Origin of the sequence: Bradyrhizobium sp. OK095 (genome assembly GCF_900109945.1) — a bacterium.
Classification (GTDB): Bacteria; Pseudomonadota; Alphaproteobacteria; order Rhizobiales; family Xanthobacteraceae; genus Bradyrhizobium.
Genome location: NZ_FOBX01000002.1, coordinates 115,343 through 173,013, shown reverse-complemented (window position 1 = coordinate 173,013; position 57,671 = coordinate 115,343). Strand labels below are relative to the sequence as shown.

The 57,671-nt window shown below is 64.9% G+C and carries 53 protein-coding genes (2 of these 53 running past the window's edge); 45 read left to right on the top strand and 8 right to left on the bottom strand.

What is annotated here, in order from left to right:
• The 13 genes from BMW89_RS05885 to BMW89_RS05825 all read left to right on the top strand — a co-directional run.
• Window positions 1-268, top strand: the final stretch of a protein-coding gene (locus tag BMW89_RS05885; protein ID WP_244547541.1) for a GntR family transcriptional regulator. The gene continues 449 nt to the left of window position 1, outside the view; 268 of the gene's 717 nt are visible here — the last part of the coding sequence; the start codon falls outside the window, past its left edge; it ends in the stop codon at window positions 266-268.
• Between the two features lie 67 nt (window positions 269-335).
• Window positions 336-1,115 (top strand): SDR family oxidoreductase, encoded by a 780-nt coding sequence (locus BMW89_RS05880; RefSeq protein ID WP_092023704.1) that lies wholly within the window; start codon window positions 336-338, stop codon window positions 1,113-1,115.
• Window positions 1,116-1,122: 7 nt separating this feature from the next.
• A complete protein-coding gene (locus BMW89_RS05875; RefSeq protein ID WP_092023703.1) occupies window positions 1,123-2,268 on the top strand; it encodes a pyridoxal phosphate-dependent aminotransferase in 1,146 nt (381 codons plus the stop codon).
• Window positions 2,269-2,279: 11 nt separating this feature from the next.
• The gene (locus tag BMW89_RS05870; protein ID WP_177195856.1) at window positions 2,280-3,161 is read left to right on the top strand and encodes an alpha/beta fold hydrolase; all 882 of its coding nucleotides are present in this window, start codon (window positions 2,280-2,282) and stop codon (window positions 3,159-3,161) included.
• Between the two features lie 4 nt (window positions 3,162-3,165).
• Window positions 3,166-4,413: a Zn-dependent hydrolase gene (locus tag BMW89_RS05865; RefSeq protein WP_092023702.1), complete on the top strand. Its 1,248-nt coding sequence runs from the start codon at window positions 3,166-3,168 to the stop codon at window positions 4,411-4,413.
• Complete coding sequence (locus BMW89_RS05860) at window positions 4,410-4,952, top strand: flavin reductase (protein ID WP_092023701.1); 543 nt, start codon at window positions 4,410-4,412, stop codon at window positions 4,950-4,952. The genes BMW89_RS05865 and BMW89_RS05860 overlap by 4 nt, the downstream gene beginning before the upstream one ends.
• 118 nt (window positions 4,953-5,070) lie before the next feature.
• The gene (gene pdxR, locus BMW89_RS05855) at window positions 5,071-6,549 is read left to right on the top strand and encodes a MocR-like pyridoxine biosynthesis transcription factor PdxR (protein ID WP_244547540.1); all 1,479 of its coding nucleotides are present in this window, start codon (window positions 5,071-5,073) and stop codon (window positions 6,547-6,549) included.
• 415 nt (window positions 6,550-6,964) lie between these two features.
• Window positions 6,965-8,974, top strand: a complete 2,010-nt coding sequence (locus tag BMW89_RS05850) for a hydantoinase/oxoprolinase family protein (protein ID WP_092023699.1) — start codon at window positions 6,965-6,967, stop codon at window positions 8,972-8,974.
• Window positions 8,971-10,551: a hydantoinase B/oxoprolinase family protein gene (locus tag BMW89_RS05845; protein ID WP_177195855.1), complete on the top strand. Its 1,581-nt coding sequence runs from the start codon at window positions 8,971-8,973 to the stop codon at window positions 10,549-10,551. Before BMW89_RS05850 ends, BMW89_RS05845 begins: the two co-directional genes overlap by 4 nt.
• An 11-nt stretch (window positions 10,552-10,562) precedes the next feature.
• A complete protein-coding gene (locus tag BMW89_RS05840) occupies window positions 10,563-11,858 on the top strand; it encodes an aminotransferase class III-fold pyridoxal phosphate-dependent enzyme (protein ID WP_177195854.1) in 1,296 nt (431 codons plus the stop codon).
• On the top strand, window positions 11,855-13,537 hold the full coding sequence (locus BMW89_RS05835; RefSeq protein WP_092023696.1) for a long-chain-fatty-acid--CoA ligase: 1,683 nt from the start codon (window positions 11,855-11,857) through the stop codon (window positions 13,535-13,537). The genes BMW89_RS05840 and BMW89_RS05835 overlap by 4 nt, the downstream gene beginning before the upstream one ends.
• 103 nt (window positions 13,538-13,640) lie before the next feature.
• Complete coding sequence (locus BMW89_RS05830; protein ID WP_092023695.1) at window positions 13,641-14,573, top strand: N-carbamoyl-D-amino-acid hydrolase; 933 nt, start codon at window positions 13,641-13,643, stop codon at window positions 14,571-14,573.
• A 5-nt stretch (window positions 14,574-14,578) separates the two neighbouring features.
• Window positions 14,579-15,241 (top strand): flavin reductase family protein, encoded by a 663-nt coding sequence (locus tag BMW89_RS05825; protein ID WP_177195853.1) that lies wholly within the window; start codon window positions 14,579-14,581, stop codon window positions 15,239-15,241.
• Here BMW89_RS05825 and BMW89_RS05820 read toward each other — a convergent pair.
• Entirely contained in the window at window positions 15,238-15,900 is a 663-nt protein-coding gene (locus tag BMW89_RS05820; RefSeq protein WP_092023692.1) for an aspartate/glutamate racemase family protein, read from the bottom strand. The genes BMW89_RS05825 and BMW89_RS05820 overlap by 4 nt on opposite strands.
• Before the next feature lie 56 nt (window positions 15,901-15,956).
• On the opposite strand from BMW89_RS05820, the gene hydA reads away from it, so the two are divergent.
• From hydA to BMW89_RS05755, 13 genes are all read left to right on the top strand, one after another.
• Window positions 15,957-17,426, top strand: a complete 1,470-nt coding sequence (hydA, locus tag BMW89_RS05815; RefSeq protein WP_092023690.1) for a dihydropyrimidinase — start codon at window positions 15,957-15,959, stop codon at window positions 17,424-17,426.
• A 16-nt stretch (window positions 17,427-17,442) separates the two neighbouring features.
• Window positions 17,443-18,417 (top strand): NAD-dependent epimerase/dehydratase family protein, encoded by a 975-nt coding sequence (locus BMW89_RS05810; RefSeq protein ID WP_092023688.1) that lies wholly within the window; start codon window positions 17,443-17,445, stop codon window positions 18,415-18,417.
• Between the two features lies 1 nt (window position 18,418).
• Window positions 18,419-19,168, top strand: coding sequence for an SDR family oxidoreductase (locus tag BMW89_RS05805; protein ID WP_092023686.1), 750 nt, complete (start codon window positions 18,419-18,421; stop codon window positions 19,166-19,168).
• On the top strand, window positions 19,165-20,601 hold the full coding sequence (locus tag BMW89_RS05800) for an NAD(P)-binding domain-containing protein (protein ID WP_092023684.1): 1,437 nt from the start codon (window positions 19,165-19,167) through the stop codon (window positions 20,599-20,601). Before BMW89_RS05805 ends, BMW89_RS05800 begins: the two co-directional genes overlap by 4 nt.
• Before the next feature lie 119 nt (window positions 20,602-20,720).
• A complete protein-coding gene (locus tag BMW89_RS05795; protein ID WP_092023682.1) occupies window positions 20,721-22,340 on the top strand; it encodes an ABC transporter substrate-binding protein in 1,620 nt (539 codons plus the stop codon).
• Window positions 22,341-22,368: 28 nt separating this feature from the next.
• Window positions 22,369-23,403 (top strand): ABC transporter permease, encoded by a 1,035-nt coding sequence (locus BMW89_RS05790; protein ID WP_092024651.1) that lies wholly within the window; start codon window positions 22,369-22,371, stop codon window positions 23,401-23,403.
• A complete protein-coding gene (locus BMW89_RS05785) occupies window positions 23,400-24,248 on the top strand; it encodes an ABC transporter permease (protein WP_092023680.1) in 849 nt (282 codons plus the stop codon). Before BMW89_RS05790 ends, BMW89_RS05785 begins: the two co-directional genes overlap by 4 nt.
• Window positions 24,245-25,915 (top strand): nickel ABC transporter ATP-binding protein NikE, encoded by a 1,671-nt coding sequence (gene nikE, locus BMW89_RS05780; protein WP_092023678.1) that lies wholly within the window; start codon window positions 24,245-24,247, stop codon window positions 25,913-25,915. Before BMW89_RS05785 ends, nikE begins: the two co-directional genes overlap by 4 nt.
• A 142-nt stretch (window positions 25,916-26,057) precedes the next feature.
• Entirely contained in the window at window positions 26,058-27,662 is a 1,605-nt protein-coding gene (locus tag BMW89_RS05775) for an ABC transporter substrate-binding protein (protein ID WP_092023677.1), read from the top strand.
• Between the two features lie 17 nt (window positions 27,663-27,679).
• Window positions 27,680-28,621: an ABC transporter permease gene (locus tag BMW89_RS05770; protein WP_092023675.1), complete on the top strand. Its 942-nt coding sequence runs from the start codon at window positions 27,680-27,682 to the stop codon at window positions 28,619-28,621.
• Window positions 28,618-29,541 (top strand): ABC transporter permease, encoded by a 924-nt coding sequence (locus BMW89_RS05765; protein ID WP_092023673.1) that lies wholly within the window; start codon window positions 28,618-28,620, stop codon window positions 29,539-29,541. The genes BMW89_RS05770 and BMW89_RS05765 overlap by 4 nt, the downstream gene beginning before the upstream one ends.
• A gap of 19 nt (window positions 29,542-29,560) precedes the next feature.
• Window positions 29,561-30,550 carry an ABC transporter ATP-binding protein gene (locus BMW89_RS05760; protein ID WP_177195919.1) on the top strand — a complete coding sequence of 330 codons (990 nt, stop codon included), beginning with the start codon at window positions 29,561-29,563 and terminating at the stop codon, window positions 30,548-30,550.
• Entirely contained in the window at window positions 30,547-31,530 is a 984-nt protein-coding gene (locus tag BMW89_RS05755; RefSeq protein WP_092023671.1) for an ABC transporter ATP-binding protein, read from the top strand. The genes BMW89_RS05760 and BMW89_RS05755 overlap by 4 nt, the downstream gene beginning before the upstream one ends.
• A 15-nt stretch (window positions 31,531-31,545) precedes the next feature.
• Here BMW89_RS05755 and BMW89_RS05750 read toward each other — a convergent pair whose 3' ends face one another.
• Window positions 31,546-31,752 carry a hypothetical protein gene (locus BMW89_RS05750; RefSeq protein ID WP_143062720.1) on the bottom strand — a complete coding sequence of 69 codons (207 nt, stop codon included), beginning with the start codon at window positions 31,750-31,752 and terminating at the stop codon, window positions 31,546-31,548.
• A 142-nt stretch (window positions 31,753-31,894) separates the two neighbouring features.
• Here BMW89_RS05750 and dctP point away from each other — a divergent pair, with 142 nt between their 5' ends.
• The 9 genes from dctP to BMW89_RS05705 all read left to right on the top strand — a co-directional run bounded on the left by dctP (window position 31,895) and on the right by BMW89_RS05705 (window position 41,366).
• Complete coding sequence (gene dctP, locus BMW89_RS05745) at window positions 31,895-32,992, top strand: TRAP transporter substrate-binding protein DctP (RefSeq protein WP_244547539.1); 1,098 nt, start codon at window positions 31,895-31,897, stop codon at window positions 32,990-32,992.
• Between the two features lie 5 nt (window positions 32,993-32,997).
• Entirely contained in the window at window positions 32,998-33,561 is a 564-nt protein-coding gene (locus tag BMW89_RS05740; protein ID WP_143062719.1) for a TRAP transporter small permease, read from the top strand.
• Window positions 33,558-34,856, top strand: coding sequence for a TRAP transporter large permease (locus BMW89_RS05735; RefSeq protein WP_092023665.1), 1,299 nt, complete (start codon window positions 33,558-33,560; stop codon window positions 34,854-34,856). The genes BMW89_RS05740 and BMW89_RS05735 overlap by 4 nt, the downstream gene beginning before the upstream one ends.
• A gap of 155 nt (window positions 34,857-35,011) precedes the next feature.
• The gene (locus BMW89_RS05730; RefSeq protein WP_244547538.1) at window positions 35,012-36,238 is read left to right on the top strand and encodes an alpha-hydroxy acid oxidase; all 1,227 of its coding nucleotides are present in this window, start codon (window positions 35,012-35,014) and stop codon (window positions 36,236-36,238) included.
• 40 nt (window positions 36,239-36,278) lie between these two features.
• Window positions 36,279-37,586: an NtaA/DmoA family FMN-dependent monooxygenase gene (locus tag BMW89_RS05725; protein WP_092023663.1), complete on the top strand. Its 1,308-nt coding sequence runs from the start codon at window positions 36,279-36,281 to the stop codon at window positions 37,584-37,586.
• Window positions 37,587-37,677: 91 nt separating this feature from the next.
• On the top strand, window positions 37,678-38,460 hold the full coding sequence (locus tag BMW89_RS05720) for an amidohydrolase family protein (protein WP_177195852.1): 783 nt from the start codon (window positions 37,678-37,680) through the stop codon (window positions 38,458-38,460).
• A gap of 173 nt (window positions 38,461-38,633) precedes the next feature.
• Window positions 38,634-39,590: a LysR family transcriptional regulator gene (locus BMW89_RS05715; protein ID WP_177195851.1), complete on the top strand. Its 957-nt coding sequence runs from the start codon at window positions 38,634-38,636 to the stop codon at window positions 39,588-39,590.
• Window positions 39,591-39,618: 28 nt separating this feature from the next.
• The gene (locus BMW89_RS05710) at window positions 39,619-40,602 is read left to right on the top strand and encodes a flavin reductase family protein (protein WP_092023657.1); all 984 of its coding nucleotides are present in this window, start codon (window positions 39,619-39,621) and stop codon (window positions 40,600-40,602) included.
• A 53-nt stretch (window positions 40,603-40,655) separates the two neighbouring features.
• Window positions 40,656-41,366: an RraA family protein gene (locus BMW89_RS05705; protein ID WP_092023654.1), complete on the top strand. Its 711-nt coding sequence runs from the start codon at window positions 40,656-40,658 to the stop codon at window positions 41,364-41,366.
• On the opposite strand, the gene BMW89_RS05700 is transcribed toward BMW89_RS05705, so the two are convergent.
• From BMW89_RS05700 to BMW89_RS05690, 3 genes are all read right to left on the bottom strand, one after another.
• Complete coding sequence (locus BMW89_RS05700) at window positions 41,363-42,313, bottom strand: acetamidase/formamidase family protein (RefSeq protein ID WP_092023652.1); 951 nt, start codon at window positions 42,311-42,313, stop codon at window positions 41,363-41,365. The two genes, BMW89_RS05705 and BMW89_RS05700, sit on opposite strands and share 4 nt — an antisense overlap.
• Window positions 42,314-42,322: 9 nt before the next feature.
• Window positions 42,323-43,741, bottom strand: a complete 1,419-nt coding sequence (locus BMW89_RS05695; RefSeq protein ID WP_177195850.1) for a cytosine permease — start codon at window positions 43,739-43,741, stop codon at window positions 42,323-42,325.
• Between the two features lie 279 nt (window positions 43,742-44,020).
• Window positions 44,021-44,515 (bottom strand): MarR family winged helix-turn-helix transcriptional regulator, encoded by a 495-nt coding sequence (locus BMW89_RS05690; protein ID WP_244547537.1) that lies wholly within the window; start codon window positions 44,513-44,515, stop codon window positions 44,021-44,023.
• A 186-nt stretch (window positions 44,516-44,701) separates the two neighbouring features.
• Here BMW89_RS05690 and BMW89_RS05685 point away from each other — a divergent pair, with 186 nt between their 5' ends.
• The 10 genes from BMW89_RS05685 (at window position 44,702) to BMW89_RS05640 (ending at window position 55,428) form a co-directional block, all read left to right on the top strand.
• Window positions 44,702-45,979 (top strand): amidohydrolase/deacetylase family metallohydrolase, encoded by a 1,278-nt coding sequence (locus BMW89_RS05685; RefSeq protein ID WP_092023650.1) that lies wholly within the window; start codon window positions 44,702-44,704, stop codon window positions 45,977-45,979.
• A 9-nt stretch (window positions 45,980-45,988) separates the two neighbouring features.
• Window positions 45,989-48,382 carry a xanthine dehydrogenase family protein molybdopterin-binding subunit gene (locus BMW89_RS05680; RefSeq protein ID WP_092023648.1) on the top strand — a complete coding sequence of 798 codons (2,394 nt, stop codon included), beginning with the start codon at window positions 45,989-45,991 and terminating at the stop codon, window positions 48,380-48,382.
• Complete coding sequence (locus tag BMW89_RS05675) at window positions 48,379-49,215, top strand: FAD binding domain-containing protein (protein WP_092023646.1); 837 nt, start codon at window positions 48,379-48,381, stop codon at window positions 49,213-49,215. The genes BMW89_RS05680 and BMW89_RS05675 overlap by 4 nt, the downstream gene beginning before the upstream one ends.
• The gene (locus BMW89_RS05670; RefSeq protein ID WP_092023644.1) at window positions 49,212-50,405 is read left to right on the top strand and encodes a xanthine dehydrogenase family Fe-S subunit; all 1,194 of its coding nucleotides are present in this window, start codon (window positions 49,212-49,214) and stop codon (window positions 50,403-50,405) included. The genes BMW89_RS05675 and BMW89_RS05670 overlap by 4 nt, the downstream gene beginning before the upstream one ends.
• A gap of 75 nt (window positions 50,406-50,480) precedes the next feature.
• Window positions 50,481-51,635 carry an ABC transporter substrate-binding protein gene (locus BMW89_RS05665; RefSeq protein WP_092023642.1) on the top strand — a complete coding sequence of 385 codons (1,155 nt, stop codon included), beginning with the start codon at window positions 50,481-50,483 and terminating at the stop codon, window positions 51,633-51,635.
• Window positions 51,636-51,702: 67 nt separating this feature from the next.
• Entirely contained in the window at window positions 51,703-52,575 is an 873-nt protein-coding gene (locus BMW89_RS05660) for a branched-chain amino acid ABC transporter permease (RefSeq protein ID WP_177195849.1), read from the top strand.
• Window positions 52,572-53,609 (top strand): branched-chain amino acid ABC transporter permease, encoded by a 1,038-nt coding sequence (locus BMW89_RS05655; RefSeq protein ID WP_092023640.1) that lies wholly within the window; start codon window positions 52,572-52,574, stop codon window positions 53,607-53,609. The genes BMW89_RS05660 and BMW89_RS05655 overlap by 4 nt, the downstream gene beginning before the upstream one ends.
• Window positions 53,609-54,391 carry an ABC transporter ATP-binding protein gene (locus BMW89_RS05650; protein WP_177195848.1) on the top strand — a complete coding sequence of 261 codons (783 nt, stop codon included), beginning with the start codon at window positions 53,609-53,611 and terminating at the stop codon, window positions 54,389-54,391. Before BMW89_RS05655 ends, BMW89_RS05650 begins: the two co-directional genes overlap by 1 nt.
• The gene (locus tag BMW89_RS05645; RefSeq protein WP_177195847.1) at window positions 54,384-55,088 is read left to right on the top strand and encodes an ABC transporter ATP-binding protein; all 705 of its coding nucleotides are present in this window, start codon (window positions 54,384-54,386) and stop codon (window positions 55,086-55,088) included. Before BMW89_RS05650 ends, BMW89_RS05645 begins: the two co-directional genes overlap by 8 nt.
• Complete coding sequence (locus tag BMW89_RS05640) at window positions 55,060-55,428, top strand: Rieske (2Fe-2S) protein (RefSeq protein ID WP_092023633.1); 369 nt, start codon at window positions 55,060-55,062, stop codon at window positions 55,426-55,428. Before BMW89_RS05645 ends, BMW89_RS05640 begins: the two co-directional genes overlap by 29 nt.
• A gap of 5 nt (window positions 55,429-55,433) precedes the next feature.
• Here BMW89_RS05640 and BMW89_RS05635 read toward each other — a convergent pair whose 3' ends face one another.
• The 3 genes from BMW89_RS05635 to BMW89_RS05625 form a co-directional block, all read right to left on the bottom strand.
• Window positions 55,434-56,294 (bottom strand): alpha/beta hydrolase, encoded by an 861-nt coding sequence (locus tag BMW89_RS05635; protein WP_092023631.1) that lies wholly within the window; start codon window positions 56,292-56,294, stop codon window positions 55,434-55,436.
• Window positions 56,295-56,444: 150 nt separating this feature from the next.
• Window positions 56,445-57,566 carry a M24 family metallopeptidase gene (locus BMW89_RS05630; protein ID WP_244547535.1) on the bottom strand — a complete coding sequence of 374 codons (1,122 nt, stop codon included), beginning with the start codon at window positions 57,564-57,566 and terminating at the stop codon, window positions 56,445-56,447.
• A gap of 44 nt (window positions 57,567-57,610) precedes the next feature.
• On the bottom strand, window positions 57,611-57,671 hold the 3' portion of the coding sequence (locus tag BMW89_RS05625) for a M20 family metallopeptidase (protein WP_092023627.1). It continues 1,154 nt past the right edge of the window; the window shows 61 of its 1,215 coding nt (coding positions 1,155-1,215); the start codon falls outside the window, past its right edge; it ends in the stop codon at window positions 57,611-57,613.

Here is a 57,671-nt window from a genome sequence, read left to right as displayed (position 1 = left end):
CATCAACCAGGAATTCCACGAAGCGATCTACGAAGCCTCGCGCAACACTTTCCTGGCCGACCAGACCCGCAAGCTGCGCAACCAGGTGGCGGCCTATCGCCGCCGAGTGACGCGGATGCCGAACCGGATCGCCGATACTGTCCGCGAGCACGAGGCGATCATGCAGGCCATCCTCGCGCACGACCCGGAGCGGGCGCACAGCGCCATGCGGGATCACGTCAACCTGCTCGGCGACAACCTGCTGGACTTTCTCGCCGCCTTCGAATGACCCTCCGGCCTCTTGGTATGCAAATTGCTAGACCTTGTATATCTAGCTTGCATTCTGGAGATCCCGCGTGGACCTGAAGCTGACGAACAAGACCGCGCTGATCACCGGCGCGTCGAAAGGAATTGGTTTGGCGGTGGCCGAACTCTTCGCCGCGGAAGGGTGTCATCTGCATCTGGCCGCCCGCAACGGCGAGGCGATGCTCGAGGCCAAGAAGCAGCTCGAAGCGCGCTTTGGTGTGAAGATCACCATCCACGCGCTCGATTTGTCGAGCACGGCCGCGATGGAGAAGCTCGCGGCCGAGGTCGGCGACATCGACATCCTCATCAACAATGCCGGCGACATCCCGGCCGGCTCGCTGGAAATCCTCGATGACGCCGCCTGGCGGCGTGGCTTCGATCTCAAGGTGTTCGGCTACATCACGCTGTCGCGTCTCTATTATCCGCGGATGAAGGGCAAGGACGGCGTCATCATCAACATCATCGGCAATTCCGGCGAGAATTGGGACGCGAGCTACATCGCGGGCTCGACCGGCAATGCGGCGCTGATGTCATTCACCAAAGCGCTCGGCGGCCGCAGCCTCGACCACGGCGTGCGCGTCGTCGCGGTCAATCCCGGACCGGTGGCGACCGACCGCATGCTCAAGATCATGAAGCGCAAGGCGATCGACATGCTCGGCGACGAAAGCCGCTGGGAGGAGCTGTTCGACAAATATCCGGGCAAGCGCCCGGCGACGTCGGAAGAAGTGGCCGATCTCGTCGCATTCCTGTCTTCGCCGCGGTCCGGCTACATCACCGGCACCGTGGTGACGATCGACGGCGGCATTGCCGCGCGCGGCTCGGTGATCTGAGGTATCGATGTCTGGAGTGCAATCCGCGGCGCTGGTCCGCAACCTCTATTTCGACGAGCTCTCGGCAACGCCGGGGCTCTATTGGCTCGGCCAGAACACCAACCATATCGAGAGCCATCCCGCCGTGCGCGAGGCCATGCTGCGCTCGATCGAGGCTGGCGAGTTCAATGCCTATGCCCCACCGCTCGGCTTCGAGGCGCTGCGTGCCGCGATCGTCGCCGACCTCGGGACGCCAGGCGCAGAAGCGCTGGTGACCGAGGGCGGCGTCAATGCGCTCGCGATGATCTGCCGCGCGCGCTGCAAGCCCGGCACCACGCTGGTGACGACCGATCCGACCTGGAAATGGCCGTGCCTGTTCGCGCGCCAGCAGGGCGCCGAGGTGATCGAGATTCCGATCTATGATCCCGCCTGCAACTACCGCCTGACGCCGGAGGCGTTGAAGGCCAATGTCGATGAGCGCACGGCGATCATCTATCTCGTCGATCCCAACAATCCGCTCGGCATTCGCTATACGCGCGAGGAGATCGATAGCTTCGCGGCGATCGCGCGTGATTGCGGCGCGCTGCTGGTGCACGACTGCACCTACCGCGATTTCGCCGACGGCCACACGCCCGTGCTTCACGTCGCGCCGCAAGGCACGGTGGTCTCGACCAGCTTCTCGAAATGGCTAGGGCTTGCGGGCTTGCGGATCGGTGCGCTCGTTGCGGCGCCCGACCTGTTCGAAGAGCTGGCGCAAACCTCCACCAGCGTGCTCGGCGCGAGCGTCATCGCGCAGCGCGCGGCGCAGGCGGGGTTGTCGGTCAAGGCTGAATGGATGAAGAAGGTCCGCAGCACCGACCGGGCCAACAAGGCGATGATCCAGGAGGCGGCAGCGGGAATCGAAGGGCTGGCGCTGCCGATCATGCCGTCGCACGGAAACTTCCTGGTGCTGGAGACTATCGCAGCCGGCATCCGCCCGGAGGCGCTGGTCGAGTGCTATCGCCGGCAGGGCATCATGATCCGCCAGGGCACCTATCACACCCAGCGCTTCGGCGACCGTTTTGTGAAGATCAGCACCTCCGTGCCGCAGGCCTGGGTCGAAAAACTATGCACGCTGCTGCCGGACATGGTCGCGCAGGCGCGGACGCTGAACGATTTGCCGCCGCAATTCTAGGAAATATGCCGATGACGATGATCACGACCAAGGATGGCGTGAAGCTCCATGTGGAAGAGGCCGGCGAGGGCACGCCGATCCTCTTCATCCACGAGTTCGGCGGCAATCACCAAAGCTGGGAGCCGCAGCTGCGTTATTTCAGCCGGCGCCATCGCTGCATCAGCTACGCCGCGCGCGGCTATCCGCCGTCGGAGGTGCCTGACAGCGTGGAGGCCTATTCGCAGGCGGTTGCCGCTGACGATGCGGTCGCGGTGCTCGACGCGCTCAAAATCGAGAAGGCGCATATTGTCGGCCTTTCGATGGGCGGCTTCTGCACGGTCCATTTTGGTCTGCGCACGCCGGAGCGCGCTTTGTCGCTGACGGTGGCCGGCGCGGGCTACGGCTGCGAGAAGGAGTTCGAGGACTATTTCCGCGGCGTGTCGCTCGAAGTCGCCGACAATTTCGAGAAGCAGGGCGCGAAGGAATTTTCCAAGGTCTACGCGCTCGGCGCGAGCCGGGTGCAGTTCCAGAACAAGGATCCGCGCGGCTGGCAGGAATTCGCCGATCGTCTTGCCACCCATTCCGACCGCGGCGCCGCCAACACCATGCGTGGCGTCCAGGCACGGCGGCCGTCGTTCTACGATCTCGAAGACGGCTTGAAAAAGATGATGGTGCCGACGCTGGTCGTCGTCGGTGACGAGGACGATCATTGCCTCCAGCCTGGCATCTTCCTGAAGAAGACCATTCCGGCCTGCGGCCTCTCGGTCTTCCCCAAGACCGGCCACACGCTCAATCTGGAAGAACCCGCGGCATTCAACGCGCTGATCGCCGAGTTCATCGCCCAGGTCGAGGCCGGGCAATGGCTGCCGCGCGATCCGCGTGCGCTGCCGGGCCAGATCATGCGCACGAAGTAGGCCGATGGGATCCAGCACCTTGATCAACGCTGACAGGCTCTGGACGCGCTTGATGTCGCTTGCCGAGATCGGCGCGACGCCTGCCGGCGGGGTCAATCGCCAGGCGCTGAGTGACGGCGAGATCGCCGCCTGGCACCGTGTCATCGGCTGGGCGCTTGAAGCGGGATTGACGCCGTCGACGGATGCGGCGGCTAACCTGTTTTTGACGCTGGCCGGCCGCGATCGCTCCGCGCCACCGTTTCTGCTTGGCAGTCATCTCGACAGCCAGCCGACCGGCGGAAAATTCGACGGCGCGGCCGGCGTGATGGCGGCGCTTGAAGCGGTCGTCTCGCTCGCCGAGCAGGGCGACAAGCCCGCGCGCGACGTCATCGTCGTTGCCTGGATGAACGAGGAAGGCTCCCGCTTTGCCCCAGGCATGATGGGTTCGGAGGCTTTTACGGGCGAGCGAGACATGGCGGTCATCCGTGCGGCGCGCGATGCAGACGGCATCAGTGTCGGCGAAGCGCTCGATCGCCTGCACAAGGCTTTCCCTGATATGCCGCACAGGCCGCTCGGTTTTGCCACTGGGGCCTATCTCGAGCTGCACATCGAGCAGGGACCGCTGCTGGAGGCGGCCGACTGCACGATCGGTGTCGTCACAGGCATTCAGGGCAAGAAGACCTTTCAGGTGGTAGTCGAGGGAGCCGAGGGCCATGCCGGCACGCTCGCGCAGTCGGAGCGGCGGGATGCGCTCGCGGCCTTTGCGCGGATGGCGACGGCGCTCCATGCCGAGATCGGCACCATCGATGTCGACATCAAATTCACCATCGGCCGGGTTGCAGTCCTGCCGAACGCGCCGTCAGTGGTGCCGTCGCGCGTCAGCTTCAGCATCGATCTGCGCCACCCTGATAATGCGGTGCTCGATGCCGCGGGTGCGCGCATCATCGCTCTCTGCCGGGAAAACGCTCCACCATGCGCAGTGACCGTGACGCCGCTCGTCGACGCGCCGTCGAACCAATTCGATCCGCGCTTGCGGGCAAGCATCGCGGAGGCAGCGCGCGAGCAGGGTCACTCCGCCATGGCTATCCTCTCGGCCGCCGGTCACGACGCCCGCCATCTCGCAAAAATCTGTCCGGCGGCGATGATCTTCATTCCGTGTCGCGACGGCGCCAGCCATGTCGAGCACGAATGGGCCGAGCCCGATCATGTCGCGGCCGGCGCTTCCGTGCTGGCGCAGGTGCTGCGCGGGCTCGTGCTTTCGATCGAGGTATGAGGACGCCGATGCAGGACGTCGCCCCTCAGGACTACCGCGACGCGATGGCCTGTCTTGGTGCCGCCGTCAACATCGTGACGACCGACGGGAGCGCGGGCCGCGCCGGATTTACCGCATCGGCGATTTGCAGTGTCACCGACGATCCGCCGACGCTTCTGGTCTGCATCAACCGCGGTTCCTCCGCCTATGCCAGCGTGACGGGCAACGAGGTGGTGTGCGTCAACGTGCTTTCGGCTCGGCACGAGCAGCTGTCCCGCCTGTTCGGCGGCAAGGTGCCCGCCGACGAACGCTTTGCCGCAGCCGCGTGGTCGACACTTGAAACAGGTGCACCGGTGCTGGCCGATAGTGCGGCTGCGTTCGACTGCCGGATTGCCGATATCGTCAATGTCGGCACGCATGACGTGCTGTTCTGCCGGGTGGTCGCGCTGCAGAGATCCGGCGGCACGGACAATCTGATCTATTTCGGCCGCGCCTACCACACGGTCGGGGTGACCGATCCGGCGGAGGCTGGACCCGAATCCGCTTCTGGCCCATCCTGAGGGGAGGCCGGCTTCTATCGCCGCCCGTTCCAACAACCGCCTCCATGCGATGGACAGAGATCGTCACCTGAGCAAGCGCGTATCCCTTGCGGGGATGCATATTGACCGGACCTCGGCCGTGCCGCTGCATTTGCAGATCGCGGCTCACATCCGTGGCTGCATTCTGCGTGGTGTCTTTCCGGCAGGAACGCAATTCCTGGGCTCGCGCGAGATCGCACGGGAACTGGGCTGCTCGCGCACGGTGGTGCTGACCGCGTGGGATCTGCTCTATGCCGAGGGCTATCTTGAATCGACGCCGCGCGGCAGCGTCATGGTCGCATCCGTTGCGACACCACATGTCGAGCCTCCGTCCGCCAAGTCGCCCACGGCCAGGCCTGCGCATATGTCGAAGCGCTGGCGTTCGCTGCTCGCCTTCGACTACGAGACCAACTGGCCGTCGGAGTTCAGTCCCGGCGCGCCTGACATCTCGACCTTTCCGTTCAAGGACTGGTCGCGCCTGCTGCGCCAGACCTGGCAAAACCCGAGAGAGCAGGAGTGCCTCGACCTTCCGCCCGAGGGACATCCGCGGCTGCGGAGCGAAATCGCGAACTTCCTCGGCTCGGTCCGTGGGCTCGTTTGTTCGCCGGAGGAGGTCGTGGTCACCTCGGGTACGTCGGGTGCGCTGGATTTCTGCAGCCGGATGATCCTCGATCCCGGCGACGAGGTCTGGGTCGAGGAGCCCGGCTTCGTCGAGGCGCGGTGGGCGCTCACGGCGGCCGGCGCGAAGCTCGTCCCGGTTCCGGTCGACGACAAGGGGCTGGTCGTCTCTGAAGGCATCAGGCGCGCGCCGCGTGCGAAGTTGATCGTCGTCACGCCGTCGCATCAATATCCGCTCGGCATCAGCATGGGCCTGGAGCGGCGCCTCGAGCTGTTGGACTGGGCCAACAAGAACGACGTCTGGGTGATCGAGGACGATTACAATTCGGAGTTCAGGCATCAGGACAGCATGATCGCGTCGTTGCGTTCGCTCGATCGCGAGGGGCGGGTGATTTATTTCGGCACGTTCTCGAAGATCATGATGCCGAACCTGCGGCTCGGCTACATGGTGGCCAACAGGCAATTCATCGACGGCTTCTCGAAGGGCCGCGCGCGCATCGACGTGCACACCTCCGGCATTGGACAGCTCGCCTTGGCGGAGTTCATGCGGGAAGGACACTTGCTGCGGCATCTGCGCGGGATGCGGCGGGTTTATGCCAGCAGGCGAAAGGCGCTGATTGACGCCATCGCGGCGCTGATGCCTGATGATCTGACCGTGTCCTCGGCCGTCACCGGACTGCATCTGGTGGCGCTGTTCACCGACGCGATGCAGGCGCGGATGAGTGACCGCGAGGCGGCAGCGACCCTGAAGCAGGCCGGCATTCACGTGCAGCCCTTGTCGCAGAATTTTCTGGAAGCGCCGACGCGGCAGGGGCTGGTGTTCGGCTACGGGCGGTTGCGCGTCGAGGATGCCTTGCCGCTGCTCGCGAGAATCGCGGCTTGCATCGGCAGCAGCTCCCGCAATGCACCATCCGAGAAGGCAATTCCCTCTCTTACTGTTCGTACAATAAAGAGAAGCTGAGGCGACCGCTGTGCATAGCTCCTAGGCAGCCAGCTATCCCGCAACGCCGTTCAATCGCCTGCAAATTAGACAGACGGTTTGAGACACTCGGATCGCAGTGCGGCGGGCGTCACGATTTGCGCCGAAAATCCCGTGGTGCGCTGCACGTTTCTCGCTTGGAACAGCCTGCGTTCGCCTGCACTCTGCGCAGGCAGCACTGCACCAAAACGTGCAGCGGGTGGCGCGGCGCGCGGCGTCGCGTGGGCGCTGGTCTAGTGGTTTGCGACAACTCTGGCCCTATCCGGAGCCTATCGCTCTGTCGCACGCTCGAAGTCGGTGGCATGACAGGGGATGATGATGAGCGCTCTCGGTGTGGCTTTGGACGTTGCTATGGACCCGGCGTCCGGCTCGGCCGTCATCCGTAACTGACCCCCACATGAGCTCTTCCGAACATCATTGGGAAGTCGGCACCGATATCGGTGGCACCTTCACCGACATCATCGCCATCCGGCGCGATTCCGCCGAGGCGCGGATCGCAAAGGTGCCGTCGCGCCCCGACGCGCCCGTTCAGGCAATGCTTGAAGCCATCGAAGCGGTGGGCCTGCGCAAGAGCGAGGTCAAGCGCTTCGTCCACGGCACCACGCGCGTGACCAACGCCATCGTCGAGAACCGGCTGCCGAAGGTGGCGCTGGTCGCGACCGAAGGATTTTCCGATGTGCTGGAGATCGCGCGCTATCGCCGCCGCGATCTCTATCGTCTCGACATTCCCCCGAAATCGCCACCGCTGGTGCCGCCTGAACGTTGCTTTGGCATTGCCGAGCGCCTCGATCACGAAGGCCGGGTGCTGAAGGCGCTGGACGAATCGGAGATCGAGCGTCTGGTGGCGTGGCTGAAAGGGACCGGCGTTCAGAGCGTCGCAGTCGCTCTGCTTCACGCTTATGCCAATCCTGTCCATGAAAAGATGCTGGGCGAACGCCTCAAGGGCGTCGTTACCCATGTCTCGCTGTCGCACGAGGTCAATCCCGAAGCGCGCGAATACGAGCGGACCTCGGCAACCGTGTTCAACGCGGCGGCGATGCCGATCGCGGTGGAATATCTCAGCGAGCTGGAGCAGCGGCTGCCGATCGGCCCTGGTTTGCAGGTGTTTCATTCGGCCGGCGCCATGATCCCGATTTCGGCGGTGAAGCGGCGGCCGCTTGTGATGGCGATGTCAGGCCCGGCTGCCGGCGTCTCGGCCTCCGTCAGCATCGCGCGCCAGCTCGGCACATCCCGCATGCTGACGTTCGACATGGGCGGCACCACGACGGACGTCTGCCTGATCGTCGACGGCCAGGCCGAGATGACCGACGGCCGCATGCTCGGCGACAAGCCGCTGCGTCAGCCGATGCTCGCGGTTCACTCGATCGGGGCGGGCGGCGGATCGATCGTGCGCAACGGTCCCGGCGGCCTCACGGTCGGCCCGGAGAGCGCCGGCTCTGAGCCCGGGCCGGCCTGCTACGGCCGCGGCGGCACTGAACCCACCATCACCGACGCCAATGCCGTGCTCGGCTATCTCAATCCCGAGACAAAGCTCGGCGACCGGATTGGAATCGATATCGAGTCCGCCAAGCGCGTCATCGATCCCATCGCGCGGGCCTTGGGTCTGAGCCTGACCGAAACCGCACTCGGCATCATCAAGGTCGCCAACGCGACCATGGCCCGCGCGCTGCGCCGCGTCACGGTCGAGCGCGGTATCGACGGCCGAGACTGCACGCTGCTCGCCTTCGGTGGTGGCGGCCCGATGCATGCGGCGGGACTCGCTGATCTCTACGGAATTGCAGAGGTCGTCGTGCCCAGCGCATCGAGCGCGTTCTCGGCGCTGGGCTGTCTCACTGCCGATTTCAGCTTCTTGCAGCAACAGACGCTGCGCGCGGCGCTCGATGGGATCGACCTTGCGCGCGCGTCGGAACGGATCGGGACGCTGATCGACGATGCCCGGGCGCCGCTGATCGCCAACGGTGTTGCGCTGGCGGAGATCCAGGTCGAACTCGTCGCGCTGATGCGCTACGCCGCGCAGAATGACGCCATTCCGGTGTCGTTCGTGCTGCCGCTCGATGTTGCCAAGCTCAAGAAGGACTTTCTGGCGCGGCATCACGAGCTGTTTGGCTACGCGACCAGCGAGGCTTGCGTCATCGAATCCGTGCGCGTGCAGGCGCGCCGCCCATCAACGACCGTCGTGAGCCGGCCGGCGACGGCGGTGAGGGCGGTCTCCACCGGCAAGCGCATCTGCTCGTTCGATGGCCTTCACGAGATCGAGACTGCCATCATCGATCGCGCCTCGCTGACTGACATCGTCAGCGGCCCGGCCATCATCGAAGACGCCTGGTCCACGGTTGTCGTGCCACCCGGCTGGCAGGCAAAACCGGATGTATCAGGCAATCTGTTCCTGACGCGGAGCGCAGCATGAAGCTCGATCCGTTCGTCGTCGAAGTCATCAGGCACGGGCTCTCCGCCGCGGCCGAGGAAATGAGCCTGGTGATGACGCGTTCGGCGCGCTCACCGCTGCTGCGCGAGGCCGGCGATCTGTCGTCGGCGATCACCGACGGCCACGGCGGTCTGGTCGGGCAGGGCCGCGACATCCCGATCCATCTCGGCGCGATGGCCTACACCATTCCCGAACTGCTGAAGGTCGTGCCGCGCGACAGCCTGAACGACGGCGACGTGGTGATCTACAATGTCGGCGCGCTCGGCGGCAATCATCTCAACGACGTCAAGGTCGTGCGGCCCGTCTTCGTCGACGGCGAGATTGTGGCGTTCGCGGTCAGCCTCGCGCACTGGCCCGATATCGGCGGCACCTGGCCCGGCAGCTACTTTGCAAAAGCCATCGACACCTTCCAGGAAGCGATGCGCATTCCGCCGGTGCTGATCGCAACCGCGGCCGGCGTCTGCACGCCGATCGTGCAGCTGCTCAAGGCCAATGTCCGCGACCCCGAGTCGTGCGAGGGCGACCTGCTTGCCCAGATCGCGGCGACCAAAGCCGGTGAGAAGCGCATCGTCGAGCTCTGCCGCGAGCACGGCAAGGCGATCTTCACGGCGACGCAGTCGCGCCTGCACGATCTCTCCGAGATCGAGATGCGCGAGGCGCTCCGCGCGTTGCCGGACGGCGTCTACGAGGGCGAGGATTATCTCGACGACGGCAGCGTGAACGACGCGCCGGCACGCATCCATGTGAAAATCACCATCGCGGGCGACGAGGCGACCTTCGACCTCTCCGGAAGCTGCGACCGTGTCTCCAACTTCTGCAACACCACGCCGTTCATGGCACGCTCGGCTGTCGCTTATGCCGCGCGCATCATGAGCGGGCGCGACATGCACCAGAACGCCGGCGCGCTGCGGCCTTTGACCATCATCACGCGTCCGGGCTCGATCCTGGAGCCGGGCTGGAACGCATCTGTTGCCGCCGGCAACCACGAGACCTCCATGCGCATCGTCGATGCAATTTTTCGCGCGATGCAGGACACCATTCCGGAACGTTTGTCGGCCGGCGGCGCGACCACCGCGGGCGTGTTGTTTTTCGCCGAACCACGGCCAAACGGCTCCTGGAAGATGCTCTACGAGGTCCACGGCGGCGGCGAAGGCGCGCGGCATGACCGGGCCGGCATGTCGGCGACCCGGGTGCATCTCTCAAACACCTCGAACACGCCGGTCGAGGTGATCGAGGCGAGCTACGCGATCCGCCTTGAGCAGCAGGCCATTCGCTGGAATTCCGGCGGCGCGGGCGCGCATCGCGGCGGTCACGGCTCCGTTCGCACCTATCGCATCCTCGCGCCTTCGATGCACCTCACCACTTGCATCGAGCGCATGGTGATTGCGCCCTGGGGCATGCAGGGCGGCTTGCCCGGCAAGGCGTGCCGCATCTCGCTGATCCGGCAGGGCGCAAACGTCGCGATCGACGGCAAGTCCAACCTGGTGTTGCAACAAGACGATCTCGTCACGATCGAGATGTGCGGCGGCGGCGGCTACGGCGCCGCGGTCGCAGAGTGAGGGGACAGGCGATGAGCAAATTGTTGCGAACAGGACTGAACGCAGGCGAAAGCGCGCCGATGGCTGTGGTCGGCGGCGAGGGCGTCTATTTCCATTTGTCGGATGGCCGCAAACTGATCGACGGCAGCAATACCGGCGGCGGCCTCGGGCATCGGCACCCTGCGATGGTGGAAGCAATCCGCGGCGCGGCGGATACGCCTGTGGTGAACGAGGGCTGGACCTGGGTCGGTCGCGAGCAGGCCGCGGACGATCTGATGGCCACTGCATTCGCGGGCGAACAGGATTGGGTCGGCGCGGTGCGCTTCTGCATCAGCGGCAGCGAGGCCAACGACATGGCGCTGTCGCTCTGCCAGGCGCTGACGCAGCGCTCGGCATTGGCGACGCGCGAGCGCGCCTATCACGGCATCACCGGCCTGTCGCGCAGCATGACGGTGCAGCCGCAATGGCACGGCGGTCTTGCGGTGCACGCAGGCGGCTCAAAACTGCCGGCGCCGATGGCACCGGTGCGGGTTCTTCCCGCACCTGATGGTGCGATCTATGGCGCGCCTGCCAACAACACCCCGCCCAGCGAATATCTGGCCGATGCCGCGCGCCTGCTCTCGGACACCGCGGCAACGATCATCGATTACACGCAAGGCGGCATCTATTACGACGGCGCCTATCAGGACGAGGTGGCGCGGCACGCGCGGCAGGCGGGCTCGTATTGGATCGCCGACGAGGTCGTCACCGGCGCAGGCCGTGCCGGGCGATGGTTCGCGTTCCAGGGCGCTCAAAGCCGCCCCGACATCGTGACGCTCGGAAAATCGCTCGGCGGCGGCGCGGCCGCTGTCGCTGCGGTCGTGGTGTCGAAAGACATCGTCGAGCGGCTGAAGGGCTCGAGCTGGCAGAATTACGGCACGCTGCGCGGCCATCCGATCAGCATGGCCGCGGTCAGCGCCTATCTGAAGGTCGTCAGCGACGACAAGATTCTCGAGCATGTCCAAAAGCTCGAAAAGCTGTTCACGCGCCGCCTGCTTGCAATCGCGCAAAAACATCCGAGCGTGCAGCGTGTGGCGGGGCAGGGGCTGCACTGGACTGTGGAGCTGCACGGCCCGGACTGGCGCAATTGGCATGCCGACACCACCGAGGTGCCGATCGCCTCGCGCGTCGCGGAGCGGGCGCTGGAGGCCGGCGCGGTGATTGGAACCAGCGGCGAGCAGACTTCGCTGTTCCTGGCGCCGCCGCTGGTGATCTCCGAGCGTGAAGCGACGCTGCTTCTGGATGCACTCGATCACGGCCTCGATATCGCCGACGAGGAGCACGGGTGAGCGCGGATCACGCAACGCCCAGTCTATCGCCGGCATGGCCGGTGGATGAGCCCTGGCATCTCGCGCTGCCGGAGGGGACGCTGTACGATGCGCTGGTCCGTTCGGCGCGCGATCGGCCATCACATCCGGCGACGTTGTTTTACGGCGCAAGCCTGAGCTATGCCGAGCTGTGTGAGCGCGTCGACGCCATGGCCGGCTTCCTGCAGCACGCTTGCGGTGTGAAGCGCGGCGACCGCGTCATGATCGCGCTTCAGAATTCGCCGCAATATGTCATCGCCTACTACGCAGTGATGCGGGCGGACGCGGTGATCGTGCCCGTCAACCCCATGAACAAGACCGCCGAGATCGACTATCTCGCCGCGGACAGCGGCGCCAGGGTCGCGATCATCGGTAGCGAGCTGAGCGATGTCTTTGCGCCGCTGGCGGGCGAAGTCATCGCGCATGCGATCGTTGCGCAGTATCGCGACGAGGTTCCAGCCGCTACGCCCTATACGCTGCCGTCGTGCATCACCGAGGCGCCGTCGGACGTACCGTCGTCGCAAGGCTGGCATGTCTGGTCATCGGCAATCGCGCAAGGCTTACAGCCGGGCGCGATGAGCGTTGGTCCGAACGATCTCATGATCCTGCCTTACACATCGGGGACAACGGGAAAACCCAAGGCGTGCATGCACACCCATCGCAGCGCGCTGTTCACCGCCGTGCTTCAGGCGCGCTGGTACGGGCTCGATGGCGGTGACGTCATGACCGGTTTCATGCCGCTGTTCCACGTCGCGGGCATGCAGGGATCAATGAATGCCGCGGTCGTCACGGGTGCCACGCTGCTGCTGATGGCGCGCTGGGACAAGGATCTGCTGCCCGATTTGTTCGAGACCCATGGCGTATCGTTCTGGAACGCGGCGCCGACCATGATCGTCGATGTGCTTGCAAGCGCTCGCTTCCGCGATAAGTGCTTTGCGAAACTCAAGGTGCTGACCGGCGGCGGCGCGGCGATGCCGACCGCGGTGGCCGAACGGCTGAAAGGCCGCTTCGGCCTCGATTTCGTCGAGGGCTACGGCATGACCGAGACGATGTCGCCGACCCATCTCAACCCGATGGCAGCTCCGAAGCGTCAGTGCCTCGGCATTGCCGTGCACGAGACCGATGCGCGGGTCGTCGATCCCGACAGCCTGACCGAGCTCGGCGACAATGTCGTCGGCGAGATCGTCGTGCACGGGCCGCAGGTGTTGCAGGGCTACTGGAACAGGCCGCAGGCCAACGCCGAATCCTTCATAAAACTCTCGGGAAAGCGGTTCCTGCGCACCGGCGATCTCGGCTATCGCGATGCCGACGGCTATTTCTTCGCGGTTGATCGCTTGAAGCGGATGATCAATGTCAGTGGTTTCAAGGTGTGGCCCGCCGAGGTGGAGGCCGCGATGTACCAGAACCGCGCCATCCGGGAGTGCTGCATCGTCTCGGCGCCGGACGGCTACCGCGGCGAGACCGTCAAGGCGCTGGTGGTGCTCGATGATACCGCGCGCGCAACGACATCGCCGGACGATGTGGTGAGCTGGGCCCGCGGCGCGATGGCGAGCTACAAGGCGCCGCGTGCAGTCGTCTTCGTCGAGTCCTTGCCGCGCACTGCGAGCAACAAGATCAACTGGCGGTTGTTGCAGGACGCAGAATGGGGGCGGACGGCATGAAAGCTGCTTGGCTGGAAAAACCTGGCAAGGCTGCGATATGCTGCGCGCGCCGGAACATCTTTGAAGCTGTAGCTTCCCCCAAGACATCACCAGGAAATCGCTGATGCGTATCGTCACTGTTGCCGCCGCCCAGATGGGCCCGATCCAGAAAGCCGACAGCCGCGAGGCCGTGGTCAGGCGCATGATTGCGCTGATGGACGAAGCCAAGGCCAAAGGCGCCGATCTGATCGTCTATCCGGAGCTGGCGCTGACGACGTTCTTCCCGCGCTGGTATTCGGAGGATCGGGCGGAGGCCGACATCTGGTTCGAGCGCGAGATGCCGGGCCCGGCGACGAAGCCGCTGTTCGAGCGCGCGGCGCAGCACCAGATGGCGATGAACTTTGGCTATGCCGAGCTGACGCCCGACGGCCATCACTTCAATACCGCTATTCTCACCGACAAGTCCGGCAAGATTGTCGGAAAATATCGCAAGGTCCATCTGCCGGGCCATGTGGACTTCGACACCAAGCGTTCGCATCAGCATCTGGAAAAGCGCTATTTCGAGCCAGGCGACCTCGGCTTCAAGGTCTGGCGCGAGCTTGGCGGCATCATCGGCATGGCGATCTGCAACGACCGGCGTTGGCCCGAGACCTATCGCGTCATGGGCCTGCAAGGCGTCGAGATGGTGCTGATCGGCTACAACACGCCGTCGGTGAATGCCGAGAGGAGCGAGGAGGGCGTCGAGAAGCGCCTGTTCCACAACCGCCTCTCCGTGCAGGCCGGCGCCTATCAGAACGCGACCTGGGTGGTTGCGGTGGCCAAGGCCGGTGATGAGGACGGCCATCCGCTGTTCGGCGGCAGCCTGATCGTCGATCCCAATGGCGAGATCGTCGCCGAGGCCAAGACCGAGGACGACGAGGTTCTGGTTCACGCTTGCGATCTCGATGCCACCATTTTCGGCAAGACCACGATCTTCAATTTCGCCCAGCACCGCCGCATCGAGCATTACGGCCTGATCACCAGCCAGACCGGCGCGGTGCCGCCGCCGGAGAAGTGACGCTGATGGCAGGCGAGGCGACATCAGGTATTTCCCTGCGCGAGCTTGACCCGCGCGATCGCTACAAGCTGCTCTGCGGCGTGGTGGTGCCGCGGCCGATCGCGCTGGTGACGACGCTCGACGAGAACGGAGCGGTCAATGCTGCGCCGTTCAGCTTCTTCAACGTCTTCTCCGAAAGTCCGGCGTTGATCGTGCTCGGGCTCCAGCACAAGCCGGATCACTCGCCGAAGGACACGACCCGCAACATCCATCGCGACGGCGAGTTCGTCGTTCACATGGTCGACGAGGCGCTGTCGGTCGCGATGAACGATTGCGCGGTCGATTTCCCCTCCGGTGACAGCGAAGTTGCCGCGGCCGGTCTGGCGACGCTTCCCTCAGTCGACGTGAAAGTGCCGCGGCTCGCGGCTGCGCCTTTCGCGCTCGAATGCCGCCGCCAAATCGTGCTGAATTTTTCGCCCGACCGGGAACTGCTGGTCGGCGAGGTGCTCAGGATTCACGCCCGCGAGGGCCTCGTGGATGAGGCCAACATGTATGTCGATCTCGCCGCCTATCGGCCGATCGGCCGCATGTTCGGCAATCTCTACACGACGCAGCGGGATACGTTTGCGCTGTCGCGCGAGAGCCACGCACAATGGCTCGCACGCGCTCAAGAGCTGAAGGACGCCTAGTGATTCGAGAACTGCACCGTACCCAGCGCCATGGTGACGGCCGCCTGTGTCGGGTCGATCACCGCAATGCCGAGCGCGTCCTCCAGCGGACGGCGGTGGCGCGCCATACCGGCGCAGCCCATCACGATGGCGCGCGCGCCGTCCTCGTCGCGCAGCGCGCGGCCGATGTCGATCATTTTGGCGAGCGTACCTTCACCCGAGGCGGTCTCCGCGACGCTCATGTTCAGCGGCCGCTCGCCGGCGAGGCGCTCGGTCAATCCCATCTGCCTGAGATAGCGCATATGTCGCGGGATCGAGCGCTGGGCAATCGCGATGACACCGAACGTTTCGGCGCGCGCGAGCGCCGTCAGCACGCCGCACTCGGCGATGCCGAACACGGGGCGGTCGGTGCCTTCGCGGCAGACCTGAAGCCCGGGATCGCTGTAGCAGGCGATGACGAAGGCGGCAAAACTGTTGTCGCCTTCGACCAGTTTTCGCAGCGGTATCGCAACGCCATCGACATCGGCCTGGCTTTCAATGCCGAACGGACCCTCGGCCAGCGACTGGCAGACCAGTTCCGGGCCGCCCTCGAAACCGAGCGGCTTCAAGGCTTCCTCCAGCCCTTGCGTCACCGCGGGGTTGGAGTTCGGATTGATGACGAGAATGCGCGGCCGGGACATGATGGTCTTTCCAAGAAATTGCGATCACATGCCTTAAGCCTATCACGGAGTGCCTCATGACTGAACCCACTTACGACCTGATCATTCGCGGCGGCCGCGTTGCCACCACCACCGATGTGTTCGAGGCCGATGTCGCCATCTCCGGCGAGACCATCGCGGCGATCGGCCGCGGGCTGCCGGCAGCGAAGCGCGAGATCGACGCACGCGGCAAGCTGGTGCTGCCGGGCGGTGTCGACAGCCACGCCCATATCGAGCAGCTGTCGGCTGCCGGCATCATGAATGCCGACACTTTTGAGAGCGCGACCGTGTCGGCGGCCTTTGGCGGAACCACCACGGTGATCCCGTTCGCCGCCCAGCATGTCGGCATGAAGCTGCCGCAAGTGGTGGAGGATTATCACGCGTTGGCGAAGAAGGGCGCCGTGATCGACTACGCCTTTCACATGATCATTGCGGATGCGACCAAGGAGACGGTCGAGGAGCACATTCCCGCGCTGGTGAAGCAGGGGCATGGCTCGATCAAGATTTTCATGACCTATGACCGGCTCAAGGTCGATGATGAGCCCTTGCTCGACATTCTCCTTGCCGCGCGCCAGTCCGGCGCGATGCTGTGCGCCCATGCCGAAAATCACGGCATCATCGCCTGGATGGTGAAGCGCCTGCTCGCGCGCGGCTACACCATGCCGAAATACCACGCGGTCAGTCACGCCCGCGTATCGGAAGCCGAAGCCTTCACCCGGCTGATCGGCATGGCGGCGCTGATCGACCAGCCGATCATGATCTTCCATGTCTCGACCGCTGAAGGCGCAAAAGTCGTCCGCGACGCGCGCGGGCAGGGGCTGAAGGTCTTTGCGGAAACCTGTCCGCAATATCTGTTCCTTACGGCCAACGATCTCGACAAGCCCGGCGCGGAAGGCGCCAAGTGGATGTGCAGCCCACCGCCGCGCACGCATGCCGACCAGGAGGCGCTGTGGCAGGCGCTGTCGCTCGGCGATCTCCAGACCATCTCGTCGGACCACGCGCCCTATCGCTACGACGAGACCGGCAAGCTGCGCGCCGGCCCCAATCCGAACTTCAAGCAGGTCGCGAACGGTCTGCCGGGACTGGAGCTGCGATTGCCGCTGCTGTTCGACGCGATGGTGTCGAAGGGCCGGCTGGGCCTCGAAAAGTTCGTCGAGTTGACCTCGACTGCGCCGGCAAAAATCTACAATCTGCATCCGCGCAAGGGTTCGATCGCCGTCGGCGCCGATGCCGATATCGCGATCTGGGATCCCAACCGCGAGACTGTGATCGCCGACGAGATGATGCACGACCTCGCCGGTTATACGCCGTTCGCGGGCCGCAAGCTGAAGGGCTGGCCGGTGTCGGTGCTCTCGCGCGGCCGCGTGATCGTCGACGGCGACAGATGTCTCGCGAGCGCCGGCAGCGGCAAATTCCTGGCGCGCGGCGGCGGCGAGGCGGCAAAGCCCACAGGCCGGCTCGTTGCCGACATGGATCCGGAGCGAAATTTTGGAGCGAAACTGCTGTGATGATGGATCACGCGCGATGAAGATCGTCATCTTCGGCGGCACCGGTTTTGTCGGCCTCAATGTTGCGGAGGCGCTGCTCGCGCGCGGTCACGACGTGACGCTGTATGACCGCGCAGAGTTGCCGCCATCCGCCCGGCGAGCGCTGGTCAATCACGGCGCACGGTTCAAAGCCGTGCAGGGCGATATCACCGACGCAGACACCATCGACGCCCTCGTCGCTGAAGGCTGCGATGCGATCGTGCTGGGTGCCGCGGTCACGGCCGGCGACGAACTCGAGCGCGCATCGACCGCGCGCGTTCTCGAGATCAACGTGATGGCGCAGATCCCGATCCTGCTCTCCGCGATCCGCCATGGCGTTCGCCGCGTCGTCAATCTCTCGTCGGCGTCGGCCTACGGCGCCGCGGGTGCGCGGGTCGAGATTTTGGACGAGGAGACGCCCTGCGATCCCATCACGTTCTATGCGATCAGCAAGTTCACCTCGGAACGATCTGTCGCTCGCCATGCGGAACTCTTCGGCGGCGATTTCCTGAGCGTGCGCTTGAGCGCCCTGTTCGGCCCGTGGGAGCGACCCAGTTCAGTCCGCGACACGCCGAGCCTCCAGTTCCAGATTCTGGCCGCGTTCGCGCGCGGCGAGGCGGCGGTGATGCCTGAACCGGGCATGAGGGACTGGATCTACGCTTCCGACGCGGCCGAAGCGGTCGCTCTGTTGATCGAAGCCGAGCGGCCGCGCCATCGGCTCTACAACATCTCGTCCGGGGGGCTATGGCCCGCACTGCAATGGGGCGAGGCCTTTGCAGCATTAAATCCCGGCCTGCAATGCCGGCTCGCGGCGCCCGGAGAGAAGACTGCCATCAAGCTGCATGGACGCTATCGCGCGCCGCTGTCGGTGACGCGGATGGCAGATGAGTTCGGCTGGCGCGCGCGGTTCGGCTGCGCCGAGTCGGCGGCCGCGATGAGTGCCTGGTTGACGCAGCACAAGGAGTGGATCTGAGATGCGGCTCCAGGGGCGCACGGCCATCATCACGGGAGCAGCTTCGGGCATCGGCCGCGCCAGTGCAAAGCTGTTTGCAGAGGAGGGCGCGCATCTCGCTCTGGTCGATCGCGATGCCGCGGGACTTCAGGAGACGCTGAGCCTGGTAGGTGACGCAACGGTGCATGTCGGGGACGTCGGCGACGCCGCTTTCGCCGAGACCGTTGTCGGCGACGTCGTGGCTCGGCACGGCCAACTCGACATCCTCATGACCGCCGCCGGCTTCTCCTGTGGCGGCACCGTACTGACGACGAGCCCGGACGACTGGGACGCCGTGTTCCGCGCCAATGTCGGCGGCACCTGGCTGTGGGCGCGGGCGGCGGTGCCCCAGATGCAGCGGCAGAAAAGCGGCTCGATCATCACGCTGGCGTCGCAGCTTGCGATTGCCGGCGGCAGGGGCAGCAGCGCCTATATCGCGGCCAAAGGCGCGATCGTCAGCCTCACCCGAACGATGGCGGTGGATTTCGCCACCGACGGCATTCGCGTCAACGCCATCGCACCGGGCGCAATCGACACGCCGATGCTTCGCCGCAGCTTTGCCCGTCATGCCAATTCGGAGGAAGTGCGCGAAGCCTCCCGCAACCGCCATGCCATGAAGCGGTTCGGCGAGGCCGAGGAGATCGCGCAGACCGCGCTGCATCTCGCCAGCGATGCGTCCTCCTTCACGACCGGCACCGTGATGGTGGTCGACGGAGGCTGGCTCGCGGCATGAGTGACGCGCTGACAGAGCTTGAAGCGGATGTTCGCGCCGATCTCGCCATGATCGCGCATCCCGGCGCCGCGTGGCTCGAAGCGAAAACGGGGCCGGACGGCAAGCCCGCGCTGGACGTGCTGATCGTCGGCGCCGGCCAATCCGGCATCGCGATCGGCTTCGGCCTGATGCGCTCGCGCGTCAGCAACATCCTGCTGCTGGACAAGGCCGAGGAGGGGAAGGAGGGCCCGTGGCTCACTTATGCCCGCATGCCGACGCTGCGCAGCCCGAAGGACTATACCGGGCCCGACCTCGACATCCCTAGCCTGACCTATCAGTCCTGGCACGAAGCCCGCTTCGGCAAGGAGAGCTGGCAGACACTGAACCTGATCCTGAGAGAGCATTGGGCGGAGTATCTGCTCTGGCTGCGACGCACGATCAGCTTGCCGGTACGTAACGGCTGCGAGCTCTTGGAGATTTCGCCTTCGATCGACGGCCTGCTCGCCGCGCGCGTGAAGCGCGCCGATGGCGTCGAGACCCTTTATGCGCGCAAGATCGTTCTGGCGACGGGGCAGGAGGGCATGGGCGACTGGATGATCCCGGAGCCGCTACGCGATCTGCCGGCGAGTTCGGTCACAACCGTCGCTAACGATATCCATTTCGAAAGCCTGCGCGGCAAGCGCGTCGCGGTGATCGGCGCCGGTGCTTCCGCCTTCGACAATGCGGCAACCGGGCTGGAGGCAGGCGCGGCCGAAGTGCATCTGCTGTGCCGCCGCGCCCAGATCCAATTGATCCAGCCTTATCGCTGGCTGACCTTCCGCGGCTTCCTGCGTCATCTCAGCGATCTCGACGATGCCTGGCGCTGGCGCTTCATGCGCAAAATCCTCGAAATGCGCGAGGGATTTCCGCAGCCGACATATGACCGCTGCGCGCGTCACCCCAGTTTCACATTGCACGAGGGCGCGCCGCTCGAGGCTGCGCGTCAGACCGCTGACGGCGTTGAACTGCAAACGCCGCGCGGCGTGATTACTGCGGATTTCGTCATCTGCGGCACCGGCATCGACATGAATTTTGCTGGCCGCGGCGAGCTCGCCAAATTCGCCGGCAATATCGCGACCTGGGCCGATCGCTACCAGCCGCCGGAGAGCGAGCGCAATGCGCGGCTCGGCCGCTTCCCCTATCTCGCCGACGATTATGCATTCACCGAGCGCGTGCCGGGTACGACGCCGTGGATCCAGGACATCCATCTCTTCGCCATCGCCTCCACCATGAGTTTTGGTCCGTCGGGATCGTCGATCAACGCGATGACGACGGCTGTTCCAAAGCTGGTCAATGGCCTGACGCGCGGCCTGTTTCGTGCCGATGTCGAACGGCACTGGGCTTCACTCAGCGTCTATGACGTGCCGCAGGCCGTGGTTGCGCGGGACGCGCGAAAAATGGAGGAGTCGCGGTGATCATCCATGCGCCGCCGCGACCATGTGCCCACGGAAGTCGCCCATGAGACTGGCGCGCAACTTGCTTCTTTCTTAACCTGCCTTGCTGGCGTTTCTTGTCGAAATTCAGGGAAAAACCAATGTGTTTTGTGTCTTTCAGGCCGGCGTCCTGCGTCCTCGCCACCACCGCGCTGTTGCTCATCGCCAGCGCGCCGTCGCAAGCGCAAACCAGGGCCGAGACGTTGCGCTATGTCACCGGCTCGACGGTCAACACGCTCGATCCTAACATCCCGGGCTCGACCCGCGAATCCTTCGCGTTGAGCATGAGCACCTATGACCGGCTGGTGGCGTTCGGCCGCAAGCAGCTCAACGGCAAATGGGTGTTCGATCTCGACACCATCACGGGCGAGCTCGCCGAATCCTACGATGTCAGCCCGGACGGTTTGAAGATCACCTTCCGCCTGCGCAAGGATGCAAAATTCCAGGACGGCTCGCCTGTCACGGCCGAGGATGTCAAATGGTCACTCGATCGCTGCGTCACCGCGCCGATCCTCGGCAAGGCACAGCTGTTGACGGGTTCGCTCACGTCGGCCGATCAGTTCAAGGTGATCGATCCCCTCACCATCGAGGTGACCCTACCAAAACCCGACAAGCTCGCGCTGCCGAACCTTGCAACCGTCTATCCCCTGATCATCAACTCGAAATTGGCAAAAGAGCACGCGACCGCGGATGATCCCTGGGCCACTGCATGGCTCAAGGAGCACACCGCCGGCAGCGGCGCCTATGTGGTCGAGACCTTCAAGCCCGGCGAGCAGGTCATCCTCAAGCGCGACGAGAGCTGGAATCGCAGCACGGCCAACAAGCCGGCGTTCTTCAAGCGCGTGATCGTGCAGTCGGTGCCGGAGCCGGCGACCCGCGCCAATCTCGTCGAGCGTGGCGATGCCGACCTCGTCGTCGATCTCCAGGCCAGCGATGTGCAGTCGCTCGAGGCCAAGGGCAAGCTCAAGGTGGTCTCGACGCCGCAATACAATGCGATCACCTACGTCTCGATGAACAACCAGATGCCGCCGTTCGACAACGTCAATGTCCGCCGCGCCATCGCTTATGCGCTGCCCTATGACGACATGTTCAAGGCGGCTTTGTTTGGTCGCGGCGCGCCGCTGTTCGGCGCGAGCTGGCCGGACGGCAAGCCGCCGAACGGTATCTACCCGTTCCAGCAGCCGGTGAAGCTCGATCTCGACAAGGCCAGGGAATATCTCAAGGCCGCCGGTCTGCCTGAGGGTTTCTCGACCACTTTCAGCTTCAACGTCGGTCAGGCCGCGACCGCGGAGCCGATGGCTGCGCTGGTGAAGGAATCGCTCGGCAAGATCGGGATCAAGGTCGACATCCAAAAGCTGCCGGATGCGCAGATGTCGACGCAGATCAACGAGAAGAAGCTGCCCTTCTACACCGAAGGCATCGTCGCGTGGCTGCCCTCGACCGATTACTTCTACCGCAACTTCTACACCGGGAATCAGCGCTGGAACTACAGCTCGATCAACAATCCGGACCTTGCCGCAATCGCGCAGGAAGCGCGCTTCGAGCCGGATAAGGCCAAGTATGAGGAAGCCGGACGCAAGCTCAATGCCATGCACTTCGATCTGATGCCGCAGGTCATGCTGTGGCAGCCGAACCAGGACGCAGTGATGGCCGCGTCGATCGAAGGCTATACCTACGAGTTCCACCGCCAGGTCGACTATCGCGACGTCAGCCGCAAGTGATAGCGTCAAACGCTGGGAGCTCTGAATGGTGAAGACCGGTCTTGGCGCGACGATGGTGCGGGCGGGCAGGCGGCTTTTGTCGTCGCTGCCGGCGCTGTTCGGTGTGCTGGTCTTCACCTTTCTCCTGATGCGCGTTCTGCCCGGCGACCCCGCGGTGTTCTTTGCCTCGGGGCCCAATGCCGGCAAGGAGGAGATCGAGCTGATCCGCAAGCAGATGGGGCTCGACAAGTCAGTGCCGGAACAGCTCGTGTTCTATCTCTCCGACATTGGTCGGGGCAATCTCGGCCGTTCCATGATGACGGGGCAGCCAGTGCTGAAGGATTTGCGCGAGCGGCTGCCGGCCTCGCTGGAGCTGACTTTCACGGCGCTGTTGATCGCGCTGATCGCGGCGGTGCCGCTCGGCGTGATCGCGGCGCTGCGGCCGGGATCGGCCGTCGATCACGGCGTGCGGCTGTTCTGCGCGCTCGGCGTCTGCGTGCCGACCTTTGTCTCCGGCCTCTTGCTGATCTACGTCTTCTACTACCTGCTCGGGCTCGCGCCCGATCCGACCGGGCGGATCGACGTCTTCGCGTCGGTTCCGCCGCAGCGTACCGGCTTTCTGCTGATCGACTTTCTGCTCGCTGGAGATTTTGAGGGCTGGTGGGCGGCCTGCAAGCAGCTGATCCTGCCGGCGGTGAGCATGGCCCTGTTCGTGATCGCGCCGCTGGCGCGGATCACGCGCGCCTCGATGCTGGTGTCGCTCGGCAGCGATTTCGTGCGCACCGCGCGCTCGGTCGGATTGTCCTGGCACAAGGTCGTCGTCACCTATGCGCTACGGAATGCCATCCTGCCCGTCATCACCATCGCAGGCATCGTGTTCTCGACCATGCTGGGCGCCAATGTTCTGGTGGAGAAAGTGTTCTCCTGGCCGGGCGTTGCCTCCTATGCGCTCGATGCGCTGCTGTCCTCAGACTATGCGCCGGTGCAGGGTTTTGTGCTGCTGATGGCTGGCATCTTCGTGCTGGTCAATCTCATCGTCGATGTCTGCTATGGCATCGCCGATCCCAGGGTGTCGATCGAATGACCAGCGCAACCCTCCGTCATTCGGTCTGGATTTTGCGCGGCAACCCGCTCACAGCCGTTGCCGCAGCCGGCGTCGCGCTGTTCGTCCTGGTTGCGATCGTCGGGCCATGGATCGTTCCTTACGATCCCGTGGTCTCCAATGTCTCGGAGGCCTTGCAGGCGCCCAGCGCGGCGCATCTCGCCGGCACCGACCAGCTCGGCCGCGACGTGTTCAGCCGCCTCATCATCGCGGCCCGGCTCGATCTTGCCATCGCGGTCTCCGCGGTCGGCATCTCCTTCGCGATCGGCGCCGTCGTGGGCGCGTTCTGCGGCTATGCCGGCGGCAAGCTCGACCGCGCGGTCGGGCGTTTCGTCGACGTGATGATGGCGTTTCCGCTGTTCGTGCTGGCGATGGCGATGGTCGCAGCGCTCGGCAACCGCATCGAGAACATCGTGATCGCAACCGCGATCATCAATCTTCCGTTCTACATCCGCTTCGCGCGGGCCGAGGTCAACGTCCGACGCAATGTCGGCTGGGTGGAGGCCGCACGCTCCTGCGGCGAGAGTCACTTCTCGGTGGTGCTGCGCTTCCTGCTGCCGAACATCCTGCCGGCGATGGCGGTGCAGATCTCACTCAATCTCGGCTGGGCTATTCTCAATGCCGCCGGTCTCTCGTTTATCGGCCTCGGCGTCAAGCCGCCGACGCCGGAATGGGGCATCATGGTCGCCGAAGGCGCGCGCTTCATCTCGACCGGGCGGTGGTGGCTGGTGGCCTTCCCGGGCCTCGCGCTGATGATGGCCGTGCTGTGCTTCAATCTTCTTGGTGACGGGATGCGGGACATCCTCGACCCGCGCATGCGCACATGAGCGAGGACCTGCTCAGAATCGACGACCTTCACGTCTCGTTCTCGACGCGGCGGGGCTTGGTCGAGGCCGTGCGTGGCGTGACGCTCACGGTCAAGGCCGGTGAGATGCTCGGCCTCGTCGGCGAGAGCGGCTCGGGCAAGTCGGTCACTGGCTTTGCGACGACACGGCTGCTCGATGCGGCCGGGCGCGTTACCGGCGGAAAAATTCTGTTTCGCGGACAGGATGTGACGAAGCTCAGGGGAGACGACCTTCGTCAGCTCCAGGGCGCCGCGATGTCGATGATCTTCCAGAATCCGCGCGCCGCGCTCAATCCGATCCGCGCGATCGGCTTGCAGATCGCGGATGCGATCCTCACCCACAAGCGGATATCCAAGGACGCCGCGCGCGCCGAGGCGCTGGAGCTGCTGCGCGCGGTGCAGATCCGCGATCCCGAAGCGCGGATGAATGCCTATCCGCACGAGCTCTCCGGCGGCATGTGCCAGCGCGTCATGATCGCGATCGCGATCTCCTGCAATCCCGCGCTGCTGATCGCGGACGAGCCGACCACCGGCCTCGACGTCACCACCCAGAAGGTGGTGATGGACCTGCTTGCGGAGATCGCCGCCGCGCGCGGCATGGCGACGATCCTGATCACGCACGATCTCGGCCTCGCGGCGCGCTATTGCCGCCGCATCGCGGTGATGGAGCGTGGCCGCATCGTCGAGGAGGCAAGCCCGAAGACGCTCTTCCGCGCGCCGCAGCACGCCTATACCAAGCGCCTCGTTGCGGCATCGCCGACCGCAACATCCCGGATCGAGGATCTCGTGACGGAAGAGGAGCGGGAGCGCACTGCGGCCGTTGTCAGCAAGCCGAGGCCCGTGCCCGCACACGGTACGCCGCCGCTGCTGGAAGTGCGCAAGCTCGCAAAACGTTTCGACCAGGGCTCTGCTGCGGTCGCAGATTTCTCGATGACGATCGCCGGCGGCGAGAGCGTCGGTCTCGTCGGTGAATCCGGATCCGGCAAGAGCACGACCTCGCGGATGATCTGCCGCCTGATCGATCCGAGCGAGGGCGATATCGTGTTCGACGGGCAGTCGATCGGCCATGTGGCGGCACGCGATTTCCATCGCTCGCGCTTTCGCAAGGACATCCAGATGGTGTTCCAGGATCCCAACGAGAGCCTCAACCCGCGCTACACGGCCTTCGACTGCATCGCCCATCCCTTGATGCGTCTCGACGGCATGCGTGGGGGTGAGGCGCTGCGGAAGCGGGTGGAAGAGTGCGCCGAGCGAGTGGGATTGCCGCTGGATCTGTTGCCGCGCTTTCCGCATCAGCTCTCCGGTGGCCAGAAGGCCCGCGTCGGCATTGCCCGCGCCATCGCCTGCCGGCCGCGGCTCTTGGTGCTGGATGAGCCGACCGCCGCACTCGACGTCTCGGTGCAGGCGGTTGTGCTGCAACTGCTCGATCGCCTTAGGCGCGAGAACGACATCGCACTTCTGTTCGTCAGCCACGATCTCAACGTGGTGCGCATGCTGTGCGATCGCACCATCGTGCTGCGCAATGGCGGCATTGTGGAGCAGGGCGAGAGCCGGGCGCTGTTCGATAATCCAAAGACCGACTACACGCGCAAGCTGGTCGAGGCGATCCCGCATATCGAGACCGGGCCTGCGCTCGCGGCCGCCCTCTAAAGCCGCGGGTTCATCAAAAAGTCGATGGTATCCCGCTGGCGAAGGCGCGTTTACTGGCATACCATTTGCAGGCTAATGGTCTCTGTTTCACTCGCCTTTGGCCAATGATTGGCCGGTATCACGGCATTACTGGGAGGACTTCATGGATCGCAGGACCGTATTAAAGGGACTGGCTGGCGCGGGCGGCTTGGCATTGTCGGGCGGCCTCTCGGCCCCTGCGATTGCACAAGGTGCGGCGGCCCGCACCCTGCGATTTGTGCCGCAGGCCAACCTTGCCAATTTCGACCCGATCTGGGGCACGCAATATGTCGTGCGCAACGCGGCGGCGATGGTCTGGGATACGCTGTACGGCATCGATGCCGCGTTCCAGCCGCAGCGGCAGATGGTCGAGTCCGAGCAGGTCAGCGACGACGGCACGACCTGGATTTTCAAGCTGCGGTCCGGGCTCAAATTCCACGACGGCGAGCCGGTCTTGAGCAAGGACGTCGTCGCGAGCCTCAACCGCTGGGCGGTGCGCGATCCGATGGGCCTGATGATCAAGGCGCTGCAGCAGGAGTTGACCGCCGTCGACGACCGCACCTTCAAATGGGTCCTGAAGCAGCCTTTCCCGAAATTGCTGTTCGCGCTTGGCAAGAACAACGCGCCGGTCGCCTTCATCATGCCGGAGCGCATCGCGCAGACCGACCCGTTCAAGCAGATCTCGGAATATATCGGCTCCGGTCCGTTGAAATTCGCCAAGAGCGAGTGGGTCCCCGGCGCGAAAGCCGTGTTCGAGAAATTCACCGACTACGTGCCGCGGCAGGAGAAGCCGGACTGGCTCGCCGGCGGCAAGCAGGTCATGATCGATCGCGTCGAGTGGGTGATCATGCCTGACGCGGCAACCGCGGCAGCCGCGTTGCAGAACGGCGAGGTCGACTGGTGGGAGAATCCGATCGCGGATCTCGTTCCGGTTCTGAAGAAGAACAAGAACATCAGCGTCGATATCGGCGATCCCCTCGGCAATATCGGCTCGTTCCGCATGAATTTCCTCTATCCGCCTTTCAACGACGTCAAGGCGCGGCGTGCGGTGATGATGGCGCTTAGCCAGGAAGACTACATGCGCGCGATCGTCGGCGACGACAATTCGCTGTGGAAGTCGCTGCCCAGCTTCTTCACGCCGGATACGCCGCTCTATACCGAGATGGGCGGCGATATCCTCAAGGGCAAGCGCGACCTCAATGCCGCCAAGAAGCTGCTCGCCGAGAGTGGCTATTCCGGCCAGCCGGTGACCTGCCTCGTCGCGCAGGATCAGCCGATCACCAAGGCCATGGGCGACGTGACCGCGGACCTCCTGAAACAACTCGGCATGAATGTCGACTTCGTGGCGACCGATTGGGGCACGGTCGGCGCGCGACGCGCGCAGAAGACACCGCCCGGACAGGGCGGCTGGAACATGTTCCACACCTGGCATGCCGGCGCGGATTGCGTCAATCCGGCGCCGTACACGGCCATTCGTGCCACCGGCGACAAGGCGTGGTTCGGCTGGCCGACCAGCCCGGGCACCGAAAAGGAAGTTGCGTCGTGGTTCGAGGCCAAGAACCTCGACGAGGAGAAGGCCGCCATCGGTCGTCTCAACAAGGCGGCGATGGACGACGTCGTCTACGCGCCGACCGGCTTCTTCCTCAGCTACACCGCGTGGCGCAACAACGTCTCCGGTGTTGCCAAGGGACCGGTGCCCTTGTTCTGGGGCGTGTCGAAATCCGCATGACCCTGCGCTGAAGCCAGATGCTCTCCTACATCCTCCGTCGCATCGTCGCGACCTTGCCGGTCATGGCAATCGTCGCGCTGTTCGTGTTCAGCCTGCTTTACATCGCGCCGGGTGATCCCGCCGTGGTGATTGCGGGCGACCAGGCAAGCCCGGAGGATGTGGAACGCATCCGCCAGAGCCTCGGCCTCGATCGGCCCTTCCTGATCCAGTTCGGAAGCTGGGTCTGGCGTATCCTGCACGGCGATCTCGGCACCTCGATCTTCACCAATCTGCCGGTCTCGACGATGATCGGCCAGCGTCTCGGACCGACGCTGTCGCTGATGATGGTCACGCTTCTGCTCACGATCGTGGTCGCCGTGCCGCTCGGCGTCGTGGCCGCGTGGAAGGCCGGCAGCTTCATCGACCGCGCCATCATGGCGTTTGCCGTGTTCGGCTTCTCGCTGCCCGTCTTCGTCGTCGGCTATGTCCTCGCCTACATTTTTGCGCTGGAGCTCGAATGGCTTCCGGTGCAGGGCTATACGCCGATCACGCAGGGCTTTTGGCCGTGGCTGCAAAACCTGATCCTGCCGGCGGTCGCGCTCGGTTGCGTCTACATCGCGCTGATCGCGCGCATCACCCGTGCCACCATGCTTGAAGTCCTGCAGCAGGACTATATCCGCACCGCGCGGGCGAAGGGCATGGGGCAGGGTGGCATCCTGTTCATCCACGCGCTGAAGAACGCGGCGGTGCCGATCGTGACCGTCATCGGGATCGGTATCGCGCTCCTGATCGGCGGTGCGGTCGTCACCGAAAGCGTGTTCGCGATCCCCGGCCTCGGCCGGCTCACGATCGATGCGATCCTGCGCCGCGACTATCCCGTGATCCAGGGCATCGTGCTGCTGTTCAGCTTCGTCTACGTCCTCGTCAATTTGATGATCGACGTCACCTATACGCTCGTTGACCCGAGGATCCGCTATTGACCGACATCACCGTCAATCCGCAAGCGCTGCCGGCCGGCTTCGTCCTCGCGCCGCAACTGCCGGAGATCCTGCGGCCGGTCGTGATCCGGCGCGGCTTCGTCGGCTTCCTGCGCGGCCATCCCACCATTGCGATCGGCGGCGCGCTGTTGCTGACGCTCGTTCTGATCGCGGTCTTCGCGCCTTATCTCGGAACGGTCGATCCGACCGCGCTTGCGCCGGCCAAGCGGACCCGGGCGCCGTCGGCGGCTTACTGGTTCGGCAGCGACGTGCTCGGCCGCGACATTTATTCCCGCGTGCTGTTTGGCGCGCGGGTCTCGCTCACGGTCGGGCTGTCCGTTGCGATATTTGCCTCCGCGGCTGGCCTCGCCATTGGCGTCGTCTCCGGCTTCATCCGCTGGGCCGACAACATTTTGATGCGCTTCATGGACGGCCTGATGTCGATCCCGCCGATCCTGCTCGCGATCGCGCTGATGGCGCTCACGCGCGCCAGTGTCGGCAACGTCATCCTCGCCATCACCGTTGCCGAAATTCCACGGGTTTCGCGTCTTGTCCGAAGTGTGGTGCTGTCGCTGCGCGAGCAGCCCTATGTGGACGCGGCGGTCGCCTGCGGCACGCGCACGCCGATGATCATCCTGCGCCATATCCTGCCCAATACGCTCGCGCCGATGCTGGTGCAGGCGACCTATATCTGCGCCAGTGCCATGATCACCGAGGCGATCCTGTCCTTCATCGGTGCGGGCACGCCGCCGACCATTCCGTCCTGGGGCAATATCATGGCCGAGGGCCGCGCGCTGTGGCAGGTCAAGCCATACATCGTGTTCTTCCCGGCGGCCTTCCTGTCCGTCACCGTGCTTGCCGTGAATCTGCTCGGCGATGGCCTTCGCGATGCGCTCGATCCGCGCATGGCCAAGAGCCTGTGATGTCGAGAGGCTGATCGCGATGGCGCTGCTCGAAGTCGAGAACCTCCAGACCCACTTCCGCACGCCCAGCGGCATCAACCGCGCGGTCGAAGGCGTGTCCTTCCATGTCAACGAAGGCGAGACGCTCGCCATCGTCGGCGAATCCGGCTGCGGCAAGTCGGTGACCTCGATGTCATTGATGCGGCTGATCCCGGAGCCGCCCGGCAGGATCGCCGGCAGCATCCGCTTTGCGGGCAAGGACCTTCTGCAGCTGTCCGAGCGCGAGATGCGCGCCATCCGCGGCAACGACATCTCGATGATTTTTCAGGAGCCGATGACGAGCCTCAATCCGGTGCTGACGGTCGGCCGCCAGATTCGCGAGACGCTGATGATCCATCAGGGCCTCGACCAGCAAGCCGCCGAGGCCCACGCGGTCGAGGCACTGACCCTGGTCGGCATTCCCGAGCCGCAGCGGCGGGTGCGCGAATATCCGCACCAGCTCTCCGGCGGTATGCGCCAGCGCGTGATGATCGCGATTGCACTGGCCTGCAATCCAAAACTCCTGATCGCGGACGAGCCGACCACGGCGCTCGATGTGACCATTCAGGCGCAGATCCTGAAGCTGATGCTGGACCTGAAGAGCCGCGTCGGTGCGGCGATCATCCTGATCACCCATGATCTCGGCGTCGTCGCCGAGATCGCCGAACGCGTCATGGTCATGTATGCCGGCCGCAAGGTCGAGGAGGCGCCGGTGGCCGAGCTGTTCCGTTCGCCGCGCCATCCCTATACGCAGGGCCTGCTCGGCGCGGTGCCGCGGCTCGGTTCCTCGCTGACCGGTACGGCGAGACGGCTCGCGGAGATTCCCGGGCAGGTGCCCGATCTCCGGAAGCCGATCATCGGCTGCGTCTTCGCCGGGCGCTGTGCGCTTGCGACCGATCTGTGCCGTCAATACGCGCCGGGGCTCGAGGAGAAGGGTCCCCGCCACATCGCCGCCTGCCACTACGCGGCCAAGGGAGCCGTCGCGGCATGAGTCCTCCGCTGCTCCAGGTCAACGACCTCAAGAAACATTTTCCGGTCAACAAGGGCCTGTTCGGGCGCAAAACCGAATGGGTTTATGCCGTCGACGGCGTTTCTTTCGAGATCGCGAAGGGCGAGACGCTATCGCTGGTCGGCGAGTCCGGCTGCGGCAAGTCGACGGTCGGCCGCGCCATCCTGCGTCTGTTCGACATCACCGCGGGCCAGGTCATCCTCGATGGCCAGCGTATCGACGATGCACATCCGAGCACGATGCGGCAGATGCGGCGCCGCGTGCAGGTCGTATTCCAGGATCCGTTCTCCAGCCTCAACCCACGCATGCGCGTGCGCGACATCTTGGCCGAGCCGATCCGCAATTTCGGCCTCGCCAAATCCAGGGAGGAGCTCGAGGTCCGCGTCACGGAGCTGATGGACACCGTGCGGCTGCCGCGGGAGGCGCTGAACCGCCGGCCGCACGAATTCTCCGGCGGCCAGCGCCAGCGCATCGGCATCGCGCGCGCGCTCGCGGCCGAGCCCGAGCTGATCGTCTGCGACGAGGCGGTCTCGGCGCTCGACGTCTCGGTCAAGGCGCAGATCGTCAATCTGCTCCAGGATCTCCAGCAAAAATTCGGCCTGGCGCTGCTGTTCATCAGCCATGATCTCGCCATCGTCGAGCACATGACCCACCGCGTCGCGGTGATGTATCTCGGCAAGATCGTCGAAGTGGCGCCACGCCGCGAGATCTTTGCCGCGCCAAAACATCCCTACACCAAGGCGCTGCTCTCGGCCGTGCCGCTGCCCGAGCCGGGCGCCCACCGCAATCCGATCATCCTCAGCGGCGACGTGCCGAGCCCGATCAATCCGCCGAGCGGGTGCCGCTTCCACACCCGTTGCCCCTACGTGTTCGACCGCTGCCGCACGGAAGAGCCGCAGCTTCGTTCGACCGAAGGCGAGCAATGGGTTGCGTGCCACCTCGATGCATTGCCGGCAACCTGAGGCCCTGCGTCGCCGCTAGCCGATGGCAATCAGCGCGCGGCGGATGGCAGCAAAAATGTCCGCGATCTGTTCCTCGGTGATGATCAGGGGCGCCGCGCACGGCTCGGCGCTGTCGTAACCGCCACCGCGGGCAGACGCATCCAGCCCAGTCGATCCTGCGCCTTTCATCGGAATAAGCGGCAAATCGCCGCGCGATGCATCATTCCGGCCGATGGATGCCATCAGGAAAATGCCCAATCGGGCCGGAAAGCCATGTGCTAACAAAACTCAATCGCGCTTCGGCAAATTAGTTCTGCCGTGGCGCGCGGCCAGGGGCGGCATGTCCCGGCAATACAAAAGAAGAACATCGGTCTCAGGGGTGGAAATGGAACGAGATGTCCTGTTGTCGGGGGATGGCGCCAGAGAAAATCTGCCATCTGTCGCGATCGTCGATGCACGGAACGGCACGGCGCGCAGAGACGGGCAGCTGCCGCGACGGCTGGCAGCTTTCGCAACAGCCGGCCTGCTGGCGTTCTCGTTCCTCGTGACGCAGACGACCCCGGGTTCGGCCGGCCAGATTTGGAATGCCTACACCTACAATTCCGTTGCCACGGTTACCGCGGCCAAGGGCCTCGCCGAGCTGTTCGACGAGATCGGCAAGCGCACCAATGGCGAGCTGAAGATCAAGCTGCACCTCGGCGGCACGCTGCAGATCAAGGCGACCGACATCACCCAGGCCGTCGCGGACAACATCGTCCAGCTGGGAGATGACGCGTTCTTCCTCGGTAGCGTGCCTGTCGGCGCCGTCGTGCGCCTGCCGATGCTGGTCCACAATCCCGCCGAATACGAAAAAGTATCGGCCATCCTCGCGCCGGCGTTGAGCGAAGCCTACGCCAAGCGCGGCATCGTCGTGGTCGGCCAATACGTGTTTCCGGAGCAGGTGATCTGGTCCCGTAAGGAGATCAAGTCCCTCAAAGACATTCAGGGCCAGAAGATCAGGGTGATCTCGCCGGACCAGGGCGAGTTCATCAAGAGGATGGGCGGCTCGCCGGTGACGCTGGGAACGGCGGAAGTCCCCGCAGCCATCGACCGCGGCGTCGTCGACGGCGCGATCACCGCGAGCTCCGGCTACGGCTATGTCTGGCGCGACCTGTTCAAGTACAATTATCGGCTGAACCTCGGCTATGTCTCTTCGCTGCTGCTGGTGAACAAGAAGGCGTGGGACCGGCTGCCGCCGCCCGTGCAGGCAATCGTGCAGGACACGGTCCGCGAGATCGCGGACAAGACGACCAGGGCGATGGCGGCCGAGGATCAGGACATCACCCAAAAACTTGCAGCGCAGATGACCGCGACCACGGCGACGCCTGCTGATGTCGAGGAGGCCGGCCAGAAGATCAAGCCCTATTACGCCGAGTGGGCGAAGGGGCAGGGACCCGAGGCGGCCGAATTGCTCGACCAGGTCCGAAAAGCGCTCGGACGTTGACCGCCATGCTGTCATCTCCCCAAACGCAGCGGCTCGACGCCGGACACGCCGTCGAGGCCGCGCCTTCGCAACCGGCCGAAGGGTGGGTCGAGCGCCTGTGCCGCTGGCTCTGCGAGCTCGCCATCATGTCCATGATGGTCATGGTCGCGGCCGAAGTCCTCCTGAGAAACCTGTTTGGCGTCTCGCTGCAATCGGCCGACGAGCTTGGCGGCTATCTGCTCGTCGCCGTCTCGTTCCTGAGCCTGTCGACCTGCTTCGTCAGCGGCGCCTTCCACAAGGTGGAGTTCATCGACAACAGGCTCGGCGAGCGCGGTCACGCGCTGCGCAAGCTGATCTTCGATGCGATTGCGCTTGCCTTCAGCCTGCTGCTGCTCTGGCAGCTGGTCCGCCTGGTGCTGCGCAGCTTCGACGGCGGCGATTTTGCCGCGACCATTCTCGGCACGCCGCTGTGGATTCCCCAACTCACCATGCCGGTGGGCATCGCGGCGCTCTGCTATTCGCTGCTGAGGGCGATCGGCGCGGACATTCGCGGGCTCAGTGCGGCAAGCCGTCGGAGCCGTGGCCAATGAGCGCGGGTCTCCAGCTTGTCGTTTCGTTCGCGGTCTTCCTGTCGCTGCTCGGCCTCGGCATGCAGGTGCCGTTCGCGATCGCGATTCCCGCGGCCGTCTATCTGTTCATGCAGAACGGTTTTGACGCCTTCAACGGGCTTGGCCTCGTCAGCTGGGGCAGCATGGACAGTTTTACGCTGACCGCCATCCCGCTCTTCATCCTTCTCGCGGAGATCCTGCAAAAGAGCGGACTGAGCTTTCGGATCTATCGCGGGCTGTCGGTTCTGGTCGCGCGCATTCCGGGCGGCTTATTACAGACCAATATCGCGGGATGCGCGGTGTTCGCCGCGATCAGCGGCTCCAGCATCGCGACCGCGGCTTCGATTGGCAGCGTCGCGCTGCCCCAGCTCAGCCAGCGCAAATATGATCGCCGGCTCTCGGCCGGCTCGCTCGCCGCTGGCGGCACGCTCGGAATCCTGTTCCCGCCGAGCATCGCGATGATCGTCTACGGTACCTTCAGCGAGACCTCGGTCGCAAAGCTGTTCATGGCCGGTGTGATCCCGGGATTGATCCTGACCGCCATGTTCATGGCCTACATCGCCGTCTACACCACCATGAGGCCGAGCGCGGCGCCCGCGGAAGTGATGGTGCGGAGCCTCGCCGGGATCATGAGTGCGCTGGTGGATGTTCTGCCATTCGCGATCCTGATCGCGTTCATTCTCGGCAGCATCTATTCGGGGCTGGCCACGCCGACCGAGGCGGCGGCGATCGGATGCCTGTTCGGCATCGTGATATCCGCCATCTGGGGCGAGTTGACCTGGCCGAAATTCGTCGCAGCCATGCACCGGACGGTCGAGGTCGTCGGCAACATCCTGTTCATCGTCTACGCGGCCTTCCTGTTCTCCTACGCCATCAGCTATGCCGGCGTCGGCGACGACGTCACCGCCTTCGTCGTCGGTCTGCACCTGAGCAAGATCGAGTTCTTCATCGCGGTCTTCGTTCTCTACACCGTTCTCGGCTGTCTGGTTGAGAGCCTCGGCATGATCGTGATCACGGTGCCGCTGCTCTATCCGGTGCTCGTCCAGTACGGCGTCGATCCGATCTGGTTCGGCGTCATGCTCGTGATGTTCATCGAGCTTGGCCAGATATCACCGCCGATCGGTATCAATCTCTTCGTCATCCAGAGCATCTGGGACGGCAAGCTCAGCGAAGTCGTGATGGGAACGATCCCGTTCCATCTGATCATGCTGGTCCTGTTGTTCATGCTCGCGATCTGGCCGGAGATCGCGCTGTTCCTGCCGACGCGTATGGGCTGAAGAAGATCCGATCGACGGAGAAGTTGTGCGCGCGGCGCTCGCCGCGTGCCGCCTTGCTTCGCCTGCGAAATGACGTGCGACATCATCACGCCGACTGATGGTCAGTATCAAAATTTGGCCAATTCTCTGTCACGCGGCGATCGACGAATAATGGCTTGCGGATCGACCAGTCGATTCCGCGCATCAAGGTGAGCGACCAGGAATTCATGCAGCTCGAACACGCCATCAATTTCGACGACATCAGAACACTCGCGCGCAAGCGACTGCCGCGGATCGCTTTCGACTTCATCGACGGCGGGGTGGATGGAGAGGCGGGGCTCGCGCGCAATCGCGTCGCCTTCGACCGCTACAAGCTGCTGCCGCGTTATCTGGTCGACGTCGAGAACCGTCGCCAGACCGTCAATCTGTTCGGCCATGACTATGCCAGCCCGTTCGGTATCTCGCCGATGGGCATTGCCGGGTTCTTCCGGCCCGGTGCGGATCTGATGCTGGCGCGCGCGGCGGCGCGTTTCGACATTCCCTACATCATGTCGAGCGCGAGCTGCGATTCCATCGAGGCGGCGATGGCGCTCGCGCCCAAGACGACCTGGTTCCAGATCTACGGCACGCGCGACCCCCACATCACGCTCGACCTGGTGCGTCGTGCCAAGGCGCTGGGCGTACGGGTGTTGCTGATGACGATCGATACGCCTGTGATGGGCAAGCGCGAGCGCAATGTGCGCAACGGCTTTCGCCGGCCGATGAAGATGACGCCATCGGTGATCCTGCAGGGATTGAGCCGGCCGGGCTGGACCTGGCGCTATCTCACCCAGGGCGGAATTCCAATGATGGAGAATTGGCGGCCCTATGCGGTGGAAGGCGCCAGCGCCAATGCGATAGCCGACCTTTACGGCGAACAGACGCCGGCGCCGGCGCAGACTTGGTCGATCCTCGAGCAGGTGCGCAAGGCCTGGGACGGACCGCTGGTCGTCAAGGGCGTGATGCATCCGGCCGACGCGCTGAAATGCCTCGAACTCGGCGCGAATGGCGTGATGGTGTCGAACCATGGCGGACGGCAGCTCGACAGCGCGCCGGGTTCGATCGACATGCTGCCCGCGATCGCCGATGCGGTCGGAGGCCGCATGGAGATTCTGGTCGACAGCGGTTTTCGTCGCGGCAGCGATGTTGCGAAGGCGCTGTGCCTCGGCGCCAAGGCCGCGTTCTTGGGCCGCCCCGCGATGTTCGGCGTCGCCGCGGCCGGCGAGACCGGCGCTTGCAAGGTCATCGACATCATGCGGCAGGAGATCGGCTTGCTGATGGGACAGCTCGGCTGGATCAATCTCGACAGGGCGGGGCCGGACAGTTTGCTCGATCTGCTGGATCTCCGCATGGGACGAAATTAGCGAACGCGGCCATTACCGGTTCGAGAACGAGAGGAACGACGTGACCAAACGCATGCACCTGATCGGCTTCTACATGCACAGCCCGATCAACCATACGGCGCTGAGCTGGGCCGATCCCGAGGACGACCGCGTGGAGGGTATGCGGCAGTTCGAGCATTGGAAGCGTCTCGCACGAACGCTCGAGCGCGGCCGTTTCGATGCGGCATTCTTTGCCGACACGCCGGGCGGCATGGAACGCTACAAGGACAGCTTTGAAGATTATGTCCGCTACGGTGTCACCTGGCCCTGCCACGACCCGATGGCCTTGCTGGGCGTGATGCTGGCGGAGACCAAGCATCTCGGGCTCGCCGTCACGCTGTCGACGGCGGGGACGCATCCCTACCACACCGTGCGCCGGCTCTCGACGCTGGACTATCTCAGCGGCGGGCGCGTCGGCTGGAACATCGTGTCGGGTCATCTGCGCGGCGAGCATCGCGCGCTCGGCCTCGACCAGATCGAGCACGACAAGCGCTACGACCAGGCCGACGAGTACATGGAGATTTGCCACGCGCTGTGGAACGGGATCCAGCCCGGCGCCATTCTCGCCGACAGGCAAAACGGCCAGTTCGCCGACCCGGCCAAGGTCGCGGTGGTCGACTTCAAAGGCACGCACTACCGCTGCCATACGGTCTCGCCAACCCTGCCGTCGGCGCAGGGACGGCCCGTGCTGTTTCAGGCGGGCTCGTCAGGCCGCGGTCAGGAATTCGCGCTCAAGCACAGCGACGTCGTCTTCTCGATCCAGGCGCGGGTGGAGGCGATGAAGGGTTTCGTCGACAAGCTTGCGGACTCCTCGACATCGCAGGGGCGCGCCGAACCGCCGAAAGTGGTGTTCGGCATTCAATGCGTGCTCGGCGGCACCGAGGCCGAGGCTAAACGTCGCCAGGCCCAGATGTTCGATCGCATCCCGCTCGATGCCGCGCTCAGCCGGATGTCCGGCACGCTCGGCATCGACTTCAGCAGGATCGACCTCGACACGCCGCTGGCGGCCAACACGACCGATGCCTCGCGCGGCATGCTGATGGCGCTGGCCAACACGACCGGCGATGGCAACGCGACCGCGCGCGACGCGGCGCGCGTTTTCGGGGCGACCGCCGGCATGCCGCAGCTGGTCGGTACGCCGGAGCAGGTCGCCGACCAGCTCGAGCATCTCTGGCGCACGAGCGGCTGTCATGGCTTCAACATCACGCCGACGACCAACATTGCGAGTGTCGAGAACTTTGTCGACGAGGTCGTCCCGCTGCTGCAAGCGAAGGGCATCTTCCGAACTGACTATGACGGCGAAACCCTCCACGACAATTTGATGAACTGAGGCGCGGGCTATGGGTGTTTTCGAGATGTCGAACAATTCAAAGCCACGATCTCCCGAACTCAAGGCTCCCCTTGGGGCCTGCGATACGCATATGCACATCTACAGCAGGGCATATCCGGCCTCGTCCAAGGCCTGGCTGTTTCCGCCTGACTTCAGCGTCGAGGATTATCGCAAGGTGCAGGCCCGGCTCGGCTTGCAACGCACGATCGTCGTTCAGCCCGTCACTTACGGTTTCGACAATCGCTGCACGCTGAATTCGGTGGCCGCGTTCGGTCCCGGCGCGCGGGCGGTCGTGACCGTGCCGACTGATGTCACCGAAAGCGAGCTCGACCGGCTCTGGCAAGGTGGCGCGCGCGGCCTGCGCTACCATCAGATGCAGGGCAGCGTCACCGAATGGCCCGACGTTCCCGTGATGGCGGAACGGATCCGCGGCACCGGCTGGCATCTGCAGATCCAGTTCGACGGACTGGAATTTCCGGAGCATGAGGCGCTGCTCGCGCGTTTGCCCTGCACATTGGTGATCGACCATATGGGCCGTTATGCCCATCCGCTCGCGGTGGCGCATCCCGCCGTCCAGTCGCTGCTGCGTTTGGCTGCGCGCGACAACGTCTATGTCAAGCTCTCAGGCGCCTATCACATCGCCCATGCCGATGGCCCCGACTACAGGGAGGTCGCGCCGATTGCGCAGGCGCTCGTTCGGCAGGGCACGGATCGCCTGCTGTGGGGATCGGACTGGCCGCATCCGACCGAGACGGCCGAGACCATGCCTGACGACGCCGACCTCCTGGATCTGCTCCTGAGCTGGGCGCCTGATCCGCCCGCTCGCCAGGCCATCCTCTCCGACAATCCTGCCCGTCTCTACGGGTTCGGGTAGCCGACATGTCCCAAATTGCCCTGCCATCTGCTCACGCGGCGCCTGATCGACCCGATCAGGGCAGATGCATTGCGCTATCATCAGATATAATGATGGTGCGCCGGGCTGACCGTTTCATTGACCTGATGGGAGGGCCTGCTCGGCCCGATTCAACTCATTGGGCTAGGTGGAACATGCTCTCCAGGGTGACGCTGGACCAACTCCAGATGCTGATCGCCGTCGCGGATTGCGGCAATTTCTCTGCGGCTGCGCGCAAGGTCAATCGTGTCCAGTCGGCGGTCAGCCAATCCATTCAATCGCTCGAGGACGCGCTCGAACTAAAACTGTTCGACCGCTCGAGCAAGCTGCCCCGGCTGACGGAGGCCGGCAAGGCGATCGTCCAGGACGCGCGACGGATCGTCAGCGGCACGGATGCGCTGCGTGCCCGCGCGAAAAACATGGCGACCGTGGCCGAGCCCGAGATCAGCCTCTCGATCGAGCAGGTCTTTCCGAGCTCGGTGCTGATCGAGAGCCTGCGCGCGTTTCGCGAGCGCTTCCCGCTCGTCTCGGTGAACCTGCTCGCCGAAGGCCTCGGGGCGCCCGAGCAGTCGCTGTTCGAAGGCAATGCGCGGCTCGCAATCTATTCGACCGCGCTCGACGGCATGCCGGGCTTTCAGATGGAATTTCTCGGCGACGTGCCGATCTCGCTGGTGGCGTCGTCCCGTCATCCGCTGGCGACGATCGAGGGATTGATTCCGCAGGCCGCGCTGGAAGAGCACATTCAGCTGACCATGGTCGATCGCACCAAGCGTTACCGCGGCGTCGTGATGGGAACGCATACCTGGAGCTTCATCGATCAGTTCAGCCGGCTCGACTTCGTTCGTAACGGCTTTGGCTGGTGTGCGATGCCGACCCATCTTGCGCAATCCTATCTCGATTCCGGCGAGCTCGTGGAGCTGAAGCTCGCCGCGCATAACGGCGAGCCGCTGCGGTTTCCGCTCTATGCCGTGCACAAGATCGAGCAGCCGCCGGGGCCGGCCGCGCAATGGCTGCTGAGCGAGCTGCGGCGTCGTTTTTCCGAATGGATCGCCGCAACCGTCGATCGCCAGTCGCCGCGGCGGGGAATCCAAATCCGCGTGACCACGGTGTGATGACTAATCAGGCTGAACGGAGTCGTTGATGAAATCACCGATCGAGAGTGGAGACCCCCGTGTCGAGCTGGAGGGCTTTCGGCGTAGTCTCGCCGAATTCGCAACCGGCATCACTGTTATCTCGACGTCGGCGGGCGGCGAGCGCTTCGGCCTGACATCGAACTCGTTCACCTCGGTCTCGCTCGATCCCCCGTTGGTACTGTGGTCGATCCGCCGGGAGAGCAAGAGTTTTGCCGCCTTCGCGGCGTGCTCACATTTCGCCGTGAACGTCCTCGCTGAAGACCAGATCGAGCTGTCGCAGCGCTTTGCACGGTCGGGGCCGGACAAGTTTGGGGATCTCGACTGTGGCGCAGGCGAGGGCGCAGCCCCGTTGCTCGCCGGCGTCGCGGCCTCGTTCGAATGCGTCTGTCGCCAGACCCTCGATGGCGGCGATCATCTCATCCTGATCGGTGAGGTCGTGCGCTACCATCGCCACGATCGGCGGCCGCTGCTGTTCGTCAGGGGCGGCTATGCAGTCTCGGCCGAGCATCCCGACATGCGTGCCTTCGCTGGCGGCGGAAGTGCGGACCGGCCCGACGGCGGCGAGGAGCGCGTGCTGTCCAACCTCATGATCCGCGCTTACAGCAGCATCGCATCGCGGCTGGAGCAGGGGCGGCAGACGGAAGGGCTCGGCCTCACGCTGATGCAGGCGCGGCTGCTGCGCGCCGCGGCGACCTCGCCCGACCGCACGCTCGACGCGTTGATGCCGGAGCTGTTCCTCGATTTCGGCGCCAGCCGCAGTCTTCTTGAATCGGTCGTGTCGCTGGGGCTGGTCGCCGTCGATGATCACGGCCGCATTCGTTTGACCGCGGAAGGGGAAGGGCGCCTTCGCGCGATCGTGGCCCATGCGCGTGCCAATGAAGCGATCCTGTTTCAGGACATCCCCGACAGCGATCTCGCAACCGTCAGGCGCGTTCTCAGCACAATGGTTTCGACGCAGCTCAGCGAGCCGAAACCCGCGGTCGTCCGGTGATGACGCGCGGTCGCCGCTGACGAGGCTATTTTCACCTTCGAAAGGACATCACAGTGCAATCAGTCGTCTACACACGGATCCCCCGGCTTGATCCCGCGCTTATCGCGCGCGCCAGCCGCATCAATGTCGCCGATCTGCATGAGGGATTGGGGCCCGTCGTCGGCCGGCAGTGCCTGATGCAGCCGCAAATGCGCGCCCTGTTCCCGGCCGCCCGGATCTGCGGCCAGGCGATCACCTCGTTCAATTTTCCCGGCGATAATCTCATGCTTCATGCGGCGTTCCGGGTTGCTGCGCCCGGCGACATCCTCGTGCTGACCAATGGTGGCTCGCCGCAGGGCGCGCTGTGGGGCGAGATCGCGAGCTACTACAGCCGGATCAGGCAATTGGGCGGCGCCGTGATCGACGGCGCAATGCGCGACACGCTGCAGATCACCGAGATGGCGTTTCCGGTGTTCGCCTCCTGCGTCTCAGTGTCCTATCCCGGCAAACGCGGCCCGGGTGCGGTCAATGTCCCCGTGGTCGTCTCAGGCGTCACCGTCAATCCCGGTGATCTCATCGTCGGCGATGCCGATGGCGTCATGGCGATCCCGCCCGCTCAGGTCGAGGCTGCGGTGCGCGATGCCGAGGCGCGGGTGGCCAAGGAAGCCGAGATCAAGCGGCGGCTCGACGAGGGGCAGACGCTTTACGATGTCGCGGGGATGAAGAGCTTGTTTGAAGCTGCCGGCATCGTCGAGATCGACGCCGTCTGGAGCGATCGGACCTAGATCTGCTTCATGGGCATGCGGGATTTCGCCAGCACGCAGTGAATGCCCTTGTTGCCGTCGACCAGCTGCGTGACCCTGAGGTCGGCGGCGATCGAGCAGAGCGTATAGGCATCCTGCGCGCTGAGGCCGCTTTTCTCCCGGATCAGCGCGATCATGTCGCGCAGCGCGGCCTTGGCGGCGTCGTCGAGATCCTCGTCGAATCCCATGGTGATCCAGTCCGACGCCGTCTCCGCACGCGGCGAGGTGAGGTGGAGATCGCGGCGGACGTGGAATTCGAAGGTGCCGGTGAGCGCGGCCTCGATCGCGGTCAGGCAGACTTCGCCATCGCCCTGGAGCGCGTGGCCGTCGCCGGCCGAGAACAGCGCGCCCGGCACGAACACCGGAAAATACAGCGTGCTGCCGGCACCGAGCTCCTTGTTGTCCATGTTGCCGCCGAACGCCCGCGGCTCCTTCGAGGACAGTCGGCCCCAGGACGGCGGCGGCGCGACGCCGAAATTGCCGAAGAAGGGGGAGAGCGGCAGCTCCTGTCCCCACGGCAGCCGCGCGACATTGCGCGCTCGGTCCAGCGGAATGTGGATGCGGCGGAATTCCGGGAAATCCTCCGGCAGGGTACCGAGGGTCGGGACCTGGATATTCCAGCCCCAATTACAGCGCAGCGCGATGTTGAGGACGCGCACTTCAAGGACGTCACCGGGCTCACTGCCCTCGATGTAGACGGGACCGGTGAGGAGATGCGGTCCCGGACCGCGAAAAGTGCTTGCCAGCACCTCCGCGTGTCCGGGAACGATGTCATAGCCGAGCGACGGATCGGGCAGATCGTCCGGTTCGCCCGACAGCGTCTCGATGGTCACCCGGTCTCCGGATGCGATCCGGAGCACCGGTTTCGATCGTCCATCCCAGAGTCCCCATTGGACATTTCCGGGCGTGGATTGCAGAACGAAGTCCATGATCTGTCGTTACCTGCCTGCGCTGCCCGCAACGATCGAGGAGGGCGAGGTCGCGAACTTGCCGAGCCCAAGATAGACGAGGCCCGCCACTCCGATGCCGAACAGCCAGCTCAGATCGGCGCCGCCGAGCAGGTTGATCGAGACCGGTCCTTGCAGCGCGCCGACGAGACCGTCTTCGACCAGCCATCCGGCGACGAGGCCCGCAAAGAACGCGACCATGCCGGCCCAGTTGATGTCGCCATAGGCGCTGGTCTCCGGTGAGCGATAGAGCTCGGCGACCTCGATCTTGCCCTTCCGCTTGATGAAGAAGTCGGCCAGCACCACGCCGGCCCACGGGCTCATCCACAGCAGCAGGCTGATCATCCAATTGTCGAACGCCTTCGCGAAGGACGGCGCGAAGATGAAGTAGAGCGTGACCAGATAACCGGCGACGCCGACGATGACGGTGAGCCAGAAGCGCGAGAGCTTGAGCCCAGCGCTCAGCGCCGCCAGCGTCGCCGAGTAGACGTTGAGGATGTTGGTGGCAATCGGGCCGTGCAGCACCATCAGGAGAACGAGGATGCTGACCGGACCGCCGAACACCGCGCTGACCATTTTTGCGGGATCGGTGTCCAGCGTCGTCGAGGCAATGGTCGCGCCGAGAATGCCGAGCCACACCGTCGGCACGAACATGCCGACATAGCTGTACCAGAACACGGATTTCGACGATACGCTTCGCGGCACGAAGCGCGAATAGTCGGACGCCCAGGTCACCCAGGAAATGCCCCAGCCGACGCCGATCGCGGTCATCAGCAGCGTCAGCATCGCCAGATGCGCGCCCGGCGGCAGCGACGTCGCAAGGCTCCAGTTGACGACGCCGGGACGCGTCCAGGCCAGCACGCTCATCAGCGCCATGATGGCGATGGTCGGCGGCACCGTGTATTTCTCGAAGGTGCGGATCGCGTAGAAGCCGTAGATGCCGATCAGGACCTGCGCGGCCATCACCAGCGTGATGATGATGATCTCCACCAGCCAGGTGTCGGGCACGCCGAACTGGCCGAGGATGCCGATCGAGATCTTGACCGGGAAGTAGGTGTTGACGCCGATCCAGCCCAGCGTCATCACGAACATCAGGATGCTGGGCAGGTAGGCGCCGCGGACGCCGAAGGCGGAGCGGCTCAACACCATCTGGTTGACGCCGGTCTTGTGTCCCATCACCGTGAAGGTCGCGAAAATCGCGCAGCCGACGATGTTGCCGAGCACGATGACCGCGATCGTTTCCATCAGGCCGAGCTTCAGAATAATGCCGAGCGCGCCGAGCGCCCAGTTTACCGGTGCGATGTTGGCGCCGGCCCAGATCCACATCTGCTGCGGCCCGGTCGAGTCCCGGTCCGCATCGGGAATTGGTTCGATGCTGTGAATATCAGCGCGAAGTTCGGAATCCGTCATGACATCCCCCAAATACGAAGCACGCTTCGCATCATCGCAGCATAAATCGTGCCATCGGTTGCGAGGCGGCCGGAGCAGGGCGTGCGCCGACGCCGGACGCAACGTGCGCCGCGCCGGATTGCACCTGAAATTTCAAGCGCGCTACGACGTCGCGCCGCTGCACGTTTCAGGCATCGCTCATCCGTTGGCCTTGCCGGCAAGAGGTGGAGGACGTCGCTCAGCCGGGCAGCGGCACGATGATAAATTAAGCAGCCCAACTCAAAAGTGCAGCAGCAGCTTCTAGTCGAATAGGGCAGCGGAGCTGTCGCGACTGGGGTTGCCGGCGACGATGCGCTGCATCATTTCGATGAAGAGCGCCTGTTCCTTTTCGCTGAGATCACCGAGCGTCGCACGATGCGCCTGCCGCGCAGCGCCCTCGATCTTGACCAGCAGGGCGGCGCCGGCCGGCGTCAATCGGCACAAGCGCGCGCGGCGATCGTCCTTGTTGACGGCGCGCTCGACCAGGTTTCGTGCGGCGAGCCGCTTCAATGCGCCGGTCGTCGTGGTCCGATCGAGAGCGATATCGGCTGCCAAACTGGTCTGATCGGCGGTTTCGCGCACCGCCAGCGCCGAGAGCAGGCTGTATTGCAGCGGCGTGACCTCGAACTCGCCGCAGGCGTCCTGAAACAGTGCGACGTGAATCTGGTGCAACCGCCGGATCAGATAGCCGGGACGTTGCGACAATGGCCAGGGGCGGTGCTTGCCCCCGCCGCGACGCTTCTGTGCTTGCCGCAATGCACGCTCTCCCAACCCGAAACCCTGCCGCGCTTAGCTCGATTCGAACGCGGCCGCCACCGCTTGATCATGGCATGATGCTTGCTTTTGTCAAAATACGAAGCATACTTCGTATATCGAAATGCGAAGCATGCTTCGTAATCTCGGGGCGGGAAGCAATCGCCCGTGTGAGGAGAGGAGACCGTCATGTCCGTCACAGCCAGCTTCGACCTTCTGCTGCGAGGTGGTCGCGTGATCTGCCCGGCCTCGGGCGTGGACGGCATCAGGGACGTCGCCATTCGCGGCGGCAAGATTGCGGCGGTCGCGCCTGACATCCTGCCGACCAGTGCGAAGGAGGTCGTCGATGTCGGCGGCAAGCTGGTGCTGCCCGGCCTGATCGACACCCACGCGCATGTCTATCAATATGTCTCGGGACGCTTTGGCATGAACCCCGACATGGTCGGCGTGCAGTCGGGCGTGACGACGCTGGTCGACCAGGGCGGCCCGTCCTGCATGACGCTGCCAGGCTTTCGCCATTTCATCGCGGAAGCCTCGGCGTCGCGCGTCTACGCCTTCCTGTCGGCCTATCTCGTTGGCGGACTCGAGGGGCACTTCTATCCGCAGCTCTACAGCCCCGACGGCGTCGATATCGATGCGACCGTCAAGGCGGCGACGGCCAATCTCGACATCGTGCGCGGCATCAAGGCGCATGCCGAGATTGGCGGCTTCGCGCGCTGGGGCATTCGCGTCATCGAGATGGCGGCGGAGATCGGCAAGCGCGCCGATCTGCCGGTCTATGTGCATTTCGGCCAGCTCTGGGGCCTGCCCGAGAGCGGCGCCAACGGTGAGGATGCCGACACCATCCTCACGCGCGTGATCCCGCTGCTGCGCGAAGGCGACGTGCTCGCCCACCCGTTCACGCGCCATCCTGGCGGCTTCGTCAACCGCGAGGGCGAGGTGCATCCGGTGATCCAGGCGGCGCTCGACCGCGGCCTCAAGGTCGATGTCGGTCACGGCAGCCACTTCTCCTACCGGCTCGCCAAGAAGGCGATCGCCGCCGGCATCATGCCGAATACGCTGGGTGCCGACATTCACGGCTACAACACCCATGTGCCCGCACCCGCCGGCACGCCCGACCAGCACGAGGACGAGGAGAACCATCCGTTCGCGGGCCAGGCCAAGTTCAGCCTGGTGCAGGCGATGAGCTCGATGATGGCGCTCGGCCTGTCGCTGGAGCAGGTGGTGCCGATGGTCACCTCCAATCCAGCAAAGATGCTCGGCCGCAGCGGGGAGATCGGCGCGCTCAAGGTCGGCATGGACGCCGACGTCTCGGTGCTCTCCGAGAAGAACGGCCGTTTCGTCCTGAAGGACAACGAGAAGAACGAGGTGATCGCCGAGCGCCTGCTTCAGCCGGCGTTCTGCCTGCGCGCCGGCACGCGCTTCGACGCGGTCGCGCCGATCCTGCCGCAAGCCGTCGCGGCGTAAGGCCGGGCGGTGAAGGAGGGCGCGGATTTGCGCAACGAGCGGGAGTTTCCTTCGGGCAAATCCGGGCAGGGCGTGGGCGCACGGCTGCCGCGCAAGGAGGACGACCGCCTGATGCGGGGCCGCGGCCAGTACGTCGCCGACATCAGGCTCGCCGGCCTTCACGACGTCGCCTTCGTGCGCAGCCCGCTGGCGCATGCGCGGATCCGTGGAATCCACGTGCCCGAACGCCATCGCGGCAGCGTCTTCACGGCAGCAGACCTCGTCGGCATCAAGCCGATCCGCGCAGTGTCGGGATTGCCGGGCTTCAAGATTTCCGAGCAGCCGGTGCTGGCCACCGGCAAGGTCCGCCAGGTCGGCGAGCTCGTCGCGATGTGCCTCGCGCCGACGCGCGCCGAGGCCGAGGACATCGCGGCCTCCGTGACGCTCGATCTGGAGGAGCTGCCTGCGATCACCGACATGCTGAAGGCGCGCGAGCCCGGCTCGGCGCTGGTGCATGAGCATTGGGGCGACAACGTTTTCCTGGAGACCAATTACGAGGTCGATATCTCCGCAGCACTCGACGCGCCGATCAAGGTGACGCGCGAGATCTCGACCGCGCGGCAATGCATGTCGCCGCTGGAGGGGCGCGGCGTGGTCGCGACCTTCGACCGGCGGCTCGACCAGCTGACGCTGCATTCCGCGGCGCAGATGCCGCACATCACGCGCAGCGGCCTTGCCGAATGCCTTGATATGGAGGAGGGCCAGATCCGCGTCATCTCGCCCGATGTCGGCGGCGGGTTCGGCCACAAGGGGATTTTGCTGCCCGAAGAGGTCTGCCTGTCCTGGCTGACCATGCAGCGCGGTCATCCCGTGCGCTGGATCGAGGATCGCCGCGAGCACCTCGTCGCCAGCTCCAATTGCCGCGAGCATCATTACAAGATCACGCTCTATGCTGACAGCGACGGCACGCTGCGCGGCATCGATTGCGAGGCGACGGTGGATTCCGGCGCCTACTCGTCCTATCCGTTCTCGGCCTGCCTCGAAGCCGCCCAGGTCGCGAGCATCCTGCCCGGCCCCTACAAGATGCCGGCCTATCGCTGCCGCACCTTCTCGGTCGCCACCAACAAATGCCCGATCCTGCCGTATCGCGGCGTGGCGCGCACCGGCGTCTGCTTCGCGTTGGAGCTGATGCTCGATCTCGTGGCGGCCGAAGCCGGCCTTGAGCCCGGTGAAGTCAGGTTGCGCAATCTGGTGCTGCCGGAGCAGATGCCGTTCGACAACATCACCAGGAAGCATTTTGACAGCGGCGATTATCCGGAAGCAATGCGCCGCGCGCTGGCCGCGATCGACATCGATTCCATTCGCGCCAGGCAACGCGAGGGCGAGGCCGACGGCCGCCGCATCGGCGTCGGAATCTCTATCTATTGCGAGCAGGCCGCGCACGGCACCTCGGTTTATGCCGGCTGGGGCATTCCGATGGTGCCGGGGCATGAGCAGGCGTCCGCACGGCTGACGCCGGATGGCGGCCTCGAATTGCGCGTCGGCGTGCATTCGCACGGGCAGGGCCTGGAGACCACGCTCGCCCAGGTCGCGCACGAGATGCTCGGCATCGACGTCGCAAAAATCCGCATCATCCTCGGCGACACCGCGATGACGCCCTATTCGACCGGCACCTGGGGCTCGCGCTCGATGGTGATGGCGGGCGGCGCGGTGGCCACCGCCTGCCGCGAGCTCGGCGAACGTGCCAGGCGCATCGGCGCGAAGCTGTTGCAGCACGATCCGGCCGCGGTGGTGTTGCAGAATGGCGAGGTGCGCGGCGTCAACGGCAGCGTCAGCCTGAAGGCGATCGCCCACACCTGGTATCGGCGCCCGCAAGACCTGCCGGCGGACGTCGATCCCGGCGGGCTCGAGGTGACGCAAGGCTACAAGCCCGTGCGCGACAGCGGCACCTTCAGCTACGCTGCGCATGCGGCCCTTGTCGCGGTCGATCCTGATCTCGGCGAGGTGGAAATTCTTGACTATGTGATCGTCGAGGACGGTGGCGTCCTGGTCAATCCGCTTGTGGTCGACGGCCAGATCTATGGCGGTCTCGCGCAAGGCATCGGCACCGCGCTCTACGAGGAAATGCCGTTCGATGCCTCCGGCCAGCCGCTGGCGACGACGCTTGCCGATTATCTGCTGCCGGGCCCGACCGAGGTTCCGGCCGCGCGCCTCGATCACATGGAGACGCCGTCGCCCTATACGCAGTTCGGCGTGAAGGGCATCGGCGAGGGCGGTGCGATCGCGCCGCCGGCCGCGATCGCCAACGCCGTCAACGACGCGCTGCGCCCGCTCGGTGTCGAGCTGATGCAGTCGCCGATCACGCCGCACCGTGTCGTCGCGGCCGTGCTGGCTGCGCGTGCAGCGGATAGGAGCGCGGCATGAAGCCGGCGCCCTTTAGCTACGAGCGTCCGCGCGATCTCGACGCGGCGCTGTCGATGCTCGCGGCAAACAGCGCGTCGGCAAAGATCATCGCCGGTGGGCAGTCGCTCGGCCCGATGCTCAATCTGCGGCTGGTTCAGCCGGAGCTGATCGTCGACATCTCGGGCCTTGCCGAGCTCAAGCGGGCGGAGGTCGTCGGCAACGAGCTGGTGCTCGGGGCTCTGGTCACCCATGCCGATATCGAGGACGGGCGCACCGCCGACGTAACCCGCGGCGCCATGCGCGGCGTTGCGGCCAACATCGCCTATCGCGCGGTGCGCAACCGCGGCACCATCGGCGGATCGCTCAGCCACGCCGATCCCGCCGCGGACTGGATTTCGGCACTGGCGGCCTTGGGCGCGCGCGTGACGCTGCGCAGCCTTGCCGGCGCGCGCACGCTAGCCGTAGATGCATTTGTTCTCGGTGCGCTGGAATCGGCGTTACACCCGGGCGAGATCGTCGAGGCTATCCACGTCCCGGCCCGCGCAGCATCGGCACATTGGGGCTATGCCAAGAGCTGCCGCAAGACCGGCGAGTTTGCCCATGCCATCGGTGCGGTGCTGATTAATCCCGCCGCCGCCTCGGCGCGCGTCGTGATCGGTGCGATCGACACGACGCCGATCGTCGTGACGGATGCCGCCGAGTTGTTCGGCGGGCGGATCGCGGCCGACTACAAGCAGCGTTTCGACGTCCGTGTCGCCGATGCTCTTCTCGTCGGGGCCGGCATCGACGACGCCGCGCAGCGCCATATCCATGTCAGCGTGTTGAAGCGCGCCGTCCTGGAGGCCGCCGCATGACCACGATCGCGCTTCAGGTCAATCGCCGTGCGGTGGAGTTTTCGGCCGAACCGCGCACCAGCCTTGCCGATTTCGTCCGCGACAAGCTCGATTTGACGGGCACGCATCTCGGCTGCGAGCACGGCGTTTGCGGCGCCTGCACCGTGCTGCTCGACGGCGTGCCGGCGCGTTCCTGCATCACCTATGCGGTGGCCTGCGAGGGCGCCGACGTCACCACGATCGAAGGCCTCGACGAGGACGAGGTCACGGCCGAACTGCGCGCCGCCTTCACCCGGGAACATGCCCTGCAGTGCGGCTATTGCACGCCCGGCATGCTGGTCTCCGCGCGCGACCTGGTGCTGCGTCTGCCCGACGCCGACGAACGACGCATTCGCGTTGGGTTGAGTGGCAATCTCTGCCGCTGCACCGGCTATGTCGGCGTCGTCAGGGCCGTGCAGTCCGTGATTGAGGCAAGGCGGGCGCGCAACATTGCGCCGCAGGCCGATGGCGGCCGGACCAGTCTCGGCCCCGTCGGATCGGGGAGAGCCACATCTAGCCCGAACGAACCACGGCTTGTGCCGCAGGCACTGGCGCCGGCATCGGAGGGTGCTGCACCGGCCAAAATCCCGGACTTCACCCCGGCAACCGTACTCGACCAGCGCTTCACGCTGGCGCACGCGCCGGCAAAAGTGTTTGCGATGTTCGATGATATCGCAGCCATCGCGGCCTGCTTGCCCGGGGTATCGCTGACGGCGCCGCCAAGGCCTGAGCGCGTGGAAGGCATGATCCGCGTCAGGCTCGGGCCGATCGCGGCGGCCTTCGAGGGGGCCGCGCGCATCGCACGCGATCCCGCGACGCTCTCCGGCCGTATTGTCGGCATCGGCACCGACCAGCGCAGCCACTCGGCCACGCAAGGTGAAATCCGCTATCAGCTCGTGCCGCTCGAAGGCGGCGCGGCGACCGCTGTCGAACTGTCGATCGGCTACACGCTCACGGGAATGCTGGCGCAATTCGGCCGGCCCGGCCTGGTGCGCGATCTCGCCAGACGCCTGATTGCGGAGTTCGCGGGAAATCTCGACCGTCACATGTCGGGCGCGCCGTCGGGGCAGGCGGTCGAGCTCAGCGTCTGGTCGATTGCATCGGATGTTTTGCGCGCCCGGCTCGCGCGCATGTTTGGCCGCGTCTTCACCGGGAAAGGTGGCGCGGAATGACCGGCGCGGTTCGCGCCGCGGAGTGACGAAGCCTGGACTGCTAGACATCAACAGCGTGGGATTTGGAGAGACAACATGACACGAGCACTCGGACTGACTGGGACAGTCGCGCTGGCCGCGGCCTTGTTCGGCGGCACGGCGGGGGCGCAGACCATCAAGATCGGCGTCAATGAGCCGCTCACCGGCGCATTCGCGGCCTCCGGCACTTATGTCGTCAACGGCGCCAAGATCGCCGCCGACGAGATCAACGCCAAGGGCGGCGTTCTCGGCAAGAAGATCGAGCTGGTGATCGAGGACAACAAGAGCAACCCGACGGAAGCTGCCGCCGTCGCCGAAAAACTCATCACCAGCGACAAGGTGCCGGTGTTGATGGGTGCCTGGGGCTCGAGCCTGACCCTCGCGGTGATGCCGAAGCTGATGGAATACGAGACACCGATGGTGGTGGAGACCTCGTCCTCCGGCAAGATCACGACGACCGGCAACCCTTTCATCTTCCGCATCTCGCCGCCCTCGGCGGTCGAGGCGGCTGCGTTCAAGAACATCGTCGACAAGCTCGCGCTGAAGAAGGTCGACTTCCTCGTCATCAACAACGACTGGGGCCGCGGCACCGCCGAAGACTTCAGCAAGATGATGAAGGACAAGGGCATCACCATCGGCCTCGTCGAGACCATGGATCAGGGCGCGCAGGACATGAGCGCGCAGCTCTCCAAAATCAAGAGCTCGGATTCCGAGACTGTTATCGTTACCACCGCGGTCGACCAGCTCACGCTGATCTTCAAGCAGGCGGCAGCGCTCGGTTTGAAGAAGCGCATCATCACCACCGGCGGCTCGCAGAACCCGGACCAGATCATCGCCCAGGCGGGAGCGGCCGCCAACGGCACTATGCATCTGACCACCTTCCTGCCCTGGTTCCCCGACAAGACGCCGAACCCGGAGGCGACCAACTATTTCATCACCGAATGGAAGAAGCGCGGTTTCGAGTTCGCCGGCTGCACCGAGAGTTTCCGCGGTTATGACGGCATCCGTACTGCTGCTGCGGCGATCGAGAAGGCCGGCAAGGCCGAGCCGGCTGCGATCAAGGCGGCGCTCTGGGATATCAACATCAAGGGGCTGAACGGCGACATCGTGTTCCGCAAGTCCGGCCCCGAGGGCAAGGAGAGCGGTCAGAGCCAGCCGAACGTCTATCTGATCGAGATCAACGACGGCAAGGTCGAGATGAAGACGCTCTGACGTCACGTCAAGGGCGAGGGTGGCACAGCGCCACTCTCGCCGCATCGCGGGCTATTCGGGAACGGCTTTGAGCGAATTCCTCCAGCATATGGTCAACATGCTCGTGCTCGGCGGCACCTATGCGCTGCTGGGCATCGGGCTGACGCTGATCTTCGGCATCATGAACGTCGTGAATTTCACGCACGGCGTGCTCTACACGTTCGGCGCCTACATCACGTTCATCGTGGTGCAGCAGTTCGGACTGAACTTCTTCCTGGCCTTGCCCGTGGCGGTGTTGGCCGGATGGCTGCTGGGGGCGGCGATTGAGCTCACATTGCTGCGGCCGCTGCGCGGCTCCGACATCGACACCACGATGCTGGTCATGATCGGCGCCTGGATCGCGATGCAGTCGGGCACGCTGTGGATCTGGGGCGGTGTCGCCAAGTCGGTGGCAACACCATTTCCCGATGCGCCGCTGGTGGTCGGACCGGTATCGGTCTCGTGGCTGCGCCTGTTCGTCCTGGCCGCCGCGGCACTGCTGATCGTGGTGACGTATTTGCTGATCAACAAGACCAGCCTGGGACGCGCGATGCGGGCGACGTTCCAGGACCACGACACGGCCTCGCTGATGGGCGTCAATGTCGACATGATCTACACCTCGACCTTCGCGATCGGCTCCAGCCTTGCCGCCGCCGCAGGCGCTCTGCTCGGGCCGGTCTACGTCATCTTCCCGCAAATGGGGGACCTCGCCGCCGTCAAGGCGTTCGCCATCGTCATCCTCGGCGGCCTCGGCAACATCACGGGCGCGGTGATCGGCGGCTTCATTCTGGCGTTGGCCGAGGAACTTGGCGCCGGCTACGTCTCGTCCGGCTACCGCGATGCCATGGGTTTCCTGATCATCATCGCGGTCCTCATCTTCAAGCCGACCGGCCTGTTCGCGCGCGCGGAGCGCGTCGGATGAAGGCAGTCATCACCATCCTCGCCGTCGTGGCCCTTGCCTCGGTGCCGCTCTGGCTGCGGGACCCCTATCTCCTCAACGCGCTGATCACGACCGGCATCTTCGTCATCGGCGCGATGAGCCTCAATCTGCTGCTCGGCTTTACCGGCCAGCTCAGCCTCGGTCACATCGCCTTCTTCGGCATCGGCGCCTATGTCAGCGCGCTGACGTCGCTTGGCTTCGATGTCGGCCTGCCCGGAGGCTTTCGCGTGGTCCACGAACCGTGGCCGCCGATCATAGGGTTGGTGTTCGCGATTCTGGCTGCCGGATTGTGCGGCTATTTCGTCGGGCTGCTCTCGTTCCGGGTTCGCGGTGCTTATTTCGTCATCGTGACGATCTCCTTTGCCGAGGTCGTGCGGCTGGTCGCGCTGAACTGGGTCGAGCTAACGCAAGGCCCGCTGGCGCTGACCAATATTCCTTCGATTGCGCTGCCTTTGCCCGGCCTCAGCGAGCTGACGCTGCGCACCAAGATGCAGAACTATTATCTCGTGCTGGTGGTCGCGCTGATTGCCTATCTGCTGATCGCGCGCCTCGTTCGGTCCCATTTCGGTCGCGCCATGCGCGGGCTGATGGAGAACGAGACGCTGGCCGTCTCCGTCGGTATCGACGTGACGAAGACCCTGACACTGGCGGCCGTCATCTCGGCCGCAATCGCCGGCGCGGCCGGCAGCCTCTATGCGCACTACATCCGGATCATCGACCCCGAAGTGTTCGCCTTCATCAACACCGTCACCATGGTGATCATGGTGATCTCAGGTGGCAAAGGCTCGCTGGCAGGGCCCGTCGTCGGCGGCCTCATCTTCGGGCTGCTGCCGGTCGCACTGCGTCCGGTGATGGCGCCGGAGGCGCAGTGGATCGCCTATGGTGGCGTGCTCATGGCGATCCTGTTCGTGCTGCCGCGCGGCATCGTGCCGTCGCTGGCGCAGCGATTGACGAGGCGGCGGAGCGGGGCGAAGGCGCTGGCGCTCACTGAGACCGGCGTCGAGGAGCGGGCGTGATGATTGCGCGCAGCGTTGCCATGACGATCGAGCAGGTCGCGGTGCGCTTCGGCGGGCTGGTCGCGATCTCCGACATGAGTTTTACCGTGGGCGAGGGCGAGATCGTCAGCCTGATCGGGCCCAACGGCGCCGGCAAGACCACGGCCTTCAACGTCATGACCGGCTTTTTGACTCCGAGCGCGGGCCGCGTCACCTATCGTGACACCGCGCTCAACGGATTGAAGCCGCACGAGATCGCTGATCTCGGCCTGATCCGCACTTTCCAGCGCACCAGCGTGTTTCCCAATGACACCGTCTACGACAATCTCCTGATCGGCTTGCATCGGCAGGGCCGGGTCCGGCTGCTCGACGCCATCCTGGGGCTGCCGAGCGCGCGCGCCTCGGAGCGCAAGCTGCGGCAGCGTGCGGGCGAGCTGATCGAATGGGTCGGTCTCGAACGCCGCGCGCATGACGCGGCCGGCTCGCTCTCTTACGGCGAGCAGCGTCTCGTCGGCGTCGCGCTGGCGCTTGCGGCCGAGCCTTCGATGCTGCTGCTCGACGAGCCCGTCTCCGGCATGAATGCCTCGGAGACGCATCGCTTTGTCGAGCTGATCCGCAGCATTCGTGATCGCGGCATCACCATCCTGCTGGTCGAGCACGACATGCCGATGGTGATGACGGTCTCGGACCGCATCGTGGTGCTCAACTACGGCCGCATCATCGCGGAAGGTACGCCTGAATTGATCCGCAACGATCCCGCCGTGATCGAGGCCTATCTCGGACATGGAGCGGCGCGTGCTTGAGATCCGCGACATAGTGTGCGGCTATGGCGGCGTTACCGCGCTGCGCGGCATCTCGCTCGACGTCAAGGCCGGGCAGCTGGTCGCGCTGATCGGCGCCAACGGCGCCGGCAAGAGCACGACGCTGCGCGCGATTTCCGGCCTGGTGCCGCCCCGTTCCGGGCAGATGCGGTTCGAGGGCACCGACATCACCGGGGCGAAGCCGCCGCGTGTGCTGGCGAGCGGCATCGCGCATTGTCCGGAAGGGCGGCGCGTGTTTCCGCATATGAGTGTCGAGGAAAATCTCGACATGGGGGCTTACCTCCGTCGTGGTTCAGGGGAGATCGCGGCCGATCGCGATCGCATCTACACGGAGTTTCCGCGGCTTGCCGAGCGGCGCAAGCAGGCGGCGGGCACGCTGTCCGGCGGCGAGCAGCAGATGCTGGCGATCGGGCGCGCGCTGATGTCGCGGCCGCGGCTGATCATGTTCGACGAGCCCTCGCTCGGGCTCGCACCCAATATCGTCGACCGTACCTTTGCGATCATCCGCGGCATTCGCGATGCCGGCACCACGGTGCTGCTGGTCGAGCAGAACGCGTTTGCCGCGCTCGAGATGTGCGACCATGCCTATCTGCTCGAGAGCGGCCGCATCGTGCTTTCAGGCGCAGGCTCCGAGTTGATCGAGAACGAGCATGTGCGGAAGGCCTATCTCGGTGGATGATGCGGATGGCCACGCGGACGCGGGGTGGATTCCGGTCTGCGGTCTCGGCCGATTGAAGGCAGAGACGATCGTTCGCGTTGCCGGGCGCGATCTGCTCCTGATCTGGAACGAAGGCGATGTGGTCGCCTGCGAACGCGCGTGCCCGCACGAACAGGCCGATCTCGGTCTGGGGCACGTCGCGGAGAAGCGCCTGTTCTGCCCGCGCCATGCCGCATCATTCGATTTAAGCGATGGGGCGATCACTGCGGGATGGCCGAGCCCACCGTTGCGGCTCTATCCGGTGCGCATCACGGGAGAGCAGATCTGGCTCGAGGTACCGGAGCGACGATCCGGGCGATGACGCCATCAGTCCAGCAACCGCCTGACGGCGTCGACCAGAATGCCGTCGGGGCGCCGCAACGCCTCGAGAATGGTGAAATGGTCGGCGCCTTCGACCGGGATCAGCTTGCCGGGCGCGTTCGCGGCCGCGCGCTTGTCGTGGAGAGCGATGGAATCGCAGACGAGGGCCGGCAGCTCGTTGCTGCCATAGGCGATGTCGAGCCGCTTCTGCGTCACGGGCAGGCGTAGCGGCGAAAGCTCAGCGATCTCCTCATCCGTCAGCTTCAGCGCGTTATTGAGCCCGGTATCGCGGATCGGCGCGAGATCGTAGACGCCCGATAGCGCGAGCCCGGCATGGACGCGGGGATGGTCCAGTGCCATCGCAACGAGATGGGCGCCGGCGGACCAGCCCGAAAGGATGATCGGGCCGGCAACGCCGTAGGATGCACCGTGCGCGGCGAGCCAATCGAGCGCGCGGGGCATTTCGGTGGCGATGTCGGTGAGGGACACCTCGGGCGCCAGCGAATAGCCGGGGATGGCAACCGACCAGCCATGCGCAGCGACGCCTTCGACGAGCATGGCAAACAGTTCGCGGGAATTACGCTGCCAATAGCCGCCATGCACAAACACCAGGCAAGGCGCATCGGGCTTGGCAGCCGGATAGAGGTCGATCTTGTTGTTGGCGCGCTCGCCGTAAGCGAGGTCGAGATGGGATTTCAGCGTGGCCCGCAGCCGGCTGGAAGCTTCATTGCGCTCGGCGATCAGGGCTGCGCTGTTCTTGACGGCCCCATTGTTGTCATAGGCAGCGCTGCGTTCCGCCAGGGAGAGTTCCGCCCATGTGCTGCGGGGGTCGAGAGGCCGATGTATCGAGCTTGTGTCGTCTGCCATGGAATCTCCGCGCGGCCCGTCGTGGCGATGATCGGTGCCGATCCCCCTGTCTGCCACGAATCCCGTTCGAATTGAATATCGCTCGTGCTCAGGCGAGCAATGCGTCGTTCGCGGGTCGCTCTGCGCGACGCGCTCGTTCCGCAAATCGACCTAGATCTGGAAAACCCGCCGCGGCGCGCGCGTCAGGCATTCGTGGCCGGTTGCCGTTACCAGCACAGTCTCGCTGAGCGCGAGGCCGTCGGCAGAAATGTACATGTGGAACACCATGCCTTCCTCGAGCATCCAGTCTGCCGTGGGCAGGAAGACGCGCGAGAAGTCGCTGGTGCGCGGCGTGTGGGCCGGATAGCAGCCGAGCGAATAGCCGGTGATGTTGGGATAGTCGGGCCGCAGGCCGTCGGCGAGCATGGCACCTCTCGCCAGTGCGTCGACATCGGCGGCGCTGGCGCCAGGTTTCATCGCCGCGAATTGCCGGTCCTGGATCTCGATCAGGCGGCGGGCGAGTTGCGACCGGCGCGGGTCGATCTCACCGATCACGGCCGATCGCATCAGGCGTGCGCTGTAACCGTCGATATAGGGTAACAGCTCCATATGCAGAATGTCGCCCTTGGCAAGCGGCTCGCTGGTCAGTCCGCCGTGCAGAAAGGCGTTGCCGATTCCGGCAGTCACGATGCCCGCGCGCGCCGCGTCCGCGCCTTCCTGCATGAACACCTGGTAGACGGCTGCCGCCGCGTCGCGGGCCGACCGGCCTTCACCGGATGCTTTCAGAGCGGCATCGATGCCGAGGTCGCCGATCCCGGCAGCGCGCCGGAGCACGGCAATCTCCCGCGCGCTCTTCCTGGCGCGGAGCTGGGCCATCACGCCGGAGAAATCGACAAAGCGCGCGTCCGGCAGTTGCGCCACGAGATGCTTGAAGCGGGACAGCGGCATGCAATAGGAATCTTCGTCGAGCCCGACGCGGCCATTTGCGCAGCCGAGGCTGCCGATGGTGTCGGCTAGGACCTTGATCGGGTCTTCCCAATCGGCGAAGGCGACGGAGCGCGTCAGCCACGAGCTCTCGTTGAACGGGCCAAGGTCGACAGCGCGAAGGATCATGACCGGCTCGCCGTCGCGCGGCAGCAGGCAGGCCCGGTACATGTTCTCCGAGATCAGGAAGCCGGTGAGATAGGCGAGGAATTCGCTCTGGTCGATGATCAGGACATCGAGATCTCGCGCGGCCATGTGCTCGCGGACGCGCTTGACGCGTGCGTCATATTCGTCGATCGGAAACAACATCGTCATTCGCCTTGGTGGGATCAGATGCGCGATTTCGAGCGCGGTCAGCCGCAAATCTCCAGGATGGCGAGCATATAGATGCGGATCATGTCGGTGAAATCGACG

Excerpts from the sequence above, each read along its gene's own strand:
- BMW89_RS05875 (WP_092023703.1), top strand. The coding sequence starts at position 1,123 with ATGTCTGGAGTGCAATCCGCGGCGCTGGTCCGCAACCTCTATTTCGAC.
- BMW89_RS05870 (WP_177195856.1), top strand. The coding sequence starts at position 2,280 with ATGACGATGATCACGACCAAGGATGGCGTGAAGCTCCATGTGGAAGAG.
- BMW89_RS05865 (WP_092023702.1), top strand. The coding sequence starts at position 3,166 with ATGGGATCCAGCACCTTGATCAACGCTGACAGGCTCTGGACGCGCTTG.
- BMW89_RS05860 (WP_092023701.1), top strand. The coding sequence starts at position 4,410 with ATGAGGACGCCGATGCAGGACGTCGCCCCTCAGGACTACCGCGACGCG.
- BMW89_RS05850 (WP_092023699.1), top strand. The coding sequence starts at position 6,965 with ATGAGCTCTTCCGAACATCATTGGGAAGTCGGCACCGATATCGGTGGC.
- BMW89_RS05845 (WP_177195855.1), top strand. The coding sequence starts at position 8,971 with ATGAAGCTCGATCCGTTCGTCGTCGAAGTCATCAGGCACGGGCTCTCC.
- BMW89_RS05840 (WP_177195854.1), top strand. The coding sequence starts at position 10,563 with ATGAGCAAATTGTTGCGAACAGGACTGAACGCAGGCGAAAGCGCGCCG.
- BMW89_RS05830 (WP_092023695.1), top strand. The coding sequence starts at position 13,641 with ATGCGTATCGTCACTGTTGCCGCCGCCCAGATGGGCCCGATCCAGAAA.
- BMW89_RS05825 (WP_177195853.1), top strand. The coding sequence starts at position 14,579 with ATGGCAGGCGAGGCGACATCAGGTATTTCCCTGCGCGAGCTTGACCCG.
- BMW89_RS05820 (WP_092023692.1), bottom strand. The coding sequence starts at position 15,900 with ATGTCCCGGCCGCGCATTCTCGTCATCAATCCGAACTCCAACCCCGCG.
- hydA (WP_092023690.1), top strand. The coding sequence starts at position 15,957 with ATGACTGAACCCACTTACGACCTGATCATTCGCGGCGGCCGCGTTGCC.
- BMW89_RS05810 (WP_092023688.1), top strand. The coding sequence starts at position 17,443 with ATGAAGATCGTCATCTTCGGCGGCACCGGTTTTGTCGGCCTCAATGTT.
- BMW89_RS05805 (WP_092023686.1), top strand. The coding sequence starts at position 18,419 with ATGCGGCTCCAGGGGCGCACGGCCATCATCACGGGAGCAGCTTCGGGC.
- BMW89_RS05800 (WP_092023684.1), top strand. The coding sequence starts at position 19,165 with ATGAGTGACGCGCTGACAGAGCTTGAAGCGGATGTTCGCGCCGATCTC.
- BMW89_RS05795 (WP_092023682.1), top strand. The coding sequence starts at position 20,721 with ATGTGTTTTGTGTCTTTCAGGCCGGCGTCCTGCGTCCTCGCCACCACC.
- BMW89_RS05785 (WP_092023680.1), top strand. The coding sequence starts at position 23,400 with ATGACCAGCGCAACCCTCCGTCATTCGGTCTGGATTTTGCGCGGCAAC.
- nikE (WP_092023678.1), top strand. The coding sequence starts at position 24,245 with ATGAGCGAGGACCTGCTCAGAATCGACGACCTTCACGTCTCGTTCTCG.
- BMW89_RS05775 (WP_092023677.1), top strand. The coding sequence starts at position 26,058 with ATGGATCGCAGGACCGTATTAAAGGGACTGGCTGGCGCGGGCGGCTTG.
- BMW89_RS05770 (WP_092023675.1), top strand. The coding sequence starts at position 27,680 with ATGCTCTCCTACATCCTCCGTCGCATCGTCGCGACCTTGCCGGTCATG.
- BMW89_RS05760 (WP_177195919.1), top strand. The coding sequence starts at position 29,561 with ATGGCGCTGCTCGAAGTCGAGAACCTCCAGACCCACTTCCGCACGCCC.
- BMW89_RS05755 (WP_092023671.1), top strand. The coding sequence starts at position 30,547 with ATGAGTCCTCCGCTGCTCCAGGTCAACGACCTCAAGAAACATTTTCCG.
- BMW89_RS05750 (WP_143062720.1), bottom strand. The coding sequence starts at position 31,752 with ATGGCATCCATCGGCCGGAATGATGCATCGCGCGGCGATTTGCCGCTT.
- dctP (WP_244547539.1), top strand. The coding sequence starts at position 31,895 with ATGGAACGAGATGTCCTGTTGTCGGGGGATGGCGCCAGAGAAAATCTG.
- BMW89_RS05740 (WP_143062719.1), top strand. The coding sequence starts at position 32,998 with ATGCTGTCATCTCCCCAAACGCAGCGGCTCGACGCCGGACACGCCGTC.
- BMW89_RS05735 (WP_092023665.1), top strand. The coding sequence starts at position 33,558 with ATGAGCGCGGGTCTCCAGCTTGTCGTTTCGTTCGCGGTCTTCCTGTCG.
- BMW89_RS05720 (WP_177195852.1), top strand. The coding sequence starts at position 37,678 with ATGCACATCTACAGCAGGGCATATCCGGCCTCGTCCAAGGCCTGGCTG.
- BMW89_RS05715 (WP_177195851.1), top strand. The coding sequence starts at position 38,634 with ATGCTCTCCAGGGTGACGCTGGACCAACTCCAGATGCTGATCGCCGTC.
- BMW89_RS05710 (WP_092023657.1), top strand. The coding sequence starts at position 39,619 with ATGAAATCACCGATCGAGAGTGGAGACCCCCGTGTCGAGCTGGAGGGC.
- BMW89_RS05700 (WP_092023652.1), bottom strand. The coding sequence starts at position 42,313 with ATGGACTTCGTTCTGCAATCCACGCCCGGAAATGTCCAATGGGGACTC.
- BMW89_RS05695 (WP_177195850.1), bottom strand. The coding sequence starts at position 43,741 with ATGACGGATTCCGAACTTCGCGCTGATATTCACAGCATCGAACCAATT.
- BMW89_RS05685 (WP_092023650.1), top strand. The coding sequence starts at position 44,702 with ATGTCCGTCACAGCCAGCTTCGACCTTCTGCTGCGAGGTGGTCGCGTG.
- BMW89_RS05675 (WP_092023646.1), top strand. The coding sequence starts at position 48,379 with ATGAAGCCGGCGCCCTTTAGCTACGAGCGTCCGCGCGATCTCGACGCG.
- BMW89_RS05670 (WP_092023644.1), top strand. The coding sequence starts at position 49,212 with ATGACCACGATCGCGCTTCAGGTCAATCGCCGTGCGGTGGAGTTTTCG.
- BMW89_RS05665 (WP_092023642.1), top strand. The coding sequence starts at position 50,481 with ATGACACGAGCACTCGGACTGACTGGGACAGTCGCGCTGGCCGCGGCC.
- BMW89_RS05655 (WP_092023640.1), top strand. The coding sequence starts at position 52,572 with ATGAAGGCAGTCATCACCATCCTCGCCGTCGTGGCCCTTGCCTCGGTG.
- BMW89_RS05650 (WP_177195848.1), top strand. The coding sequence starts at position 53,609 with ATGATTGCGCGCAGCGTTGCCATGACGATCGAGCAGGTCGCGGTGCGC.
- BMW89_RS05640 (WP_092023633.1), top strand. The coding sequence starts at position 55,060 with ATGTGCGGAAGGCCTATCTCGGTGGATGATGCGGATGGCCACGCGGAC.
- BMW89_RS05635 (WP_092023631.1), bottom strand. The coding sequence starts at position 56,294 with ATGGCAGACGACACAAGCTCGATACATCGGCCTCTCGACCCCCGCAGC.
- BMW89_RS05630 (WP_244547535.1), bottom strand. The coding sequence starts at position 57,566 with ATGTTGTTTCCGATCGACGAATATGACGCACGCGTCAAGCGCGTCCGC.